Source organism: Trueperaceae bacterium, from assembly GCA_036381595.1.
In the GTDB taxonomy this organism is placed as follows: Bacteria; Deinococcota; Deinococci; order Deinococcales; family Trueperaceae; genus DASVCN01.
Genome location: DASVCN010000041.1, coordinates 57,672 through 115,342, shown reverse-complemented (window position 1 = coordinate 115,342; position 57,671 = coordinate 57,672). Strand labels below are relative to the sequence as shown.

General features: G+C 63.3%; 50 protein-coding genes and 1 tRNA gene (2 of these 51 cut by a window edge). 25 read left to right on the top strand and 26 right to left on the bottom strand.

The features are described from left to right. The 3 genes from VF168_14580 to VF168_14570 form a co-directional block, all read right to left on the bottom strand. On the bottom strand, positions 1 to 337 hold the 5' portion of the coding sequence (locus tag VF168_14580) for a hypothetical protein (protein ID HEX7005407.1). 257 nt of this gene lie to the left of the window's left edge; only the first 337 of its 594 coding nucleotides appear in the window; its start codon is at positions 335 to 337; the stop codon falls past the left edge of the window. A gap of 155 nt (positions 338 to 492) precedes the next feature. Further along, the gene (locus VF168_14575) at positions 493 to 957 is read right to left on the bottom strand and encodes a GreA/GreB family elongation factor (GenBank protein HEX7005406.1); all 465 of its coding nucleotides are present in this window, start codon (positions 955 to 957) and stop codon (positions 493 to 495) included. 166 nt (positions 958 to 1,123) lie between these two features. Next, positions 1,124 to 1,951, bottom strand: coding sequence for a hypothetical protein (locus tag VF168_14570; GenBank protein ID HEX7005405.1), 828 nt, complete (start codon positions 1,949 to 1,951; stop codon positions 1,124 to 1,126). Between the two features lie 125 nt (positions 1,952 to 2,076). On the opposite strand from VF168_14570, the gene VF168_14565 reads away from it, so the two are divergent. Beyond that, positions 2,077 to 2,153 (top strand) — tRNA-Ile (locus VF168_14565). Between the two features lie 255 nt (positions 2,154 to 2,408). Here VF168_14565 and VF168_14560 read toward each other — a convergent pair. Continuing rightward, the gene (locus VF168_14560) at positions 2,409 to 3,023 is read right to left on the bottom strand and encodes a hypothetical protein (protein HEX7005404.1); all 615 of its coding nucleotides are present in this window, start codon (positions 3,021 to 3,023) and stop codon (positions 2,409 to 2,411) included. Positions 3,024 to 3,460: 437 nt separating this feature from the next. After that, positions 3,461 to 3,694, bottom strand: coding sequence for a hypothetical protein (locus VF168_14555; protein HEX7005403.1), 234 nt, complete (start codon positions 3,692 to 3,694; stop codon positions 3,461 to 3,463). A 389-nt stretch (positions 3,695 to 4,083) separates the two neighbouring features. Here VF168_14555 and VF168_14550 point away from each other — a divergent pair, with 389 nt between their 5' ends. Together VF168_14550 and VF168_14545 are read left to right on the top strand one after the other, a co-directional pair. Then, complete coding sequence (locus VF168_14550; GenBank protein HEX7005402.1) at positions 4,084 to 4,338, top strand: hypothetical protein; 255 nt, start codon at positions 4,084 to 4,086, stop codon at positions 4,336 to 4,338. A 12-nt stretch (positions 4,339 to 4,350) separates the two neighbouring features. Beyond that, positions 4,351 to 4,611, top strand: coding sequence for a hypothetical protein (locus VF168_14545; GenBank protein HEX7005401.1), 261 nt, complete (start codon positions 4,351 to 4,353; stop codon positions 4,609 to 4,611). Between the two features lie 1,188 nt (positions 4,612 to 5,799). On the opposite strand, the gene VF168_14540 is transcribed toward VF168_14545, so the two are convergent. The 3 genes from VF168_14540 to VF168_14530 are packed head-to-tail and all read right to left on the bottom strand — an operon-like array spanning position 5,800 to position 8,610. Then, positions 5,800 to 7,197, bottom strand: coding sequence for a reverse transcriptase domain-containing protein (locus VF168_14540; protein ID HEX7005400.1), 1,398 nt, complete (start codon positions 7,195 to 7,197; stop codon positions 5,800 to 5,802). Positions 7,198 to 7,228: 31 nt separating this feature from the next. After that, the gene (locus tag VF168_14535; protein ID HEX7005399.1) at positions 7,229 to 7,762 is read right to left on the bottom strand and encodes a hypothetical protein; all 534 of its coding nucleotides are present in this window, start codon (positions 7,760 to 7,762) and stop codon (positions 7,229 to 7,231) included. 50 nt (positions 7,763 to 7,812) lie between these two features. Next, positions 7,813 to 8,610 (bottom strand): hypothetical protein, encoded by a 798-nt coding sequence (locus VF168_14530; GenBank protein HEX7005398.1) that lies wholly within the window; start codon positions 8,608 to 8,610, stop codon positions 7,813 to 7,815. Between the two features lie 1,940 nt (positions 8,611 to 10,550). On the opposite strand from VF168_14530, the gene VF168_14525 reads away from it, so the two are divergent. The 4 genes from VF168_14525 to VF168_14510 all read left to right on the top strand — a co-directional run bounded on the left by VF168_14525 (position 10,551) and on the right by VF168_14510 (position 18,621). Beyond that, positions 10,551 to 11,957: a replication initiation protein gene (locus VF168_14525; GenBank protein ID HEX7005397.1), complete on the top strand. Its 1,407-nt coding sequence runs from the start codon at positions 10,551 to 10,553 to the stop codon at positions 11,955 to 11,957. A 120-nt stretch (positions 11,958 to 12,077) separates the two neighbouring features. Continuing rightward, positions 12,078 to 14,042: a class I SAM-dependent DNA methyltransferase gene (locus tag VF168_14520; protein HEX7005396.1), complete on the top strand. Its 1,965-nt coding sequence runs from the start codon at positions 12,078 to 12,080 to the stop codon at positions 14,040 to 14,042. A 53-nt stretch (positions 14,043 to 14,095) separates the two neighbouring features. Next, complete coding sequence (locus tag VF168_14515) at positions 14,096 to 15,391, top strand: restriction endonuclease subunit S (protein HEX7005395.1); 1,296 nt, start codon at positions 14,096 to 14,098, stop codon at positions 15,389 to 15,391. A 2-nt stretch (positions 15,392 to 15,393) separates the two neighbouring features. Further along, positions 15,394 to 18,621 (top strand): type I restriction endonuclease, encoded by a 3,228-nt coding sequence (locus VF168_14510; GenBank protein ID HEX7005394.1) that lies wholly within the window; start codon positions 15,394 to 15,396, stop codon positions 18,619 to 18,621. 33 nt (positions 18,622 to 18,654) lie between these two features. On the opposite strand, the gene VF168_14505 is transcribed toward VF168_14510, so the two are convergent. After that, on the bottom strand, positions 18,655 to 19,275 hold the full coding sequence (locus VF168_14505) for a hypothetical protein (GenBank protein ID HEX7005393.1): 621 nt from the start codon (positions 19,273 to 19,275) through the stop codon (positions 18,655 to 18,657). Positions 19,276 to 19,873: 598 nt separating this feature from the next. Here VF168_14505 and VF168_14500 point away from each other — a divergent pair. Then, positions 19,874 to 21,214: a site-specific integrase gene (locus tag VF168_14500; protein ID HEX7005392.1), complete on the top strand. Its 1,341-nt coding sequence runs from the start codon at positions 19,874 to 19,876 to the stop codon at positions 21,212 to 21,214. Next, the gene (locus VF168_14495) at positions 21,207 to 21,659 is read left to right on the top strand and encodes a hypothetical protein (GenBank protein ID HEX7005391.1); all 453 of its coding nucleotides are present in this window, start codon (positions 21,207 to 21,209) and stop codon (positions 21,657 to 21,659) included. The genes VF168_14500 and VF168_14495 overlap by 8 nt, the downstream gene beginning before the upstream one ends. Before the next feature lie 117 nt (positions 21,660 to 21,776). On the opposite strand, the gene VF168_14490 is transcribed toward VF168_14495, so the two are convergent. The 4 genes from VF168_14490 to VF168_14475 form a co-directional block, all read right to left on the bottom strand. Further along, positions 21,777 to 22,751: a hypothetical protein gene (locus tag VF168_14490; GenBank protein HEX7005390.1), complete on the bottom strand. Its 975-nt coding sequence runs from the start codon at positions 22,749 to 22,751 to the stop codon at positions 21,777 to 21,779. Between the two features lie 636 nt (positions 22,752 to 23,387). Then, positions 23,388 to 24,179: a TIGR04255 family protein gene (locus tag VF168_14485; GenBank protein ID HEX7005389.1), complete on the bottom strand. Its 792-nt coding sequence runs from the start codon at positions 24,177 to 24,179 to the stop codon at positions 23,388 to 23,390. 699 nt (positions 24,180 to 24,878) lie between these two features. Continuing rightward, a complete protein-coding gene (locus VF168_14480) occupies positions 24,879 to 25,730 on the bottom strand; it encodes a hypothetical protein (GenBank protein HEX7005388.1) in 852 nt (283 codons plus the stop codon). 325 nt (positions 25,731 to 26,055) lie between these two features. After that, positions 26,056 to 27,918: an SLC13 family permease gene (locus tag VF168_14475; protein HEX7005387.1), complete on the bottom strand. Its 1,863-nt coding sequence runs from the start codon at positions 27,916 to 27,918 to the stop codon at positions 26,056 to 26,058. A gap of 557 nt (positions 27,919 to 28,475) precedes the next feature. Here VF168_14475 and VF168_14470 point away from each other — a divergent pair. After that, entirely contained in the window at positions 28,476 to 28,778 is a 303-nt protein-coding gene (locus VF168_14470) for a helix-turn-helix transcriptional regulator (protein ID HEX7005386.1), read from the top strand. A 360-nt stretch (positions 28,779 to 29,138) separates the two neighbouring features. Here VF168_14470 and VF168_14465 read toward each other — a convergent pair whose 3' ends face one another. Next, positions 29,139 to 29,420, bottom strand: a complete 282-nt coding sequence (locus VF168_14465) for a hypothetical protein (protein ID HEX7005385.1) — start codon at positions 29,418 to 29,420, stop codon at positions 29,139 to 29,141. A gap of 96 nt (positions 29,421 to 29,516) precedes the next feature. Here VF168_14465 and VF168_14460 point away from each other — a divergent pair, with 96 nt between their 5' ends. After that, positions 29,517 to 30,239, top strand: a complete 723-nt coding sequence (locus VF168_14460; GenBank protein ID HEX7005384.1) for a LexA family transcriptional regulator — start codon at positions 29,517 to 29,519, stop codon at positions 30,237 to 30,239. Between the two features lie 182 nt (positions 30,240 to 30,421). Next, complete coding sequence (locus VF168_14455) at positions 30,422 to 31,852, top strand: ATP-binding protein (GenBank protein HEX7005383.1); 1,431 nt, start codon at positions 30,422 to 30,424, stop codon at positions 31,850 to 31,852. 102 nt (positions 31,853 to 31,954) lie between these two features. On the opposite strand, the gene VF168_14450 is transcribed toward VF168_14455, so the two are convergent. Continuing rightward, the gene (locus VF168_14450; protein ID HEX7005382.1) at positions 31,955 to 32,239 is read right to left on the bottom strand and encodes a zf-TFIIB domain-containing protein; all 285 of its coding nucleotides are present in this window, start codon (positions 32,237 to 32,239) and stop codon (positions 31,955 to 31,957) included. 220 nt (positions 32,240 to 32,459) lie between these two features. On the opposite strand from VF168_14450, the gene VF168_14445 reads away from it, so the two are divergent. Next, the gene (locus tag VF168_14445) at positions 32,460 to 33,593 is read left to right on the top strand and encodes an ATP-binding protein (GenBank protein HEX7005381.1); all 1,134 of its coding nucleotides are present in this window, start codon (positions 32,460 to 32,462) and stop codon (positions 33,591 to 33,593) included. A 50-nt stretch (positions 33,594 to 33,643) separates the two neighbouring features. Here VF168_14445 and VF168_14440 read toward each other — a convergent pair whose 3' ends face one another. Then, positions 33,644 to 34,741, bottom strand: a complete 1,098-nt coding sequence (locus VF168_14440) for an MBL fold metallo-hydrolase (GenBank protein ID HEX7005380.1) — start codon at positions 34,739 to 34,741, stop codon at positions 33,644 to 33,646. A 262-nt stretch (positions 34,742 to 35,003) separates the two neighbouring features. On the opposite strand from VF168_14440, the gene VF168_14435 reads away from it, so the two are divergent. From VF168_14435 to VF168_14425, 3 genes are all read left to right on the top strand, one after another. Continuing rightward, positions 35,004 to 36,698 carry a hypothetical protein gene (locus VF168_14435; protein HEX7005379.1) on the top strand — a complete coding sequence of 565 codons (1,695 nt, stop codon included), beginning with the start codon at positions 35,004 to 35,006 and terminating at the stop codon, positions 36,696 to 36,698. A 212-nt stretch (positions 36,699 to 36,910) separates the two neighbouring features. After that, on the top strand, positions 36,911 to 37,084 hold the full coding sequence (locus VF168_14430; GenBank protein HEX7005378.1) for a DUF1059 domain-containing protein: 174 nt from the start codon (positions 36,911 to 36,913) through the stop codon (positions 37,082 to 37,084). A 134-nt stretch (positions 37,085 to 37,218) separates the two neighbouring features. Next, positions 37,219 to 37,782 (top strand): DUF5698 domain-containing protein, encoded by a 564-nt coding sequence (locus VF168_14425; protein HEX7005377.1) that lies wholly within the window; start codon positions 37,219 to 37,221, stop codon positions 37,780 to 37,782. Positions 37,783 to 37,798: 16 nt separating this feature from the next. Here VF168_14425 and VF168_14420 read toward each other — a convergent pair whose 3' ends face one another. Genes VF168_14420 through VF168_14410 form a run of 3 tightly spaced genes read right to left on the bottom strand, consistent with a single transcriptional unit; the run spans position 37,799 to position 40,620 of the window. Further along, on the bottom strand, positions 37,799 to 39,055 hold the full coding sequence (locus VF168_14420; GenBank protein HEX7005376.1) for an MFS transporter: 1,257 nt from the start codon (positions 39,053 to 39,055) through the stop codon (positions 37,799 to 37,801). A gap of 30 nt (positions 39,056 to 39,085) precedes the next feature. Then, positions 39,086 to 40,435: an NAD(P)-binding domain-containing protein gene (locus tag VF168_14415; protein HEX7005375.1), complete on the bottom strand. Its 1,350-nt coding sequence runs from the start codon at positions 40,433 to 40,435 to the stop codon at positions 39,086 to 39,088. Further along, positions 40,432 to 40,620, bottom strand: coding sequence for a hypothetical protein (locus VF168_14410; protein HEX7005374.1), 189 nt, complete (start codon positions 40,618 to 40,620; stop codon positions 40,432 to 40,434). Before VF168_14410 ends, VF168_14415 begins: the two co-directional genes overlap by 4 nt. Positions 40,621 to 40,711: 91 nt before the next feature. Here VF168_14410 and VF168_14405 point away from each other — a divergent pair, with 91 nt between their 5' ends. After that, a complete protein-coding gene (locus VF168_14405; protein HEX7005373.1) occupies positions 40,712 to 41,050 on the top strand; it encodes a metalloregulator ArsR/SmtB family transcription factor in 339 nt (112 codons plus the stop codon). Between the two features lie 112 nt (positions 41,051 to 41,162). On the opposite strand, the gene VF168_14400 is transcribed toward VF168_14405, so the two are convergent. Genes VF168_14400 through VF168_14380 form a run of 5 tightly spaced genes read right to left on the bottom strand, consistent with a single transcriptional unit; the run spans position 41,163 to position 45,988 of the window. After that, positions 41,163 to 41,975: an ABC transporter ATP-binding protein gene (locus VF168_14400; GenBank protein ID HEX7005372.1), complete on the bottom strand. Its 813-nt coding sequence runs from the start codon at positions 41,973 to 41,975 to the stop codon at positions 41,163 to 41,165. A gap of 2 nt (positions 41,976 to 41,977) precedes the next feature. After that, positions 41,978 to 43,036 carry an iron ABC transporter permease gene (locus VF168_14395; GenBank protein HEX7005371.1) on the bottom strand — a complete coding sequence of 353 codons (1,059 nt, stop codon included), beginning with the start codon at positions 43,034 to 43,036 and terminating at the stop codon, positions 41,978 to 41,980. Then, positions 43,036 to 44,061, bottom strand: a complete 1,026-nt coding sequence (locus tag VF168_14390; GenBank protein ID HEX7005370.1) for an iron ABC transporter permease — start codon at positions 44,059 to 44,061, stop codon at positions 43,036 to 43,038. Before VF168_14390 ends, VF168_14395 begins: the two co-directional genes overlap by 1 nt. Further along, positions 44,061 to 45,071: a sucrase ferredoxin gene (locus VF168_14385; GenBank protein ID HEX7005369.1), complete on the bottom strand. Its 1,011-nt coding sequence runs from the start codon at positions 45,069 to 45,071 to the stop codon at positions 44,061 to 44,063. Before VF168_14385 ends, VF168_14390 begins: the two co-directional genes overlap by 1 nt. Further along, positions 45,068 to 45,988, bottom strand: a complete 921-nt coding sequence (locus VF168_14380; protein HEX7005368.1) for an iron-siderophore ABC transporter substrate-binding protein — start codon at positions 45,986 to 45,988, stop codon at positions 45,068 to 45,070. The genes VF168_14385 and VF168_14380 overlap by 4 nt, the downstream gene beginning before the upstream one ends. Positions 45,989 to 46,211: 223 nt before the next feature. Between VF168_14380 and VF168_14375 the strand changes: the two genes are divergently transcribed. Then, the gene (locus tag VF168_14375) at positions 46,212 to 46,853 is read left to right on the top strand and encodes a hypothetical protein (protein HEX7005367.1); all 642 of its coding nucleotides are present in this window, start codon (positions 46,212 to 46,214) and stop codon (positions 46,851 to 46,853) included. 39 nt (positions 46,854 to 46,892) lie between these two features. On the opposite strand, the gene VF168_14370 is transcribed toward VF168_14375, so the two are convergent. Beyond that, a complete protein-coding gene (locus tag VF168_14370) occupies positions 46,893 to 47,921 on the bottom strand; it encodes a putative sulfate exporter family transporter (protein ID HEX7005366.1) in 1,029 nt (342 codons plus the stop codon). Between the two features lie 83 nt (positions 47,922 to 48,004). On the opposite strand from VF168_14370, the gene VF168_14365 reads away from it, so the two are divergent. Beyond that, the gene (locus VF168_14365) at positions 48,005 to 48,916 is read left to right on the top strand and encodes a LysR substrate-binding domain-containing protein (GenBank protein HEX7005365.1); all 912 of its coding nucleotides are present in this window, start codon (positions 48,005 to 48,007) and stop codon (positions 48,914 to 48,916) included. 113 nt (positions 48,917 to 49,029) lie between these two features. Continuing rightward, the gene (locus tag VF168_14360; GenBank protein ID HEX7005364.1) at positions 49,030 to 50,094 is read left to right on the top strand and encodes a tartrate dehydrogenase; all 1,065 of its coding nucleotides are present in this window, start codon (positions 49,030 to 49,032) and stop codon (positions 50,092 to 50,094) included. A gap of 115 nt (positions 50,095 to 50,209) precedes the next feature. On the opposite strand, the gene betC is transcribed toward VF168_14360, so the two are convergent. After that, on the bottom strand, positions 50,210 to 51,694 hold the full coding sequence (gene betC, locus VF168_14355; GenBank protein ID HEX7005363.1) for a choline-sulfatase: 1,485 nt from the start codon (positions 51,692 to 51,694) through the stop codon (positions 50,210 to 50,212). 137 nt (positions 51,695 to 51,831) lie between these two features. Between betC and VF168_14350 the strand changes: the two genes are divergently transcribed. From VF168_14350 to VF168_14330, 5 genes are all read left to right on the top strand, one after another. Then, positions 51,832 to 52,611: a DeoR/GlpR family DNA-binding transcription regulator gene (locus tag VF168_14350; protein ID HEX7005362.1), complete on the top strand. Its 780-nt coding sequence runs from the start codon at positions 51,832 to 51,834 to the stop codon at positions 52,609 to 52,611. Between the two features lie 133 nt (positions 52,612 to 52,744). Then, entirely contained in the window at positions 52,745 to 54,085 is a 1,341-nt protein-coding gene (locus VF168_14345; GenBank protein ID HEX7005361.1) for an ABC transporter substrate-binding protein, read from the top strand. A 63-nt stretch (positions 54,086 to 54,148) separates the two neighbouring features. Further along, positions 54,149 to 55,132 (top strand): sugar ABC transporter permease, encoded by a 984-nt coding sequence (locus VF168_14340; GenBank protein ID HEX7005360.1) that lies wholly within the window; start codon positions 54,149 to 54,151, stop codon positions 55,130 to 55,132. 28 nt (positions 55,133 to 55,160) lie between these two features. Next, a complete protein-coding gene (locus tag VF168_14335; protein ID HEX7005359.1) occupies positions 55,161 to 56,063 on the top strand; it encodes a carbohydrate ABC transporter permease in 903 nt (300 codons plus the stop codon). 56 nt (positions 56,064 to 56,119) lie between these two features. Then, positions 56,120 to 57,671 carry the 5' portion of a hypothetical protein gene (locus tag VF168_14330; protein HEX7005358.1) on the top strand. 185 nt of this gene lie beyond the right edge of the window, so the window shows 1,552 of its 1,737 coding nt (coding positions 1-1,552); the start codon lies at positions 56,120 to 56,122; its stop codon lies beyond the right edge, outside the window.

Here is a 57,671-nt window from a genome sequence, read left to right as displayed (position 1 = left end):
CCACCAGGTAGGCATAAATCGTCTCGCCGAGGATGTCGTCCTCGCGGTTGATCGTCAGCTTCTCGGCAGCCACCGTGAAGTCGACTTCGCCCCCCACCTCCCGGCGTCCTTCGTTTATATCGAAGAGAACCGAAGTGCCCTCCTCGGGGTCATACTCGGCGCGCGGCGCGTCGAAACGCCAGACGGCCTCGGGGTCCGCCTGCGGAAAGAGCGTCACTTGGGCGTCGCTCAGTTTTATCTGCTGTTCGGGTAACGCCGCCCGACGGTCGGGCAGCAGCGAGAGGACCACCAGAACCGTGATGAAGACGGCGAAAACCAGGAGCGCGGTTCTCAGCACGCTTCAATCTACCAGCGGCCTCCTGTTAGAAGCGTGACCGGCTGTTAAAGGACAGATAATAGATCCTCTTGAAAGCCCCACCGAGCCCGCGGAACTCGCATGGGAGCCCACGCAGGCGTCGCGGGAGCCCACGCAAGCCGCGCGGTCAGACCGGCTTACTCGTAGCTGACGTTGATCACCTTGTAATCGATGCCGTTCCATTCGACCTGATCCCCCGAGCGCTTGCCAACCAGGGTCTTGCCCAGCGGCGACTCGTCGGAGATGCGGTTCTCGAGGACGTCCGCCTCGTGGGTGCCCACCAGGTGGAAGTTCACGCGCTCGCCGCTGGAGTCTTCGAGTTCGAGGCTAGCGCCCAGGTCGGCTACCGCTTCCGCGCCCTCCTCGTGCTCGACGACTACGGCGCTGTGGACGATCTCCTCGAGGTCTGCGATCCGCGCCTCGTTCGCGCTCTGCAACATGCGAGCCTCGTCGTAAGCTGCGCTCTCGCGAAGATCACCATCGGCGATCGCCGTACCCATGTTGTCCGCCAACTCCTGGCGTTTCTCTTCCTTGAGGTAGCGAAGCTCTTCCTTGATCTTCTCGAGCCCCTTGGCGGTCAGGTAGATCGGCTTCTTCGGCACTTTTCACCTCGTCACGTCGCCCCCGAGGGCGCCCGTCTGTTCGATTCGATCGGAACGCAGCCTGACTCGGCTGTCGACTGCGCGCGCAACCGTGCGCCCGCGGGTCCGAACCACGATTATAAATGGTGATCGGTAGCTGTCGGTTGTGGGGACAGCGGAGTCTTCCTCAAGCGAAAGGGAGCCCTCCCAGTAGACGCCGGACGGCGGCCAGGAGGCCCCTGAACTCCCGTGAGGCCGAGTGCCCGCCCGGGTAGGCGTTGGAGCCCTCGCTTTCGAGCCTCACGCCGTTCCGCTCGACCGTGAGGTGCCAGCCCGTACCGTCGAGCGCGCCCGGGTTCTCGTAGTGCCGCTCCCAGTCCCAGGCGCTCAGGTCATCGAGCGATTTCCAGAACCCTCGCCACCGGCGCTCAGTTGGCCGTACGAAGCGGTGGAGGCGTATCGTCTCGCGGCGACCATCTTCCTCGGCGGGTTCGTGCCCCTCGTAGACGATCCGTCCGTTCTCCCACCCGATCCGGTAGCTCGGTCCGAAGTACCCGCCGATTCCCACTTCCAACGCGTCGGGGATCAGTCGGGCGTCGCCGCTCGGGTCCTCCGCGCCGCGTTTCTCGTCCTCTTCGACAGCGATAGCGTTCAGGAGGCTGACTATCTCGTCCCCGTACCCGGGCATCTCACCCGGTCCGGTCGCGAGGAGGAGCCCAGGGCCATCGGTCCCGTTCTCGGGCCACGCCGTCAGGCCGGCGGTGAAGCGTGAGGCGCGGGCGAGGAAGAAGAGGACCAGCCTCAGCTCGAGCAGGGAACGGGCCCAGCGCCCGGTAGCACCATGCTCGTCCATCAAGCGGCTGCAAGTGCGCGACAGGTCGACGCCCAACTCCTCGGCGATCGCGTAACCGTCGAGTTCGTGGGCGAACTCGAACCAGCGGTCGGGGTGGGGCACGGCGAGGTGTTGTGCCTCCGCGGCTGCTAGGGTGGCGGCTGTCTTCTTCGTCCTCGGCACTCAACAGGAACTCTAGCAACGGAGGTACTGCGCCTGGCGATGGGAATGTCTACACGCCTGCCCCGCGCGAGAGTCCATTTGGTAGAATCGATCCCGCTCGGGTGGCCGTCAGGTCGCGGTCTCGAGGGCCCTTAGCTCAGTTGGTCAGAGCAGTCGACTCATAATCGATTGGTCGCTGGTTCAAGTCCAGCAGGGCCCACCACCATTCCCATCGGCAATTCGCGCAATTGCTCGATCGGCTGATTGTGCAAGTGACTGTGCAAGTGGCCGTTTCTGAGAAGTTGTTCGTCCCAGTTCTCCTCTGTCCGGAGGGGCCTCCGCAGTCTTCAGTTGATATTGCTCCGGGGCGCTGTTGTGGCCCCGGAGCGGTAGTGCGTCGTATGCCAACAAGGAGTCCGAGGTCAAGCGAGGGCTTGGTTTGTGGCAAGCATCGCCAGGCGGTAACCAGGAGTGTCCTTCATCGCGGGCTGCGGGTGAACGCCTGCAGTGGGTCTAGTTTGAGGAGGCCGCGTTCTGTGAGCGCCGTCTCGAGTCGGGCGACTAGGTTGAGCATGTCGCCCATCGCGGCCTCGGTGCCCTCTTGCGCTGCCTGGAATGGCCAGGGCATGGGCGGTGTTAATCCGCGTTTGGGGTAGCCAGTCACATCTGGTGCCATCCAGCAGGTCCAGTCGGCGATCTCCTGGGCTTGCTCGAGGGTGGCGTGCAGGGCGCTGAGGCGGTAGAGGTTGAGCGCTGGTTCGAACTGATCGTATTCCGCCTTGATCTGTGCCGGCAGCATCCAGGTGAATGCAAGCCCGTCGCGGTCGCGGATTAATTGGATACTGGTCCGGTCGCTGATCACCCGTCTGTTCTCGTGGCTAGGTGGCTGAATCGGGGTGGGTTGCCACGGAAACGAGGGGGAGTAGGTCCGCGGATAGACGGTGAGTACGTTGGGATGAGTTGGGGGCGAGGGTAGTTGTTGAACGATGATCAGGTCGTCAGGATTTTCGGTGGCCGAGCGGTCGATTGCTGCTCGCTCGTTAGCGTGGAGGAGTATCGCGAGGGCACCATCGGGATCCATCGACGCTGGCACCCGGTGGAGCTTGTAGTGTTCAGCGTGCCTGTCGAAGGTTAGCTGGGGAAGGACAACGTCCTCGAGCACACCCTTCGGGGCGGCGCTCGTCAGAACTCGCCTGACCTCCCGCGCTTTCGGGAAGTGAATGCCCTTCGGCGCAGGGTACGTTTTCGTGGAGTGTCCGATGCTGGCGAAGCAGGCGCTCGCCGTTACCCGCCGAGTATCGCCGGCGAACAGGACCATCGGAAGTTCCCGGCGGAGGATGCCGCTCAGCCAGTGGGACGTACGCGGTCTTGGCTTCGTGACCGGTCTCTTCGTCCGATCCGGGTCCGAGTGTGATTCGATGTGGTCTACAACGTCGAAGCTATAGTTGCGCCCGAAGTCATCTTGCCGGGAGATGCCGGGCCAGCGCGCGTACTCGGTTGTGGCACGCCAGGACGGGGTGTTCTCCCTATTCACGCGGCCTCCCTGACCGGGGGCAGGATGTGGATGTGTTCATCGAGGAGTTCGGTCAGGCCCACGGCGGCTGGAACCAGTGAGTCGATGTCTCCATCGGTTACAGCGGCCCTGAGTTGCTCCAGGTTGGTAAGGAGGCGGGCCCCTAGTGGATCTGGCACGGTCAGGTGAGTGACGCGCTGGGTGCTGTCGACCCGAACATAGACGACTGGGCTTGGTGATGGCTGTTGCATTCGTTCTCCTTCTGCAAGCCCCCGTAGGTGGGGTTGCTAGTAGAAGGCTGCCGGCCTACGGCCGGCTACGGCACTTGGCTTCGAGAGTTGCTGTAGGCCAGTCGGCACGGGGCTCCCCGAACGGTAGTTCCAGTCGGATCTTCTTCTGCTATGTTGAAAGGGGCCTTTGGCCGTTTTCCCCAATCCGGGGGTGACTGTGGGCACCCCACCCAAGACGGCGAGTGTCTTCTGGCTCGCTGCGGGAGCCACCTCATCACGCATGAGGTGGCTCAACACACGGTGCTTCGCCCGCCGCCAACCCGCTTTTGTTGCCGTTCGTGAGCTCGTAAACGAACTGGTATCCTTTACGCGTCAGCCAGAGTCGTCTTGCCTTGATCGGAGTCAGGGTCATGAGTAGCGAGGACTTCTTCCAGCTCTTCGGATGGCGGAAAGGCCCAGCACATGTGCAGGGCAACGTGAAAATGACGCCGGAGGTCGTGTCTCGAATCACGGCGGCGCTAAACAGGAGCCGGGGTAGGCGGCGGAGTGCTTTGACCATCCCCCTCGACGCCCTACGAGCGATTGGCGTGAACAGCACCGGTGAGTTGGTGCTCGAGGTGCAGAAGGGGAAGCTGATACTCAGGCCGAGGAGTTACGAAGCGTGACGGGAGTAGCGAGTGCCTAAGTTCGGCCGTGGTCTCAACAGGGAGCTGGTAGCGGCGGTCAATCGCGGCGAGATTGAAGAGCCACTCACCACTCGAGACGTAGCCCTATTCGCCGAGCGGCGCGGGTGGAAAGTTCGCCCCTCCCACCTGCAAGTCACGCTGCAGAACGCCTCGACTGAGGCGCACAGCCCCACCTACAAGAAGTACTTCTTGGCGCTGGGACGTGGTCGCTTCCGGCTTCGTGACGAGTATCGAGGGACCGAATGGCTCTGAGGGTTGGTCAACGGTGAAAAAAGCCTTGTGCAGGGAAGATTTCCGCAGGGCCCTCAGGGAAATCTTTGGTTCGGCTGAGAGCGAAGGACGTGAGTTCGTCGAGGTGCGAAGCGGGGACCTGCACCGCGCCGTCGGTGAGCATCCCGGCCCCGATCACCGGATGCCGGTCTGCTGCTCGGTGATGGAGGAGGTGATGACCGATGGAGACCGGATCGTGAGAGCACCTCCTAAGGGTCGGGGAGCCAATTTCGTTTATTCGGTACCTCATTCCTCGTCAGACCTAAGCACTTCGCCCGTGTAGGTCTTTCGTTGCGCTCTATTTCGCGGGGATTTCTTAGCCCCTAGAATAAAGAAGTAATAGCATTAGAAGCTGACTTGCGGGAATCGAGATAGTGGCGAGTATCGTTAGACTAGTGCCGATGTGCCACCTAACGCGATGCCAGATCGCAAGTCCTTGATGCATCTTGGTGTCTTGTTGCCCTGTGTTAACTCTTGCTAAGTCCTCGGCGCCCCAGTTGTGTGGGACGTTCTTACTTGCAAGGAAGTAGTGCATGTCACGTGGGTCGTGATTAGCTGATGAACCCGATTCGATTTCTCTGTACTGGTTTGTAAGCTCGTCGAGGCGTTGTAATGCTCTTTCGTCGTCTGGGTCCTGAACCAGGAGAGTTGCAAGCGCATCCAGCAGTAACGACATCCTTTGCCCGTCTGCATGTAGACGCTGGGAATCGGACTTGGCCTTATAAGTGTCGGTGCTAAGTTGCGTAGCTAGGAGTGTCATTCCAAGAATGGAGACCGAAGCCGCCGCAAGTGCACCAAGCAAGGGTTCTCCCGTCGTCGATGATGCCTGCGATACCAATACTCCGGTCACAACTAACGTCGTGGCTGAAACCGCGTGGAGTCTTCCAAGGTTACTGACCCGATCGGTGAGGCGCCGCGACGCATTGAAACGAGCGCCGCGCGTGATCCATATCGCTATCTTCTGGTACAGAATTCTTTGGCGAGTCTCGTCAGTCATTATCAGGCCAGCAACGATGAGAGGACTGGAGAAGTGCCGAGAGATGACCCCGACTCGTAGAAAGCGCGGAGTTGCCTACGTGGAGGCGAAAAGGTTCACATACTCCCGCATAGGAACGTATGCGAGGGACGAAGCTTTGGCCAGTCCTCTCGGCGGAATTATTACACATTAGTCTAGTTACCCGATGCTGCCGGGCCCTCGTCAGCAACCAGCCGCCGGAGGTTTCTTTGTCGGAACATAGAGAACCATCGGGTGACCGTTTGTGGCGAGTAATTCTGCCGCGTGTCGAGTATGCCACGATCGGTCAAATAGGTTAGCTTTACCTGCACGGTGTTGTAAACATCGTAGTTGCGAAGGTAGCCTTCCTGCGCATTTCCGGATCGAATTTTGTAGTATGCCGTCGTTAGGCGCTTTAGCCCCTTCGGCGGCCTGCCGCCAAAGATCGGACTCTGAGAAAGCAGTGACCGAATTGTTGCGTCGGTTCTGTGGAGTAAGGCTCTGTCAGTTAAGGCTTGGTAGTAAGGAAGCCAGCCGAACAAGCGCCCATCAAACACCGCGCCAGTAATTCGCTCGTTCAAGTCTTCCACGAAAGCGCTATCTAGGGCATCGGCTGAGAGCCAGGAGCACCTGTGCAGAATTGCGTCCCGATTGTGGCGATACCACGTAAGGAACCGAGCAACGGAGTCCACGAGGCCGGAAACCTTTCCCTCCGGCACCGTTAGGGCAAGATGATCAAACTGGTAGCCAAGGTAGGTGAATGGGACACTCAATGGCTCCTCGTGATACTTCGTTGGGTCCAAGGAGATTTCAAGCCCTAACTTGCCCAAGTCCGATTCGGCTATGGTCTTTACTCTGGCAACGTTCGTGGGCGTCACAAGCACCAAAATGTCATCCACGTATCGCCAGTATCCAATAACCCCCTTAATCCGTTCCAGTTTTTTGTCAAAGGTCTCCAGGTACACGTTGGCTAACGCGTTAGAGATAGGCAGCCCCTGCGGAATACCTTTACTTCTGCGCACTTCCCCTTTCCAGCCCTTCCTTCGTCCAGGGGGGAATGTCGGGCACTCAATAGAGGCCCTAATCAAGTGCTGGAAAACCTGAGAACGGGCCTTTCGTGACAGCTTCTTTAGAAGAATTGACTGATCAATATTGTCATAAAAGCCGCGGACGTCTATTCGCAGGGCGACGATAGATGGATTGGCGCGCTGATGAACTCTGTGCACGCTTCGTATCACGGCGTTGGGTAAATCTGTATTGACCGCTGATGGGAAGATCCGCTGAAGATAGTCCTTCGTTACGCGAAGCGTTATTCGGTCTCTCACGGTGGGCACAGAAACCACGCGCGGAACCTTACCCCGCCCTTTTCCGAGTAGAACCTCTTTATAAGGAGTGAAGCGATAAGTCTTGTTGAGGGCCTTTCGGCGGATGATTTGAAACTCAGCCCTTAACAGGTTTCGAAAGCCGTAGGCGGACAGCCTGTCCAAACCGCGGGCTCTAGACTTCTTTCGGACATGTTTATAGTGACGTAGCAGTTCTAGTGGAGCGAAATATGTCTTCGGAAGGGTCTTCATTGAGACCCCTTCTTTTCTAACTGCACACTGGCTATTGGAGACGTAGCCACAAGTCGCCGATGTTCTGCCAGAGACGCGCGTCACGACTAAGATCGTCAAACTCCTCTTCTGTCAATCCATCCGGAAGCTTATTGAAGATCTCCTCAAAGACTTCGATTTGGAGTCGACGAGCCAGTGTCGCGTACAACAAGCTGTTATCGAGCTCCGTGTATTCCGTTCCTTCCATAAGAAAGTCAACGACGACATCTGACTCAGCGATAAGCTCATTAGCCTCGGCGCGCAAGACAATTATCTTTGCGACCGTAGCCTGGTCTAGGTCGGAGAGCGATACATTACTTGAGTTCTGCAATACGACGTGGCCCTCCGTAGCGACTTCCGTGGCTTCGGTGCTCCATTGCGCGGTGCGATAGTAGTAGTTGTAGACATCGTCGTAGGTTTCTATCTGGCCTTGGACAAATCCGAAGAGTGCCAATAAGGCCGCTAACAGGAAAGACTTAGTGAGTTGGGAAGGGGCTTGCATCTCTACCTCCGCGTCGCCCCCGCTGTTTTGCATGTCTTGCTTCAAGGCCAATTGTAAACGCGCTAGGGCAGATAGCAGTGGCCCCCAGGCTCGCATCAGTCCTTAGCCTCGGGTTGCCCTAAAGCACTGCCGCTCTTGCTTGTGGCGTTAGCGGTCCCCAGCAGGCACCGATTGAGCCGATAGAGGGTGAGCGGCGGGTTGTCGTAGTACGCAACCTTGCGAACCCAGGTGACTTGTTCCGGCCAGTTCGGCGGAACCGATTGACTGGACCTGTGCGACCTTGCCCAGCTCGCCTTCGCGGTCCTTATTAGGCGCTTCTTCTGGCTTCTGACACCAGCAAATCCCGGCACGTTGTCCAACGCATTCAGAGTAGCGTTGAGCGCGTCAGCCGAGCGCCAGGAGGCTTTGAGTGTGAGGCCAGCCTCCCACTGCTGGTACGCTTCTGCTGTAAGTGACCAGGTCCAGGTGAGGCGCTTTCTGCCCCGAAGAAACTCCTCTGCTTCTCGCTTGCCTATGCGCTGTTTCGGGTGCAGCTTGTAGATGCCCCGCCACACGAGACCATCGAAACGGGCATCTCGCAGGTTCTCTCCACTAAGTTTCGATGTCGCGAGCAGAACGAAGTCCAACTCCTGGCTCTTCAGGCCACGGTCGTAATCGAGTAGCACCACCGCTGCCGGGTGCCCGCGGCGTTTGAGGAGAGAGCGTTCGTTCTCTCCTGCGAGCACGCCGTGCTTCCGGTCTAGGTGCTCGACCAGGCGAGCGGCCTTGCCGACGTGGATCTTGCCCGTGTGGTGGTAGTGGTAGCCGCGCGCGACTCTCTGAATAATGTCATGCATGCAAGCTAAGCGGGTTCGGTGCAGGGGGAAGTCGAACGGATTGTCGGGCCTCGGCATAACCTCAGGCTAGTTCGGACATCTGCGCGTGTGAATCGATTCTTACTGGTGAGATCGATATTGCGATGGCAGCAATTGAATCCCCATGCGATGGGGATTACGCATTTACGAGGTTCCATAGGCGGTGCCGACTTCTACTAGTTCCGCGTCGCCAACCTGCCCTACCCTAGAGTCAGGATCGCACGCGGCTTTGCAGCCGGGTCTGTCAATCGCTCGGGGGTCGCCAACCCCTGTGAACGTGTGGAGAAGCGCAGTGCCTTTAATCGGGCTCGCTGCGCTACGACGGGCGCTCGAAGGTGAAACTCCTTCGTTCGATCCAATCCACGACCAACTGATGTTGGGCGACACGGAAACGGATGTCGAGTGGCGGCTGATTGCCACGCACTCGCTCCTGATCTGCCAAACGAAACCAAGCGTGGATGTTTGGACGTCGTGCCTGGTGACAGGGCACGACTGGGCGGAACGCGACCGAGAGGTCGCCACCTTGGGCTCGGACGCCTGCTGCCGGCCTACTCCCTGGGGGGTAGTGCCGTTGAGCGGGAGAAGGGTTTGGGGAATGCCGCACCGGTGGGCTGCTGAGGACGGCACCCCGGCACATGCCGGGGTTTGCAAGCGAGACCGGTCCCCCCAGGGACCGGAACCACCCTCATCCGGGTGGGTAGCAAGACGTCAGGGGCCAGAGCGGAAACGTGGAAAGGCCTGGGACCAACTGGGGCAACCTGGTTGGCTCGCTGATAGCTCAAGCCGGTAATTGCAGCCGCCGCAACCCAAGAGTTTGCAGGTAGGTTGCATTGCGAATGGTGGATGATGCCATTGGGGTCCCTGAAGTGGACCTCGATCACACCCGGAAGCTCGAAATGCGAAGTAGCGGAGCGGCTTTGGAACCTCGAGCCCGTGAAACCGTAAGGGGAGGCCCAACCCGCGAGGGGGAGGCCGGCACTTCGAGCGAGGGAGTGGCTAGTCCACTTACGCCAGATCTAACGTGGGAAGCGCTTCAGGGAGGCGAAGGGTGGCACCTCGCCGATCGAACTTGGAGTGCGGGAGAATGCTGAGTAAGAGCCCTCGGTAGAGGGGTCCGGCGCGGACGCGATGTGGTCGAAGCGCCGCCGGAACCGGCGAGAAATCGCCGGGTATGAAAGGTTGATCCACACATGGTTGACGGATGCTGACGCATGGACGCCGGTTGTCCCCGAACGCCCCAGGTAGTTGATAACTACCGGGCCTGCCCTGTCTGGAAATGCCAGGGTACAGACCCCGATGGGTCGGGTTGGACTACTCGGATAGGGTAGCCCTCGGGTACGGCAGAGCAGCAGCAATCCGCCCGGAATCGCGAGCCCGGGACCGAAGACTCGCGACCGCCGCAGTACGGCAAACACTGCATTCCTCGCGGACCAGTTGGAACTCGAGGCCGGCCACCCACCGGAAGCGAACGGGTAGTAGCGAGGCGAGCTCGAACTCGAGCACGCCCGAAAAGGCTTGGCGCCCACCACACGGGCCGGCCGATCTAAGCGCAGATACGGCGACAACCCCAGTCGATTTTCGACTGGGGTTCCTTTCAGCCGGCGTCCTATTCTGGGCGAGGTTGACTCGCGTTCCACCCCCCCCTGGCCAGCCGCCGCGCGAAGCGCGGCCTCAATCACCCGAGTGGACGCGGCCGGCACGGCCCGCCCCATTGAATTGATAATTCTTAAGAAAGACCTGGAAAAGCATGATTGGCGGCTCGTGGAACCTCGGCTGCAACGAGATAAAGGGCAATCAGAAAGGCGGACCGTAAGAGTCAAAAACGACTCCGGTAAGAGCCTTTGCCCTGCAACAAAGGACAAGTCTCGGAGCGAGAGGGTCGCAACGTCGGATGGTTGGAACTCGAAGATGAGAAAACCACCGGAGGGCTTCTGATCTGAAGTTCGGCGATTACCGAGGGGGCTGTACGTTCACCGCCAATGAGCCCCTACGCCCCCAACCAAGCCTCGCTCGCCGCCCCTGATGCGGACCCAAAGTACGTTGGCAAGTCCTACGATCCCGAGAAGGCCAGCGTGACCATAGGAAACGATCTGGCAACCGCCTTCAGCGCCCTCAGTCTCCCAGAGAGGAACCTACTCGCCCTGGCCATCTCAAGAGTCCACAGGTCTGACGAGCAGCTCCAGCCGGTGGTGATCGAGCTCGAAGCTTACCGGCGGATCTTCCTGAACCGGGAGAGTACGAACAACAGTGTCCACGCTCAAATGCGCTCGGCCTGCCGTGAACTGAGCGGCAAAGACGCACGTCTGTACTCGAAGGACGGAACTGGCGCACGGGTGAGACTCGTTCGCGGGGCCGCCCTCGAACCGAGTCTGAAGTCCGGCCTGATGGCTGTTACCATTGAGCTACACCCCGACTTGAGCCCGTTCCTGATCAACCTTGCCGAGCGGGGACGCTTCACTTCCGTCCCTCTTAGGGCGTTCACCAGTCTTCGCGGACAGTACTCCATTCCCTTGCTGCTCCTACTCCATGCCCGCAAGGGTAGGCAGAAGCGCTTCGTCACCACCCCCGCCCTAGCGAACCTGCGGGACTGGCTGGGCGTAAGAGAAGGCTCCTATCCTCTCTGGCAGGACTTCAAGACCCGCGTCCTCCAAACGGCGATTGCTGAACTGGCCGGCCTACTCGAAGTAACCTTCAGCGGTCGAAAGTGGGGCCGATCAGTGAACCGGGTCGAATTCAAGGTAACCGTCGTCCCCCAAGAGACCACCCAGATCGGGGCGCGCGACGACTACTGGAGCGAACTTCAAGGACTGCTGAACGAACTAGAGTTCACAGGCCAGATCGATAGGTACATCCGTCCCCTTGGCGTCAAGGTCGTGCACGCCAAAGTACTCGAGGTACGAGAGGTGGTTCGTACCAGGGAAGCCGCCGGCGACCCGGTAATGAATCCGGGCGGCTACCTTCGGAACTCACTGGAGGCACTGCTAACCAGCCAAACACCGGGGCACACGAAAGCTCTGTCCGATCCGCAGGATTCAGGCGCCGGTCGCTTTAGCGACGCAACTGCTGCGGGCGTGTACCTTCACCGCCAGTGGGAGAAAGCAAGATCAGAAGCTGCACTGAAAGCCTGGAGTGAGTTAGACGATGACCGGAAGAAGTTGATAGACGAAGCGGTTCGGCAGGCAAGAGTCGGAAGCACCACAAGGCATTTCCTGCCTGCTCCTGACATAGCAGAAGCGCTCGAGCGCGAGGTGCAGATGCTCAAGCATGGTCTGCTGAGGTTCGAAGGGGAGTTGACCAGTCCCGCAGCCTTCGATGAACACCGTGACGTACTTCGTGCGCTCAAACCGGTAGAGCGCAATGCGGCGAGGGAGTCAGCAGACTACTAGAAACCAGTCGTTCAGGCTTGGAGCGAACAGGAAGTTGCCGCTTTCTGACGTAACACGAGTCAGAGGTTGCGAGCTACTCGATTCCGAACGTACTTCCTCCGTGGTAGCGTTCTTAACAAAATGACTCATGCGAATAACCTATCTGGCTTCATTTGGGGTGTTGCCGACCTACTCCGCGGTCCCTTCAAGCAGAGCGAGTACGGTCGGGTCATCCTGCCCTTCACCGTCCTCCGACGCCTCGAGTGCGTTCTCGAGCCCACCCGAGAGGCCGTCCTAGAGGCCCTCAAGGAGCTCGAGGGGAGCGGCGTAGACCTCGACCTAATCGTGCCGGGTGTCGCGGGCGCGCCCTTCTACAACACGAGCCGCTATACCCTTGGCACCTTGGGCGCCACCAGCACAAGGGCGAATCTAGAGGATTACGTCAGCAAGTTCAGCGGCAACGCCCGGGCCATCTTCGAGCACTTCGCGTTCGACAAGTGGCTGGAGAAGCTCGAGGCCACCGACCTGCTTTACGCCGTGGCGCAGAAGTTCGCCAACATCGACCTTCACCCCGACCGCCTCAGCAACTACGAGATGGGCCTGGCGTTCGAGCACCTCATCCACAAGTTCGCCGAGAGCGCAAACGACACCGCCGGAGAGCACTTCACCCCCCGCGACGTGGTCCGCCTCACCACCACCTTGGTGGTAGCACCCGACCACGATGCGTTAGGCGGTGAGGGGGTGATTAGGACCGTCTACGATCCCACTGCCGGCACTGGCGGTTTCCTCTCCGCCGCCATCGAGCAGGTCGCCGAGTGGAACCCCGACGCTCGGCTGGTGCCCTACTCGCAGGAGCTCAACGCCGAGACCTACGCCATCCAGGTGGCCGACAAGCTCATCCAGGGCTACGACACACGCAACCTCAAGCTCGGCAACACCCTCGCCGATGACCAACTCCCTGAGGGCCGCTACCATTACGGCCTCTCCAATCCCCCCTATGGGGCCGACTGGAAGGCGATCAGGAGCAAGGTCGAGGCCGAGCACAAGCTCGGGTATGCCGGCCGCTTCGGCCCCGGGTTGCCACGCGTGAGCGACGGTAGCATGCTGTTCCTGTTGCATTTGCTGTCAAAGCGCCGGCCCCGAAGCGAGGGCGGCAGCCGCTTCGGCATCGTCCTGTCCGGCAGCCCGCTCTTCACCGGAGGGGCGGGCAGCGGCGAGAGTGAGATCCGCAGGTGGGTCCTAGAGGAGGACCTGCTGGAGGCGATCGTCGCCCTGCCAACCGACCTCTTCTACAACACCGGCATTGCCACGTACGTGTGGGTGCTGAGCAACGCCAAGGAGGAGGCGAGGCGCGGCAAGGTGCAGCTCATCGACGCCAGCGACACGTACGCCCCGATGCGCAAAGGCTTGGGCAGCAAGCGCAAGTACCTGACCGACGAGCAGATCGCGGAGATCGCGAGGTTCCACGCCGCCTTCGAGGAGACCCCCAAGAGCAAGATCGTCGACACCAGCGACTTTGGCTACCGCCGGATCACCATCGAGCGACCCCTCAAGCTCACCTACACCCCCAATGACAGCGAACGCCTGGCGGCACTTAGAGAGGAGAAGGCCTGGCAGAAGCTCGCCGAGAGCGAGCGGCGGGCCATCCTCGACGCCCTCGCCACCCTCGAGGCATACATCCCCAGCCGCAAGCGCTTCCACAAGGAGCTCCAGGTGGCGTTGAAGTCCAGCGGGGTAAGCCTGAACGCGGCCGTGAAGAAGCTGCTGCAGAAGCACTTGGCTGAGAGCGACGAGGCGGCGGAAGTGTGCACCAGCAAGGGCAAGCCAGAACCGGACCCGAGCCTCCGGGATTACGAGAACGTGTCCATGGGCGAGGACGTGTTTGAGTACTTCGAGCGCGAGGTAAGGTCGCACGTGCCCGACGCATGGATCGACGAGGGCAAGCGCGACCCCAAGGACGGGGAAATCGGGATTGTCGGTTACGAGATCCCGTTCAACCGCCACTTCTACGTCTATCAGCCGCCCAGGCCGCTCGAGGAGATCGACGCCAACCTGCGCGAAACGACCGAGCGGATCAAGGCGATGATTGAGCGGTTGTCCGCGTGACATATGACCGAGGTGTTGAGTATAAGGACTCAGGTTTGGACTGGTTGGGATCAGTGCCTAAGCACTGGAAACAACTGAAGGTGGCGCGTGATCTCCAGTACACAATCGGCTGGACACCACCAACTGCCAACCCGGCCAATTTTGATGGAGCGGTGCCTTGGGTAACCATTGCCGACCTGGGTGAACCACAAGTGCGAACAACCCAAAAAGGCATTTCGAAGGCCGCCCTGTCTGCGCGAGGCGCTTCTCTTCTCCCACGAGGCACACTCTTGATGTCGTTCAAGCTTTCCGTTGGCTTGGTGTCAGTGCTTGGCCTAGAAGCCGTTACCAATGAGGCAATCGCTGCGTTCAAGCCGAACCCACGTGTTGATACTCGTTTCTTGTACTACGCGCTTCCCGAGTTTGTGCCGAAGTATGCGCGCGAAAACATCTACGGCGCTAAGCTTCTAAATCAGGACTTGATAGCCAGCGCAAAGACATTTGTCCCCCCGCTCGAGGAGCAGCGTCGGATTGCGGCGTTTCTGGATTACGAGACGCGCCGAATCGACGAGCTCGTGAGCGAGTTGGAAAAATTTGCGTTCCACGCGGAAGAGCGCCGTGCCGCAATAATCGTTGCAGCAGTCACAGGTGCGCTGCGCCTAACTGAGTGTGGTTCTAATAGTGGGTCTCGTGCCTACTCCGATTCCACTCCAAAGGCGACTAGAGAGGCTCTTCAGTCCGTTCCCCGGTCATGGGACGTTGCACGGGTGGCAGATATTGCCTCACGGCGCCGAGAATTTGGAACACCTGATATGGACTTGCTCTCGGTGTTCTTGGACCGAGGAGTTGTGCCCTATGTGATGGATGGTGGACAAGTTCACGCACCTAGTGATGACCTCAGCACTTACCAGGTAGTCCGGCGGGGCGATCTCGTTCTAAACAATCAGCAGGCTTGGCGTGGATCCGTTGGAGTATCCAACTACGAAGGCATCATCAGTCCCGCCTACGTCGTTCTCAAATTGCATTACCGACAGCATCCGGGCTTCATGAACTACCTAGTGCGATCCAAGGTAATGGTGCACCAGTTCGAAATTGCATCAAGAGGCGTTGGTGACATCCAAAGGCAGGTTTACTGGCCGCGCTTACGAGAATGCCTCGTGCCACTTCCCTCACTGGAAGAGCAGCAACGAATCTGTGACTTTCTCGATCATGAAGTTGGACGGCTGAACACACTCCTCGCCGAGCAGGCTAGGCTGATTTCACTACTCCGTGAACGGCGATCTGCCCTGATCACTTCCGCGGTGACCGGTCAGATCGACGTGCGCGAGTGGAGCCCGACTGATGACTTGGCCGTGGAGGAGGTGGCTTAGTCGTGGCAAGTGCGAGCGACAGCCTGGCGACAGCGCACCACGAGAGCAAACTCGAGGCGCACATCGTGGAGTACCTCAATTGCCATGGCTGGCTGGTCGGAACCCACGACTGCTACGACCGCGAACGCGCCCTCTACCCGGAGGACGTCATCGCCTGGCTGAGGGCAAGCGAGCCAAATACCTGGGTGAAGCTCCAGAAGCTCAACGGGGTGGACACCGAGAAGCGGGTTCTGGACCGGTTGGTGAAGACCCTGGAGGCCGCCAAGCATGGACTGGTGAGCGTGCTGCGCAACGGCTTTGAGATGGCCGGCGCGGGGCGCTTGCGGATGACCACGGTGAGGCCTGAGGACGAACGCAACGAGAGTGAATGGGAGTCTTACCGGGCGAACATTCTGCGGGTGGTCCCACAGGTGCGTTACAGCCTGGAGAACGAGAACGCGGTCGACCTGGTGTTCTTCATCAACGGCCTGCCGGTGGGCACTGTCGAGCTCAAGACCGACTTCACCCAGAGGGTGGAGGACGCGATAGCGCAGTACAAGACCGATCGCTGGCCAAAGAGCGCGAAGGGCAAGAGGGAGCCGCTCCTCACGCCGCAGCGAGGGGCGGTGGTGCATTTCGCGGTGAGTGACAGCGAGATCTACATGACCACCGAGTTGCGCGGCCCGGGCACGGTGTTCCTACCGTTCAACAAGGGCCGCGACGGCGGAGCCGGCAACCCCGCCGTTGCGGGCGGTTACCCCAGCGAGTACTTCTGGAAGGAGGTCTTGCAGCGCGACAATTGGCTGCGGATCTTCCAGCAGTTCGTGTTCGTTGAGACCGAGCAGAAGGAGGACGCCCAGGGCAAGAGCCGCACCGTCGAGAACCTCGTCTTCCCCCGCTACCACCAGTGGGAGGCGGTCACGAGGATCATTGAGGCAGTCCACGAGGAGGGCCCGGGCCACCCCTACCTGGTGGCGCACAGCGCTGGGAGTGGGAAGACGAAGACTATCACCTGGCTAGCTCACGAACTGGTGAGGGTGCGGGACGCCTTTGGGGAGGCGTACTTCGACTCGGTCATCTTGGTGACCGACCGGCGGGTATTGGATCGGCAACTCCAGAACGCCATCACCCAGCTCGACCACCGGCAGGGCATGATTCGCACCATCAGCGAGAAGGGGGGCAGCAAGAGCTCTCAGCTTGCCGAGGCGATGACGTCGGGCGTGCCCATCGTCGTGGTGACGCTCCAGACCTTCCCCTATGCGCAGGAGCTCATCCTGTCCGAGGCCAGCCTCAAGGACCGGCGGTTCGCGATCGTCGTCGATGAGGCCCACTCCGGCACCGGCGGCAGTGCCGCGGCCGACCTGCGCTACATTCTTACGGGCGAGAGTGAGGAGGAGTGGGAGAAGCTTTCCACTGAGGAACGGCTTCAGGCCCGCCAGACCGCTCGGCGGCCGCCACCGAACGCCAGCTACTTCGCGTTCACCGCCACCCCCAAGCACTCCACCCTCACCCTGTTCGGGCGGGGGGAGAACGATCCCAAGGCGCCTCTGTCGAGCGCCAACAAGCCTGTGGAGTTCCATGCCTACACGATGCAGCAGGCAATCGAGGAGGGCTTCATCCTCGACGTGCTGCAGAACTACACGACGTACAAGACCGCCTACCGTTTGAGCGAGAAACTCTCCGGGAAGGATGATCCGAAGGTTGACAAGCGGCAGGCGCGCCGCACCCTGGCGAAGTGGGCGTCGCTCCACCCCACGAACGTGGGCCAGAAGGTGCAGTTCATCGTCGAGCACTTCCGGCGGAACGTCGCGCACCTCCTCGCCGGTCAGGCGAAGGCGATGATCGTCACGGGCAGCCGCGCAGCCGCAGTGAAGTACAAGCTGTACCTCGACCGGTACGTCCAAGAGCACAAGATCGAAGGTGTCAATGCCCTCGTGGCATTCAGCGGAGACATCCTCGGCAAGGAGATAAGCGACAGCGTCTTTGAGTACCCCGAGGGGCATAAGTTCAACGAGACTACAATGAATCCCGATCTACTGGGACGGGATCTGGCGGCAGTGTTCGACACGCCGAGCTTCCAGGTCATGATCGTGGCGAACAAGTACCAGACGGGGTTTTCCCAGTCGAAGTTGGTCGCCATGTACCTCGACAAAAAGGTCTCTGGAGTGGAGGCGGTCCAGACCCTTTCGCGCCTCAACCGCATCTACCCAGGCAAGGACACCACCTTTGTCGTGGACTTCGTGAACGACGCCGACACCATTCAGACGTCCTTCCGGCAGTTCTACCGGCACGCCCGCGTTTCTGAGGTGCAGGATCCCAACGTCGTCTACGACGAGAAGCAGCGGCTCGAGCAGGCCGGCATCCTCCATGCCGATGAGATCGAACGGTTCGCTGAGGAGATTGTTAAGAAAAGCGTACCTCACGAGAAGCTCTACGCTCACACCCAGGCGGCGGCGGACCGTTTCAACGATCGCTTCCGTACCCTCACCAAACGCCTTTCCGGCCTCGACGCCCAACTCGAGACGGCCCGTAAGCACGAGGACGCCACGGCAGTGCAGCAACTCGAGGAGACGCGAAGCCAGACCGCGAAGGAGCGGGACGAGCTCAACCTGTTTCGGGACGGGCTTATGAAGTTCGTGCGCACCTACCGTTTCATAGCCCAAATCATGGATCTCGACGATCCCAACCTGGAGGCATTCGCAGAGTTCGCGAGACTCCTGCGCCGCCGCTTGGATGGTGTGCCTCTCGAGCAGATCGACTTGAGCGGCCTGAAGATGCTCGAGTACGGTCTGATAAAAGGGGAGCGGCGACACGGCGTAGAGGACGGGACAGGGGAGGGCGACGAGAAGCCGCTTCTCCGACCCAGGGGCGCCGGTGGGCAGGGGGAGCCACGTGATCGGGAGAAGGAGCGGCTGTCCGAGCTCATCCGGCGCCTTAACGAAGTCTTCAGCGCCGATCTCGAGAACACCGACAAGATCGTGTTCATCGTGCATCTAAGCGAGAAGTTGCGCGCCAACGAGCGGGTCGTCGCCCAGGTGGAGAACAACAAGCGCGAGGACGCCCTCAAGGGCGACCTACCGAGCGAGGCGATGAAGGCGGTGGCGGACGCCATGGAGTCGCACCGCAAGCTCGCCATGGAGCTCCTCAAAAGGGACCACCAGGGCCGCGAAGCGCTCTTCGGCATGCTCTACGACCTAATAAGTGACCCTGAACTCGGCAGGCAGCTACTGGCGGACCGCGCAGCGCGTTAGCCAAGGCTTGCTGAGGGGCTCACCACCCATCGCTCACCGATTGCGTCCGAGCTCGGTCAACCCACCGGGGAGGGTGCGAACGCTCTGGGATGTCTCTTTGTGTCGGTGGGGGAGCTTGTCTGCTTTTGACTTCGGCTTTGCCGCTGCACTCTTGTGCTCTTTCGGGTCGCGGAGGCGCCCGAGCGTGTCAGGGTTAAAGCCGTTTTCTTCGAGGCATTCCCGAGCAAGCTCGTCCTGCGCCGCAATTGTCTTGAGTCTCGAAGCTCGCCAGAAGTAGGAGCGGCCACGCACGGTGAGTTTGCGTTTGGAGATGAACTTATTGCGCTCCTCGTCAGTGACGGGCGAGCGCTCGACATCCTCCGCTGCAGACTCACCCGTGGAGTCGCTGGTGTCGCTCTCTACGTTCACGAGGTCGAGAAACTCGCGGGCCGCTTCAACCCGGGCTTCCAGTTCGTACTTGCCCGCCAGGTGACGCTTGAGGCCTTCCAGCACCTCGCCGCGATCGGCTACCGCCAGGAGCTCCTCGAGCTCGGCGGTTAACTCTTCACGTCTCGCCTGAGCCTGTTTGCGGAGCTCCTGCTGGGCTCGCGCCTTGCGCAAGTCGGCGTCGTTAAGTACGCCGTCCTGTCGCTTCTTTCGCCTTTGCCTGGCCATGTTGGATGAAGGGTAGCAGGTTTTACCAGCGCTGGCGCCACCCGCGGAGAACTAAATGCGACGCCGCTGTTGCCCAAGCGACCCTTGGCAGCGCAAGCGCTGCACATGACTAGGGCGACAGCTTGGAAATCTTGGCGTGACTCTTCTAACTCTGAGGGATTGCTGCTGAGGCGTGAAAACCAGCAGGTGCCCTGCTCAGTGCTGTCCTAGACAGACCAGTATTCGGCCCAGTATTCACCTAAGTTTGTGAAAACCCGCAGGTGGAAAAGCACCGTCCCTGACGGCGTAAGCTAAATTACGACGCAGTATCTTGCACCACCGTAGCGTGTGCATATGCATTACGCATTCCCACCAGCATCCGACGCCAGTTCTTCCCCTCCTCATGGTTCTCTCGAGCCGCTATTGACGGCAGAGGAGGTTGCCGAGATTCTCAGAGTCAGAAAGGCGCGGGTATACGACCTAGCGCGTACCGGAATTCTGCCCTGCATCAACGTAGGGCGCCAAGTTCGGTTCCACAGGAAGGAAATCCATGTCTGGCTTGGGCAGGGCGGAGCGCGGGCAGCGTGAACTGGGGACCCCACCTGCTCGATGATTCGACTTGCAGAAGGCCCTCTTTGTCCTCCCTTTCGAAGGGGGGACAGCAGTGAGTCGGCGCAAGCGTGCCCGCGCTCCGGGGTCCATTGTCGAACTCGCGCCGAATCAAAAGTACCTTGTCAGAGTCTTCATGGGCTGGGTCGAGGGTCCTAAGCCAGGCCGTAGAGTCCGGAAGTATGCCTCGAAGACGGTCATTGGCAGTCGCGCGGATGCAGAAAATGTGCTTGCTGACTTCTTGCGTCTAAAGCGAGAACGGAATTTCGATCCTGCTTCGCTTGACCTGACCGTGGGTGCCTTCATCCGACGGTGGATTGAGGATGTCAGCGCCCGAGACGTCCGCGAGAGCACACAAGAGAGGCAGGCCTACATGCTCGAGAAGGACGTGATCCCCTTCCTCGGCAAGCTGAAGCTTGCTGCCTTGACGACGGCAAAACTCGACCGCTTCGTTGCCCATCTGGAGCGAGACCGGAAGTTAAGCCCGGCAAGCATTCGTTACTGCATGGTCACGGTATCAAAGGCGCTTCAGAAGGCCGTTGCCTGGGATCTCATCAAGGCTAACCCTGCTCGAAACGTCTCACTTCCGCAGATACGGCGGGAAGAGGTAAGCGTGTTCGAGCCGGCCGAGCTGATCCACTTCATGATCGGGGCGCTTCACGCTCGTAAGGGAGCAGTTCTGCTCTGCTTGCTCGCGACGACTGGGCTGCGGCCTTCAGAAGCTTTCGCCCTCCGATGGGGCGACATTGACAGCACGCGGCCGTCTCTGAAGGTGCAACGAACTCTCGTGCGCTTTCGCGGAGGATATCGGTTCGACAAGCCCAAGACACGCCGCGGGGAGCGGCAGATCACGCTCAGCCCTACCATCGCACGCCTGCTTGAGCACGAGCGGGAAGCGAGAGGCGACCGTGCCGGCGATCTCGTGTTCCCCAACGCCTCCGGAGAACCACTTCATCCGTCGACGGTCTACCACCGGCTCTTCAAGCCCATCCTCAGGTCAGTGGAGGCGATCGACGAGTCGAAGCGCAGCGAGCTCAAGCCGTACTCCTTGCGCCACACCCATGCGACCCATCTCCTCCTTCAAAACGTGCATCCGAAGGTTGTTTCAGAGCGACTCGGGCATGCTTCGGTGCAACTGACGCTCGACACGTACTCGCACGTCCTGCCCAGCATGCAGACAGAAGTGGCGGCGGTTGTAGAAGGAATGTTATTCGGTCAAGAACAGCGTTTGCCGTCGCTTTCCTTGGATCGGGAGGAGGAGTTGGCGCCGCTCAAGAGGCAACTTGAGGAGGCGGTAGACCGGTTCATAAAGGGCGGCAATGCACGCCAGCAAGGAGCAGCTAGTGACTGAGAAGAGCCCCATACTCACAGACGATAACTTCCATTCGTATGCAATGGCAGGTGTGTTAAAGGGCGCGGGATTAAAAGACGAATCTCCGCGGATAGGTCGGGACGTCTTGCAGGTTCTAGTCATGGACAAACAAGAGCGGTGTGACCAGATCTACACGGAGTTGTCAGCGTACTTGAGTCAAACGGCGGGAAGCGCAAAGCGGATCACCGACAGTGGCCGAGCGATGATTAGGTTCCTTCGAAGCCTGCTCGGTCCTCGGGGTCATCACTTGTGTGACGTCTCGTCCCTCAACTATGAAATGGACTTAAGAGGAACTAAGCTCGTTTCGCTGATCCTGCTGTTCCTGTGCGACATGGACCCTGTCGCCATATGGGATCTCTTGGAACAAGCTGACCCGGACTTCTCTACCGAGTTTACGAGGGAGACGATCAAAGAGGGGCGATAGAGTCGTTACTTTGCTTATTCAATGCGGTGGCGCAACGGCGCCACCACATTTCCCAGCATGAGACGATAGAGGCTTCGTGACTATAAGGGCAAGCGCGAGCGAGACCGCCCACGCTCGCTATTCCTCGTCGGCACTGGACAGGTGATCCAGGTCCAATTGATCACTGTAGACATACTCTTCAGCGCTCATGTCCGACAGCGTCGCAGCGATTCCACTTATGTCATTGAACCTGCCTTTCCTCTCAATCCTACTGAGCCAGCGTTCCACGTAGCTAACCCACTCCTCGCCCTCAAAGCTAGACTGATCGCCATCTCTTATGAAGTACAGTGAGAGGCTTATTTCTGAGGCGCTCCAGTCAGGGGAGGCAAGAACCCTTATCTCTCGCAGTGCTCGGAGTGCGCGACCCTCATCTGATTGACGATCATGTTTTTCGATGAGTCTTGATCTAAGTTTGCCGATTAGCTCAACGAAGTCATCGGGGAACGCAAACCGAAGATGTTTGCGTGCAAGCGCTCGGGTGAAATCACGCGCTTCAGTATCGGTCCGACATCCTTCAGACCGAGTCCAAGTCAATAGGACTGCCTTTTCGAGAGTCGTGGTCTTGTCAAGGTAGGCGACTAGTCTTTGGTCGGCAAGACTCGGAATAAAAGCGTAGGCTGGTCGCCGACCTTTCCGTACGTCATCGAGATTCTCTTCAGGAACCTCTACCAAGGGAACTACATCAATAAACGGTCGGTCCCTTGACGTACGCACTATGTCGCAAGTCTGAGTGACTACGACCAGCCCCCGCACCTCTTCCTCAACTAGATCTACGTCATCTTCCTCCACCTGCGCGGACGCATTCGTCAAGCGTGCCTGCGGGTTGAAGCGATGTACTGTCCAGGCCGAACCCAGGACGTAGTCCCCCTGTCTCCAGGACTTGACCACTTCATCGACTTGCCCGATGACAGTTGTCTTGTCGTCAGCGCCCCGACCCACTACCGCTGTCTCGACGTGAAGATTTCGCAGCCTTGCTCCTGCCGCTAGTTTCGTGCTGGATATCATGCAGCGCGTCAACAAGTGAATCGGGTGGTGGTGGGCGACGGGATGCACGAGCAGTGGTGCTCAAGGAGACTTCATGAGATCTCGCGCGAACTCCGGGCGTTCCTAAGATTTCTAGAGCTTCCTGCAACCGCCCCTCAGCAAGAAGGTCAAACGGGCTGCTGCCCTGCGGGCCTGGCCGGAGCAGAGACGCCCGTGTAGCTTGTCCGCTGCCACAGTAGCATCGCCGAATTGTATCCAAGAGACGGTAAAGACGCTCCTCATTGGTGATGCTCAGCTCTTTTCCAGAAGCCCAAAAATGAACGCTTCTGCGATTTACACCGAAAAGTTGTGCAATCTGCTCCCACGTTAGGCCACTCAAGCGCCTTAGTTCAAAAAGGTCCTCGCTTGGAGTCGAACTAGTGGGTGGCGTATGAACGGGCGACCTCAAGGTGGCCGAAGGCAAGTAGTTCTCGAAATGCCTTACATCCCCGTACCCTGCTGAGCCTGTTCCAACAGACGAGCGAATGACAGCTATCAGGGAGTCGCTAAGCAGGAAGATCCGTGCGCCCGTCGAGTCCTGCACGGGAGTCAGAAGCTGGGCCATAAGAGCGCCCTTTTCCTCAGGTTCAGGACTCCAGTTCGCTGCTTCTACGGATGTACCTGTCCGCCAGTTTGGTTTTGGGATCTGGTCAGAAGTTTGAACGTTCATTGGCCTCCCCCGTATCGCTCAATAAACTCGTCCGTGACCACCCAGCGAAAGAAGGTATAAATCCTTTCAGCAAATGCTTCAGCCCTTGTGGTTAGTTCCGGCACATCGAAGGGCTCTTGAGACTCTTCGAACACATCGAGATCTAGCACCCAGCTAATGGACGGCGCGGGCGGAACCGAGCCGGGATCGATTGAGCTTCCGGGCGGAACTAGCGCCCACCGAGCCATCATCTGCGCCTGACCTCCTGGTATTTCCATTCTAAGTTCGTTTGTGTAGAGCTGTGCGCTTTCGGCAACCGGGGTTGTCAGTATCCCCGCAATTTCAGGCCGAACGAGGCTTTGAATATCCGCCGGTTTTAAGTCGGTCAACTGGTCTACGTACCTCAGTCCGATACGGTCAACGAGCTGGGGATTGATATGTTGTTCAACGGCTTGAAGGACTACCTCTAGCCGCGAAATGAAATCTTTCCGACTACTGTACTTAGTTGATTCTATCGCGCAAAAGCTCGGTGCAACAGACACCCTCCAGTTCCCTGTACGGTCCGTAAAGCGCCAGATCGTTGAGGATTCTGTGCTCACGACTCCTTGCGGCCCAAGAGTTAGCTCTTGAGTACGTTCTTGGCGTAAAGTCGGGTAGTCCTTACGAATGGCTTCTTGAAACGCAGCAATGTACTCTCGCTTTTGAATTGAAGCAATGAGAGGGAAGCGTACTTGTGCCAGTACACGAATTAAGGGGGCGAACTTGAGAGGTATGTCCTCCGGCACAGGCGCCTTCAACGGATTGTCCATCAAGAGGTTTCTATCCTCCATCCACGCTTGACGGGGCTGGGCGAAGTGCAAAGTCGCGTGGTTCTATTGATAGTACATCATTTTCTACAACTGTGAAGTGGAGTGTGAAGCAGTTGCCTTCTGGCCCTTGTCCTGCTCTGGTTGGAGAAACTGGAATGACGTTCTAACTTCGCTCGGTTGCCGACTAGCGACGCCATCATGGGTTATAGGGAGCAGATTCATCTCCCGCTTCTCCCCAACTCAAGGCTGGGTGGTCATGGCAAGAGCGTTGTGCAATTCATATTGCAATCGAGTCGGAACTCGACGGACCTCTTTCGAGAAAGCTGAACTGGCTCGAGCCGACCAAGCCACTCTAGGACGAACAGAAGCGACTTCGATTGAACTCAGGAAAAGTGCCGGATTGCCGCCCGGACCGACTCATAATCGATTGGTCGCTGGTTCAAGTCCAGCAGGGCCCACCAGCCACCTACCGCCACTTCGACTTTCATACCGAGCGGAACAGCAATCTCACGAAAGGTGTCGGCAACAGTGCCGGAGGAAAGAGTCTGAGTGGCGAAGCTAGGCACGAGGACCGGCCCTGAAGACCTCGAGGGCCTCCCCGAGCCCTGAGCTCGTCCACTGTCCTCATCCGGGAGCCGGTGCGTGAGTGCAGAGCTATGCACCTCCTCGACCAGGATGTCGCGATCCGCAATTTCCAGGCTATGGCTGGTTGAAAACGTCGTCGGGGCTGTTGCCGGCAACGCCGCTGTCTGGGCCGCTTATGGCCGAACCGGTCACGACGTACACGCCTCCACCGAGGGCCGCCATGTTGTCGGCAACGAGCACCTCCCCATCCAGCGTCAACGACGTTCCGCCGTGCCAGACTCCTCCACCGTTCTGCATGGCTATGTTTCGAACTATCGTTGACTGTGATCGGATGTCCGCAGCGCCGTAGTTGAAAAATCCGCCGCCGTTAACCATTGCCCTGTTCTCCTCGATGACGGCACCGCTTTCGAAGGATGCTGTTCCATCTCGGAATACGTAGACGCCGCCACCACTCTTGTTGGCGTCGTTGTCACGCACCAACGATCCCGCTTTCATCGAGATCCTGCCTAGATCGACAAATACTCCGCCTCCCCATCCCCCATCATTGCCAGTAGCCTCGTTGTCGCTCACCTTGGCTCCGGAAGCGAGCACGAGTGTCCCTCCGCCAACGAAGATGCCGGCTCCATATAGTGCCGAGTTATGCGCTACCGTGGTGTTGATCAGCGTGAGTGAGCCCTCGGTGTATATCCCGCCACCGTTCGTGCCCGCGCCGTCCGAAATCACCAGGTTCTCGAGAGTCACCTCGGCATCCGCCGCTACCGTGACCACCGTATAGAGATCGGCGCCCGTCAGAACAGGCGGTTCGTCCGCGACCCCGACCAGATGAACGTCTTTGCCGAGGTTTATCGGCGCCCCTTCCTGATATGTACCTGTGTCGATGCAGAGTCGGTCTCCGGAGGAGGCAGCCGAGACGGCTTCGGATATCGACCGGAAGGCATGGTCCATAGAGCTGCCGTCGCCGCTCACGTGAGCCTCGCTATTCACGTAGAGGGTGTTTCCAGGGCCGGGCCCGCAGGCCGCCGCCGGCGAAGACGTAGAAGTGCAGGCGGCGAGCAGCGGTAGCGCGCAAACGAGTAGCAACGGGAAGGAGTGGCACGGGCGCGGCATGGCAAGCTCCTTGCGCTGGCCCCTACCCGAAGTGTGTGAAAAATAACAATATTCCCAGCATCGCCGACTGTCAAGGTTCGTCCCGGCGACTACACCTCGCTGTCGGGACCAGCGGCGACCTCGACCGGCGACTTCGACCGGCGGCTGGATCGCCCGCTCGACTGCGGCCGCTTGGAGCGCACTCTCAGAGCGGCCAGAAAACGGGAGCGAGTGCCGCCACGAGGAACGCCATCAGGAGGTCGAGCGGCAGCCCGATCCGAACGAAGTCGGCGAAGCGGTAACCGCCTGGTCCGTACACCATCAGATGCGTCTGATAGCCGATCGGCGAGGCGAAGCCGAACGACGCCGCCATCATGATAGTCATCGCGAAAGGCAGGATGCTTGCTCCCATGCCGTCGGCCAGGGCGACGGCGATCGGGAACATCAGCACGGCGGCACCGCTGTTGCTGATCAGTTCCGTGAACAGCGCCGTAACCAGATAGGCGGCGAAGAGCACGAGCGGTGCGCTGTCTCCCACGAGGCCGAGGGTCCAATGCGCGATCGACGCTGCCACCCCGGTCACGTCCAGGGCTTGACCGAGGGCGAACGACGCGGCGATGACGAGCAGCACCTGCCCGTCGATCGTTCGGCCAGCGTTCGAACGGCCCACGCAGCGCGTCGCGATCATTGCAAGGCCGGCCAGGAGAGATGCCTCGAGCATGGTCAGGAGGCTCAGAGAAGCTGTCGCGGCCATGGCCGCCAGGATGGTGAGGGAGATCCAGGCCCTGTCGTGCCGGTGGGGCTGGGAATCGGGGACCGCGCTCACCAGGAAGAAGTCACGGCTGTTCCTGTTCTCCTCCCAGAACGTTGCGGGGGCTTCTAGCAGCAGGGTGTCGCCGGAGCGCAGCACGATGTCTCCGAGCTTGCCGCCCAGTCGCGTCCCACCTCTGGCTACGGCTATGACCACCGCCCCGTATCTGTTGCGGAAGCGGCCCCCCCTTATGCTCCTGCCGAGGAGTGGCGAGCTGTTGGAAATCACGACTTCGAACAGGCTCCGTCTCTCCCGCGGGGTGTCCAGCTTCTCGAGTTGGCCGGGAGCCGGGGTTAGTCCCTCGACCCTGTTCAGGTCGACGACCGACTCCAGGGCGCCCACGAAACCCAGGAGGTCCCTGGCTTCAAGCAACTGGTCGGGAGCAACGGCCGACAGAACCTTCCCGTTCCGCTCCACGTGAGCCAGATAGAGACCCGGCAAGTGGCGAAGCCCGGCCGACTCGATGCTCTTGCCCACCAGCGGGCCCTTGTCCGACACGACCATCTCCACCTGGTAGGCGCGCTCATCGAGTTGGGCAGAGATGGGTGGTCGTCGGTCGGGCAACAGCCAGCGGCTCACCAGTAACACGTAGCCGATTCCCAGGATGGCACAAGGCACGCCCAGTCTGGTGATCTCGAAGAGCCCGAGGCGCACATCGGCATAGGAGTGCAAGAGCCCGGCTACCACGAGGTTGGTACTCGTGCCTATGAGCGTGCAGGCGCCACCCAGAACCGCCGCGTAGGAGAGAGGGATCATCAGCTTGGACGGCGGCAACTCGAAGCGCTTGGCCCAGTCGCTTACCGCGGGCAGCATCATCGCCACCAGCGGAGTGTTGTTGAGGAAGGCGCTGAGAAAGGCAACCGGGGCCATGAGTCGGATCTGGGCGGCGCGGAGGCCACTCGGCCTTCCAAGCAGTCGCCGGCCGATCCAGCCCACCGCCCCGGTCTCCCGCAAACCGGCCACGACCACGTAGAGCGCTCCGATGGTGATGACGCCCTCGTTCGCGAAGCCGATGAACGCCTGTTCCGGGGTGAGAACGCCGCAGAGCAGCAGGAGAGTCATCCCGAGCAGCGCAACCATGTCCGGAGCCATCCGCGTGAACGCGAAGAGCGCGAAGGTGAGAGCTACGATTCCCGACGCGAGCCACGCCGAAGCGGCCCCGTCCAGCAGTCGTTTCGCGGGCATGTCGTCCTCGAAGAGACGCCGCAGGACCAGTGCCGCTAGCAGTCCCACCAGGAGCAGAAGGCCAGACAACAAGTAACGTCGATACTGGGCAGATCCCGATGCCCGACCCCGCCAGGACTGCAGTTTCAGGGGCACTTCAAGCGACCGCCACACTGACGACTCGCTGAGCGATCGCTGCACCGGTACCGGTTCATCCCCACCCCTTCGCCCTGGCGGCCACCGCCTTGGCGCCCCGCTGTCTCACTCCAGAATCTAGGCTAATCAGATGAGAGAACTCATCGCGCCACGGCACGCCTCAGCTCTCTTCGCCCATTCTTGCGACGATCCGAGGTTGAGATGAGAGTAGGGCTCGGAGCGTCGGCGAGCCTGTGTCCGAAGTAGAATCGATCCGAACCAACGGGCGCTCTACCCGATGGCCTCGCCATCACGAGGGGCGGTCCCGGCCTGGGGATGCGTGGAACCGAAGCTGCCCGTGTTGGGCACTTGTGCAGTTGAGTAACGGCGCGTTGGGAACGCGAACTAGCTCGAGGGGCGCGGCCGCATGACCTTCACCTCACGAAGGGTGGGACTCGCTAAGACGATGCCATAGTATCGTTCCGGTTCTGGAATGACGCTTCGATGATGGGGTAGTGACGGATGAGGTCTACCTCGCTGTAGTTCGGCGTCGGATAAAACTGGCGCGTCTCGCGAGGAGCTTGCGGCAGGAGGACGTGGCCGAACGCCTTGGGATTTCGCTGCGTGCCTACCAACGTTACGAGGGCGAAGACACTTCCAGGGAGTTCAATCCGTACGTGCTCACGATGAGACGGATCGCCAGGACGCTTGGCGAGGATCCTGGAGCGATCCTCGGCGAACCTACTCAATCCGAGATCGGGGAGCTCGAGGGTGGGGCGAAGACACCCCGGGCCCCCAAGCGGGCAGTTGACAAGTAGCGCCCTGACCTTCGCGGTTGCGTCACTGGGCCGCCAACCACGCTTGGCCTCCGAAGCGTGTTCGAGACCCATCCGGCCGATCGAGAACGGCCGGTCGGACCGCCTGGGGTCGTTTGCGGTCAGGGCGCCAATCCTGCCCGAGGCCGCCAACACGATACCATAGTATCGTTTCAATCGCCATCGCCATCGCCAGCGCCATCGCAGCCGCATCGCAGACGAGCCGGTCCGGCATCGGTTCTAGCCCTCGCGAGAAATCAGGTCAGGAGCGCGCGGTTCGAGAGGAAGGCGCGCGAGGAGGGCGTGAGATGGCGGCAAGCAGTGGATCGCGGCCGTACCCCTCACTGGTTGGTCCACTCCTGTTCATCCCTCCTCCGCTCGACCTGCCGAGTAATCGGAGGACGCGCCCTGCTCCTGAAGGAACAGGAGGGCCTCGAGGAGCGGCACGGCGAGCTCCCGGTGGTCCCGCCAAAGGCGGATCGGCAAGATCGACCGAAGAAGTGCCCCGATCAACTCCAGCCCCCTCTTGCGCTCCTCGATCGTCCAGCCGATCGCCAGGAGATTGGCTCTGTTGTCCCGTGACTCTCCCGACGGGCCGATCCAGAGCAGGGCGTCAACGGCTTCCGCGAACTCGTCATCGCTCATGCAACGCCCTCCTGTGGGACTCGGCCGAAGTATCTTTACTCCAACGTTGGAGTAGCATAAGGTCGCAGGTGCGATACCGTCAGGGAGGCTAAACTAATGCCGACAGCTGCTAAGCCGGCGCCGGAGCCTGAGTTCAGTGGTTGGTTCAATCGGCGGATCGAGCGACGCATGAAGCAACTCGGCATGACGAAGCTCGAGCAGTTCGCCGAGTATTCGGGCATCGGCGCCACTACCGTCTACGGGCTGGTGCAGGGACGGGTCTCGCGCCACGGAAAGCTCGTCAAGCCCTCGTTGGAGACTCTCGCGAAGCTGGCCGACGCGCTGGAGGTACCTCTTCACGAGTTGGTGTACGAGCTCGAGCCGACCGCAAGGGGTGCCCAGCAGGTGATCCCGCACAAGGTGTTGCGGCTGCCGGTTCGTGTTGCAGGCTGGGTTGGAGCGGGGCCAAGGCAAGACGATGCGATTCACGAGGAGGAAGTCTGGATAGATGGGTACTCGTCCCGAAGCAAGGAGCTGCTCGCTTTTCGAGTGCGTGGCGACTCGATGGCTATGGGGCCGAAGCCGATATTCGACGGAGACCTGGTGGTGGTGAATCGCAAGGATAAGGGGCACCACGGCTCTGTCGTAGTCGCACGTCTCGACCCCGAGGGATACGTCTGCAAGCTGCTGCGGGACGACATGTTCGGACGCCAGTTGGTGAGTTCCAACCCTCGTGCCAGCGACGGGACGCCGCTCCATATCGACGCCGAAGATGTCGCCGAGATCGTCGGGCGCGTCGTAGAGGTTCGCCACTTCGATTTCGGCGCCTCTTCGCGATGAGGGCGACGAGCCCAGTTGCATAGGGACGAGCAGGGCCGGTTGTGTCGTGACAGCGCCAACGGCACTCGACTCTTAGGGGCCGCCCGTCTTGCCCTTCGTCGTTGCTCCCACAGCGCCTTCATCACTCGCATGTCCGAATCGGAGCGACCAGCCGGCCAAGTGATGCTATTTTGTGCCGAGTAATGAGCAGGGGTGGTCATACGGGCAGGAACGGAGACCCTTCGGCGTACCCCGGAGATGGGTTCGCCCAGGAACGGGTGAACGGTCGTCAACGATCCCTGCTGCGAACATTCCTCATCGGCGTGCTCATCCTTCTCGCCACTAACATCGTCCTGGCCCTCGTCCTAGCGGGTCCCGAGATCCTGAATCTGCGGATTCTGGGACCCAGTCTGGTTGCGGCCATCGGCGGTCTCGCGGCTCTGGTCGTCCTGCAACGGGGCCGATTGTTCGGAGCCGGTTTGCTGGCCACGACAGCTTTCCTCGTGGGCGACTCGTGGGAGTTCATCAGAGCCGGACTGTTCGGCCAGGAAGTCAGTTTGCTGATGTTCCTCGTCCCGGTGCTGATCTCCGGACTGCTGTTGAGGCGCAGGATCGTCTACTCGACGGTCGGGATCGTCCTGGTGGTCACGGTCGGCGTTCATACGCTCGAGCTGGTGACCTCGGGCGGCCAGACCGTCGCTAGTACTGGGGCCCTGCTGCTCTTCACGCTCGTACTCATCCTGCTCAGCCTGTTCTTCGATCGGTTCGGCATAGCGTTGCGAAACGCCCTGTCAGAGGAGGCCCTGGCCAGAAGCGAAACAGCTCGACTCTACGAACAGACGCGGAGGCTCAACGAGTCGCTCGAGGAGAAGGTCACGATCCGCACGGCGGAACTGGAGTCGCTCAACGAAGAGCTGGAATCGTTCAGTTACTCGGTGTCTCACGACCTGCGGGCACCCCTGAGGAGCATCGATGGCTTCAGCAGGGCGCTGATGGAGGACGGCCGGCACGAGTTGAGCGAAGAGAGCCTGGGCTACCTGGAGCGGATCGGCGGGGCGGCGCAGCGGATGGGCGAGATCATCGAGGACCTGCTCGAGTTCTCGCACCTGAACAGGATGCAGATCAGCGACGACCGGATCGACCTGACGGCTACCGCCCGGGAAGTCTTCGAGTCCCTGCGCTCTCAGGAGCAGGGACGAACGGTCGACTTCGAAGCAGAGGAGGGGCTCACCGCCAGGGGCAGTCGCCGGCTCGTGCGGGCGATCCTCGAGAACCTCATCGGAAACGGCCTGAAGTTCACCCGGGGCCGAGATCCCGCGGTGATCGAGCTGGGCTGGAGTGACGAGCACTCCGCCTTCTACGTGCGGGACAACGGCATAGGTTTTGACATGAACTACGCCGACCAGCTGTTCCGCCCGTTCCAGCGGCTCCACTCTCCCGACGAGTTCGAGGGCACCGGGATCGGCCTTGCGAACGTCCGACGTATCGTCGAGCGGCACGGCGGCGATGTCTGGGCGCGATCAGTGCCCGGCGAGGGCGCGACCTTCTACTTCACCCTGCCCGATCGTGCGGAGAGCGAAGAACCGTTGGCAAGGCCGGACCGGCCGATCCCGTCGCCGGATGCGGTGCAGTAGGGCCCCTACGAGTCGGCGCCGCGATGGAGTTCGCCTTACGCTGGCGAGGAGTCGCGCGAGACGATCGAGAAGGCCCGCAGCCTTCGGTCCAGCCGGCAGCTCTCAATCGAAGAAATCGAACAGTTCGAAGCGCTTCTTGCGCTTCTTGCGGCGGTAGTCGTCGTCCCGGTCCCGGTCCCGGTCCCGGTCCCGGTCGTAGTCCCGTTCCTGGCGCCGGGGCTCCGCGCTGTCGCGATCGCCCGATCCGCTCACCAGGCTCAGCAGCTTCTCCAGCTCACCGCGATCCATCCAGACGCCGCGGCACTGCGGGCAAACGTCGATCAACACCCCGTTCCGGTTGATCTCCTGCATCGGGCTGTTGTCGTTCGGACACATCAGTAGCGGCATTGCACACCTCCGCGAAGTTCACCTACCCTAGCGCAGTCTGCACATACTGCTGGCTCCCCGGTGCTCTTGCTGTCGATCGGAGCGACGCTCGAACGCTCCGCGCGAACCTCTGCCGAATGGAGGGCGAGAGTGGCCGTGGCCGGCGTTATCGTGCGATACACCACCTCTCATGTGGGCGAATAACACTGGTGGCGGCGCATCTGCGCCTTATGGAGGGGTAGTGGTCAAGGGCCCGACAGGCATCTTCAGGGGTCTGCTAGTTCTCGCCAGCGTGGTAGTCGTGCTCCTGATCGGCTACGTGGACAGCGTCACGCTGAGCGAGTTCGGGGCCGCCCTCTTCTATCTGGTGCCGGTCGCCTGGGCGGCCTGGTTCGGCAACAGGACGGCTGGACCGCTGGTCGCCATCCTCGCGGCCGCTACCTGGTACGTGAGCGAAGTAGCGACGAGCGCCTACAGTACGACCTGGGCCCCTATCTGGAACTCGTTCACTCGTCTCGTCTTCTTCATGACGGCCTCTATCCTCATGCGCGAGTACCGCGCCAAACGGGCTCTGGCGGCCGACCTGGCCGAGAGCCAGAGGGCGCTGTCCGAACTGAATCAGGATCTGGAGGCCCGGGTGGAGGAGCGGACCTCCGAGTTGCTCCACCTCAACCGTGAACTGGAGTCGTTCAGCAACAGCATCGCGCACGACCTCAGGACACCGCTCAGAGGCATAGCCGGCTACAGCCAGCTTCTTCTGGACGAGTACGCGGACCGGCTCGACGAGTCGGCAGTCCGCTACCTGCGGCGGGTGCAGACCAACACCTGGCACATGGGCGAGTTGATCGACGCGCTGCTCACCCTCTCGCAACTCGTTCGAGGAGAGATGAGTTCAGAGGTCGTCGACCTCTCGGCCATCGCCGCCGAGGCAGCGAAGGAGCTGAAGGCGCGGGAACCCGAGCGGCTGGTCGTCTTCGATATCTCTCCCGGTCTCGTCGTGCGGGGCGACCCCGTTCTCCTCCGCACCCTCATCGCTCACCTGCTGGAGAACGCCTGGAAGTTCAGCATGGGAGTGAGCCCGGCGGCCATCCGAGTTGGCAGGAACTCGGGACCGGAAGGCGCTGCCTACTTCGTCAGCGACAACGGAGCGGGCTTCGACCCGGAGTACTCGGAAAAGCTGTTCGTTCCCTTCCAGAGGCTGCACAGTCCCGGTGAGTTCGAGGGGCGGGGAGTGGGGCTGGCGACGGTCGAGCGGATAGTGAAGCGACACGGCGGCACCGTTTGGGCCGAGGGGGCGGTGGGCAAGGGGGCGACGTTCTTCTTCACGCTCGGACCTGCCGCAACCGTTCCTGACAACGTCAACAAGGCGGCGTGAAGGAGCGGGCGAGGACGCTCGGCCCTCCAGCCCGGACCCGACCATGCTCCTCAGTGGATCGCGCAGCGGTTGGCCCCGGCCTCCAGGTCTCCCACGGTCCCGGGCAACTCGCACGCCTCGTTCAACTTCACGATCAGCGAGTGGTTGGCGGGGGCAGCCGGCGCATGGTCGGTCAGGTACTCCACGAAGTCGGCCCGCTCCAACTCCAGGATCTCGACTCCAGCCCTGACCTCCGAGATGCTTGCCGCCCAGGGAGTACCGCTGAAGTCGGGCGGCGCATCGGCGTGCCCCGGCAGTACCAGTGTGTCGCCAGGAAGCGTCAGCAGACGTTGCAGTGAGTCGTAGAGCGCCACGGCTCGGGCCCGCGCTTCGGCCCGGTCCGCTTCGAGGTCGGGTCGGCCCACGCTGTCGACGAACAGAGTATCTCCACTGAAGAGAGCGCCTTCCACCAGGTAAGCGCTGCTCTCCCACGTGTGACCGGGGGTGAACAGCACCTCGAGCCTGCTGGCACCGAAGGAAACGATGTCGCCCTCCCGCAATGGCGTGAAGGGACAGTCGACCCGCTCCTGGGCCGGCAGGTACCGCGGCACACCGAGGCTCTGGGCCAGGGCGTGGGCACGCGACAGGTGATCGGCGTGCAGGTGAGTGTCCAGAACGCCAACGATCTCGGCGCCATGTTGGCTGGCGAGCTCGTGATACACCCGCTCTTCGAGCGAGGGGTCGATGACCAGCGCCTGGCCGCCCGAGGCCACCAGATAGGAGAGGCATCCCTTGCCGGCACGCCGCACCTGCACTACGTCGACTCCGTTCGCCAGGGCAAGCCGCGCTTCGTTCCAGGCGAAACTCCAGGCCCGCATGCCGCCTTCCAGGGACAGGGCTCGCAGTCCACGTCGTTCCAGTTGGCGGGCCGCGATCCGGCTGGTGTTGCCTGCAACGCAAACGGTCACCACTGGGCGGTCGGCGGGCAGCTCGAACCCCTTCAGTATCTCCGCGTCGCCCGCTTTCAGCTGATGGTAGGCGTCGACGTGGAGGCTGCCCGGAATGCTCCACTCCTGATACTGGTCGCTTGGCCGGATGTCCAGGACCGTCACCGGCTTGCCCTCGCGGAGCCAACGCTGCAGGGTTTCGACGTCTAGCGACTCGCTCATCTACTCTCCTCGACCCGCTGCCTGCGGTCCCTCCTAGTGGCGCGAGCGACCGCAACTCAGACGATAACGCCCGCTTGCCCTCACCTCCAGCGCGCGGCCGACTCGTCGGCGTCGGCAACGGGCAGACGGGCGCCCCTTCCGCGAATTGCGCCGCCCTGCCGTCCTATCCGGCTACTCGCTCTTGTGGCTCATGCGACCAGCATGGCCAGGCCCCTATACTCTGGCAACGAGCAGCTAACCACGATCGAACAGAGGAGTTCTGGTGAGTTCGTCGCCGAAGGATCTCGTTGCCGCCCGCAAGGTGTGGGCCGGTTTGCCGCCACGGTCCCGCGGCGAGTTGGCTCGTGCCCTCGTACCGGCCGAGCAGCAGGAGCGAGCGCGGGCCCTTCTTACGACCATCCTAGTCCGAAGCCACCTCACTCCCTCCCTTCCCGACCCGGCGTCAGAGACGGTGGACTTCGGACCGCTCGTGGGAAGGGCCTGTGGACCGCTCTTCGAACCGCCCGCCGATGGATCGGCGCCCGCTTTCGCGGGAGCGTACGCGGAGGAGTTGCTGGCCCAGCTGCTGCCACTGGTGGGTGTCGACGAGCTCGAGCACCGGCGGCTCGGTGAGTTGCTCGAGCGGGCACATGCCCATGCGGTCCTGGCGCCTCTCGCCTTCGAGAGTGCGGCGATACGGATGGCAGAGGCGCTTTGGCATGCACTTGGCGACGACCTGCTGGCGAAAGCCGTGGAGCTGGCCGGCCGGTCCGCACGGCCGAGGTCTGCCTTCCCGTGGATGGACAGGCCCGAGCGACTGTTCCTGAGCGTCGACCACGTCACCCTCAGCTGCGCCCGTTATCTCGCGGGTCTCCAGACGCCTGGCCGCGACAGGTACGGCTACGACGAGTTGTGGGTGGGCTCGGCCGGCAGGGCGAAGCGCGTCGACCAGGTCACCGTCGGGTTCGAAGCCGCCCACCCCCAGCAGCCGAAGGGCGAGCCGGAGGTTCACGCGGATCAGCTGGGCAGCGAGCTCAAGGCCAAACTGTTCGTCGCCCTGTTCGCCCTGGCTGCCCAGGCGAAGGCGCATGGCGATCCGTCACCGAACCGGGTCCGGCTCCGCGACCTGCTGGGGATGCTGGGGTTCGAGTTGGGCAGGTTCACCAACAGCACCTACTACTGGCGCTACGCCTCCCAGCTGACCCGGCACATGCTGGTCGATCTTCCCAGCAGGGTCGTTGCCATGCAGCTTTCTATCGCCGGAGAGAGGCAACCGCGCGTCGTGTTCGAGCCGCTGCTGGAGAGGGTGCGGCCGCTGTCAGGGCGTGGCGAGCCGTTCCCCGCCGAAGCTTCTCGACTCCTCTGGAACTCCCTGCTGTGCGATGAGGAGGAAGCCTCCGCCGCCCTTCGGCGATCGGGCGTCGAGGGGTTCGAATTCGCCGTAAGCGATGAACTCCTGGAGGCGCATGGGATCGGCAGCCGGCTGAATGCGATAGAGCACGTTCCGGTCGAGGTCCTCTCTCTTCGCGGTCCGGCGTTCTGGCTCGCCTGGCACGTCGCCTTCCTGCGCCGCTGGGCTTCTCTGCCCACGACCGGAGCCGGTGGCAAGCCGCTGCTGCGAGCGCTCGAGGACACCGGGCACCTGGCGGCATGCAGCCGGAATGGCCGCGTGCGCTACAAGGACGCGCTCAGCTTCTGGTGGAGGGATGCGGGGCGGCTGGCCGGCATGGGGCTGCTTGACGAACCGGGAGTACGGCTCTACGGGAAGCGCGGTGGATCGTGGCGGGAGATCTCGAACGAGGTGAGTCGCCGGCTGGACAGCGACGGCGGACGGCTGACGCGGCCGCTTCTTCAGGACATCCGGGTGGTGTACCAGATCCCCGGTACCCGGATAGCCCAGTTGGACGCGGCGCGCCAGCGCGCCCGGAAGCGCACCGGAGTGAATCCGAGGTCAGGGGGACGCCGAGAGCGGTGGTGACAGAGTCCGCACACCGTCTGACATTACCACCACCGGTAGTGACGATCCCAACACGCGGATCTAAGGGAACAGCGTGCCAGCCGCGCGAGCCGGACGGCCGCCAGGGCTAAGACAGTGATCGATTCAGCCGGCCGGACGCAGCCGCCCGCCCGGGCGTCAACTCGTCATACTCGACTGGCGGAAGAGGCCGAAGGGCCGGAAAGGAGGGCGCGGTGAAGTTGCTCTACTGCAAGGACGTCGGTTTCGATTGCGGCTACGTAGCCAAGGCGAACAGCGAGGAGGAGCTGTTGAAGCTGGTGGCCGAGCATGCTGAGCGGGAGCATCGGCTCACGGAGATACCCGAGGAGGTCGTCGCTCAGGCGAAAGCGGCGATCCGGGAGGAGTAGGCTGCCCGCGAAGCAGGACCAGTCCGGCCCGCGCCTTTGAGGTGCGGGCTTTTTCACGTGGCCTGGAGTGGTATCGCTGCCGGATATGGCGTATAGAATCCCGGAGGTAAGTTTTCCTCCGCTAAGGGGCCCCCATGGTCACGAACCTAGTACTGAACGCACTCCTTATCTTCATCCTCCGGATCGCCGACGTCAGCATCGGCACGCTCCGGGTGAACGTCCTGGTCCGCGGTTTCCGCGGTCCTGCGGTGGCGCTCAGTTTCGTCGAGTCGCTCATCTGGCTGTCGGCAACCGCGCGAGTGATCACCGAGCTCGACAACCCGTACAACATCCTCGGCTTCGCTGCCGGTTACGCGACCGGAACTCTGGTGGGCTGCATCATCAACGACTGGCTCGCACTGGGCAAGACCCTGATGCGGGTGGTGATACCGGCTGGCCAGCGGGAGGTCATCACCGCCCTGCGGGATGCCGGCTGCACCGTCACCGCCATGAACGCCGCCGGTAGGGACGGCGACGTGAGCATAGCCTTCAGCGTCATACCGAAGAAGCGCTCGCGCAAGCTGCTCGAGATAATCCAGGAAACCAACCCCAACGCCTTCGTCACCTTCGAAGAGGTTCGCACCGCCGACAGGGCTCTGCTGCCCAGCGGCTTCCCACCCAGGCAGGCGATGTGGCGGGCTTTGCGCCCACGCGTCTGAAGACCTCGCTCGCAGTTCAGCTGCTCACGCCTCTGCCGCCTCGAGCCAGCGGAGCCGGCGCATAGGCGAGGGCGACGCTCAGGGCGGCTAGGCCGCAGCAGATCACGAGCAACGCCAGCAGCGACTCGAAGCCGCCGCTCACGGTGACGAGAATGCCGGTGGATACCGGAGCCAGAGCTCGGGCAAGTGAGTTGATGAGCGCCATCCGGCCGCTTATCCGGCCGTAGTGGCGGCCTCCGTAGTACTCGGCTAGCAGAGCCGCCCGGGCAGGCGTAATGGCTCCGAAGCCGGCTCCGTAGAGGACGACGAACGCCCAGACGGCGACGTCGGCGCCCGCCCCCCACAGCAGGACGACGATGCCCAGCGCCTGTAGGGCGAAGATGGCAGCTGCCACCAGCCGCCGGGGCAGGCGGTCACCCAACGGGGTCAGCACCAGCCGTCCGGGTAGAGCGAAGAGGCCTATCGCGCCCCCCACCGCCGCCGCTGCGGTCGCCGACCGGCCGGCCTCGACGAGCAGCGGAACCAGGTGGACCCCCATCGCGGTTATAGCGAAGGTGGAGAGCGAGAAAGCGACCGCCAGACGTCGGAAGTCGGGCCGGGGGAACGCCTCGTGCGGGCTCAGGCCCGATAACTCGTGGTGCTGCGGGCCCACGCTCCTGTTCCCATCGGGCTGCAAGCCCAGATCGCTCGGGCGCCTGCGGATGAACAGGGCGTGGAGCGGCAGTGTCGCCAACTGGATCAGTGCCAGGACCTCGAGCGCCGCACGCCAGCCGATCCTTTCGACAAGCAGGCCCGACAGCGGGATGAAGATGACGCTGGCGAGACCGGCAAGGAAGGTCAGCACCGTGAGCGCCCTGCCCAGGTCACGGTGGAACCACTTGGCCAGCACGGCGAAAGCGGGCTCGTAGAGGACACCGGCCATGGCCACGCCCACACCGGCCCACAGCAGGTAGAAGCTCCAGATGGTGTCGACCCTGCTCCAGGCGAACAGCATCGCGGCTGCGAGCAGGGAACCCAGGCTCATGGGCAGCCTCGCGCCATGCTCGTCCAGCCAGCGCCCCACCAGTACGGCGGTGAAGCCGGCGATCAGCAGGCCCAGGGAGTAGGCCCCGGTCAGTCCGGCCACCGACCAGCCCAGTTCGGCGTGCATCGGGGCGATGAAGACGGTGAACGAGTACGCCAGGATGCCGAACGAGATGGTCTCGGTAACGGAGAGAGCCGCCACCATCCACCAGCCGTAGTAGAGGCGGTGACGGCGAGGGCTCTCGTTCACGCCGAGATTCTACGCCCGGCTATGCCCGCTTCAGCAACAGCTGCCGGCGGGGCCTACCACGGCCAACTCCTCCTGGCGGCTGCGCCAGTCGATCGAACAGGCCGCTCCCTCCAGCCCGGCTCCGGGTTCGCAGCAGCCGTCCGCCGAGCACACGCCCGTCTCGGGCAGCTCGAGCTCCACGCGCCGGGCGGCCTCCAGATCACCTGCCAGGAAGGCGACCACTGAACGGACCTGCTCGTAGCCGGTGAGCAGCAGGAAGGTCGGAGCCCTGCCATAACTCTTCATGCCGACGATGTAGAAGCCGCTCTCCGGGTGGGCGAGTTCGGCTTCGCCGTGGGGTGGGACGGTACCGCACGAGTGCACGTTGGGGTCGATGAGTGGCGCCAGGCGCACCGGCGCCTCGGTGATCGGGTCGAGCTCGATACGCAGTTCGCGCAGCATCTCCAATCGGGGCCGGAAACCGGTAGCAACTACCAGCTCGTCGACTAGAAGGCTTCTGCCGTCGGCGGCTGCGATCCGGACCCTCTCGCCTTCGTGGGCCAGGCGCTGGGCGAGGAAGCCGGTCACGAGTCGTACCTCGCCAGCGTCGACCAGCGCTCTCGCGCGGCCGCCCAGGGCAGCGCGCTCCGGCAGTTGGTCGCCGTCCCCGCCGCCGTACAGGGCTCCCGCCTGCTGGCGCCTCACGGCCCAGAACACCTGACCGCTGCCCGTCTCCCTCCTCAACGCCGCCAGCTCGAGCACCGCGTTCTGGGCCGAGTGGCCGCTGCCTACCACCACCACGTCTCGTCCGGCGTAACGGTCTCGTTCTCGCCCGGTCGCTTCGGGGATGCCGTACCGGATCCTCTGAGCGAGCTCGGCCTCTCCCTGGGCAGCTACGCCCCCTGCGCCGAGTGGGTTTGGTGTCGACCATGTGCCCGAGGCGTCGATCACCGCCTGCGCTTCGATCCTCACTTCGCCACCGGGACCCTCCGCGACCACCAGGAAGGGAGAGTCGCCTCTGCCCGTTGTCTTCATCCTGTCGAGACCGAACCGGGTGACGGCCAGGACCCTGTGGGAGAGCCGCAGCGAGCGAGCGATGGCGGGGACGCCGGCGAGCGGTTCGAGGTATCGCTCCACCAGCTCCCGACCCTTCGGGTGCTCCTCCGGGTCGGGTCGTTGCCAGCCTTCCTGCTCCAGGAGGGAGAGTGCAGCCCGGTCGGTGAGATAGCGCCAGGGGGAGAAGAGGGGGACGTGGCCCCACTCTCTCACGTTGGCTCCAACCAGGTTTCCCGCCTCCAGGATGAGCGGCTCGAGGCCGTGTTCGAGGAGTTGAGCTGCCGCGGCCAGGCCAACCGGCCCGGCCCCGATCACGACGACGGGGAGTTCCGATAGGGAGTTCACGAGACGGCCTGGCAGCACCGACTGCACGCGGGTGTGAAGAGGCAGCGGATCGTCTGCCTGATCGAAGACGCTCCGTTCACCTGCGGCAGGCGAAGGTCCGCCCGCGTCGCTGCGTCCCGGGTCGCTTCGCTTCTGAGCTGCTGGAGGTGGTCCTGGTTGAGTCGGGCGATCATTTCGAGGTTCACTTCTGCCTCCACGCATGGATTGACGCATGTCGATACGTCGATGCGACGACGATAATCCGACACATCGAGATTTGTCAATGTATACTCGGGCATGGCTGTTCTCGTAAGAGCGGATGCAGTGGAGGAGACCGCAGGACGGCTCAAGGCGATCGCCGATCCGGCCCGCCTCAAGATCCTCGAGTTCCTGCTCGAGCCACGAGGCGACTGCTGCGCGCGGGAAGACGGGGTTTGCGGCTGCGACTTCGAGACCCTTCTGGGCCTCTCCCAGCCCACCGTGAGCCACCACCTCAAGATCCTCGTCCAGGCAGGGCTCCTCTCCGCAGAGAAGCGCGGCCGCTGGACCTACTACGCCCTCGAACCGGAGGCGTTCGCGAGGCTTTCGGGATATCTGAGCAGATTCGAGGCGGCTGGGGCGGCAGGCTGCGGCTAGCGCCGGCCAACCTGCAGGGGTATGGCGAGGGGCTTGCTTTCACTTGCGGCTGCCGCGAACTGAACTCGCCCACACTGGTTCAGCGGCGAGCGAGACCCGCTCCGCACGCTGGTCAGGCGGCGCCGGTCTTGGGCAGGAGCCTGAGGGGGCAGCTCTGCGGCAGGCAGAGGGGCGTTCCGCTCACCGGATCGCGCACCACGTGGCACTCGATGCCGAACACCTGGCAGACCATGCCGTGATCGACGACCTCCCGAGGGTCGCCCTCGGCCACCACCGCGCCGTCGCGCAGCGCCACGATGTGGTGGGCGTAGCGGCAGGCCTGATTGATGTCGTGCAGAACCATCACGATGGTGCGCCCCTCCCGCTCGTTCAGTTCGTCGAGGAGCGAGAGGATCTCTACCTGGTGGGCGAGATCGAGGAAGGTGGTGGGTTCGTCGAGCAGCAGGACCGGGGTCTGCTGGGCGAGGGTCATCGCGATCCAGGCCCGCTGCCGCTGTCCGCCGGAGAGCGTGTCGAGCGGCCGGTCGGCCAGTTCGACGAGCGAGGTGATATCCAGCGCCCACTCCAGCGCGTCCTCGTCCTCCTTGGACCACTGGCGCAGGAGACTCTGATGCGGGTAGCGTCCCTGGGTGACGAGCTCCCGCACGCTCATCCCCTCCGGGGCAACCGGGCCCTGGGGCAGGATCCCCATCTGCCGCGCCACCTCCTTGCTGGAGAGCCGGGCGATCGCCTTGCCGTCGAGAAGCACGTTTCCCGCCTTGGGCGCCATCAGTCGGGCAAGGCCTCTCAGCAGGGTCGACTTGCCGCAACCGTTGGGCCCGACCAGCGCAGTCACCTTCCCCTCGGGTATGGAGATGCCGAGGTCGCGGATGATCTCCTGCTGGTCGTAGGCGAGAGTTAGCTTGTCGGCGGCGAGCTTTGCCATTGCTAGAGACTCCTTTGGCGCCACAACAGGAATAGCAGATATGGGGCCCCGATCACAGCAGTCACGATGCCGACCGGCAGTTGACTCGGGGCTATGACGGTACGGCCGATGAGGTCGGCGAGCAAGAGCAGCAGTGCGCCGAAGAGGGCGCTGGCCGGCAGGAGAGCCTCGAAGGCCGGTCCCACGAGTCGACGTGCCGCATGGGGCGCGACGAGCCCGGCGAAGGCGACGGTGCCGGCCACCGACACCGCGCCGGTGGCGAGTGCGACGGCAGCTACGATGAGAATGCCACGAGCCAACTCGACACGCTGGCCAAGGGCCCGCGCCGGAGCGTCCCCAAGGGCGAGGACGTTGAGGGCCCGGGCGCAGAGCAGGAGGAGAGGCGCCAGCACGAGCATCCAGGCGCCCAGCATCCTCACGTGCTCCCAGGTGCGCCCGTAGACGCTTCCCGTGAGCCAGAAGAGGGCCCTCTGCACGTCGATGATGTCGCCGTAGACGATCATGAACGTGGTCGCTGCGGAGGCGACGGCCCCGATCCCGATCCCCACCAGCAGGAGGCGAATGGGGGCCGCACCCTGATTCCAGGCCAGCAGGTAGATGAGCAGAGCGGCGATGAGGCCGCCGGCCAGCGCCAGCCAGGGCAACAGAGCCACCGAGGCGGAAGGGGCGAGCGTGAGCAGAGCTACCGCCGCCAGGCCAGCGCCCTGATTGATGCCCAGCACTCCAGGCTCGGCGAGCCCGTTCCTGGTTATCCCTTGCAGTACCGCCCCGGAGAGGGCGAGGGCGGCTCCCACCAGCGCAGCCAGCACGATGCGAGGGAGGCGGAAGGTGCGCACGACCAGCGCGTGGTCGGGGTTGCCCGTCTCGAGACCGAGCGTGGCGCGGACGACGTCGACGGGGCCTATGTGGTACTCGCCGACCCCTACGCTCACCACCATGGTCGCGAGGATCAGCAGCAGGAGGATCGAGCCGACCGGTAGAAGTCGCCTGGGCAGTCGGATCGAGACCCGTCCCAGCCGCAGGTACCACCAGGCGCCAGGCCGGCGCGCCGCGCCTCCCATCAGCGCCTCACCTTCGTCCTGGCGAGGTGGATGAAGAAGGGAGCGCCGATTACCGCCATGAGGACGCCTACCGGGATCTCCTGCGGGCGCAGCGCCACCCTGGCGCCGATGTCGCCTACCGTCACCAGGATCGCTCCCAGGAGGGCGGCGTAGGGGAGCACCCAGCGGTAGTCGGTACCCACCAGGAAGCGGGCCAGATGGGGCGCCACCAGGCCCACGAAGGCGATCGGTCCGGCGAGCGCGACCGCTCCGCCAGCGAGGAGCACCACGACCAGTGCCGCGGCGAGCTTCACGCCGCCCGAACGCTGGCCCAGGCCGCGGGCCACGTCGTCGCCCAGCGACAGGGCGGTGAGCCTCCGGGAGAGGGGGACGGCGAGTAGCAGGCCGAGCAGCATGTAGGGGGCGCTCAGGGAGAGGAGTTCCATGTCGCGTCCGGCGAGTGAGCCGGCGGTCCAGAAGCGCACCTGGTCCAGAGTCTCCTGGTCCAGGAGCAGCAGGGCGGTGGTGAGCGAGGTGAGGAACGACATCAGGACGGCGCCGGCCAGAGCCAGCCGCAGCGGCGAAGGGTTGCCACGGCCCGCCGATCCCAGGGCGTACACGAAAGCTCCGGCGACGGCGGCGCCCAGGAGGGCGAACAGGGCGTAGGCCGACAGGGGCAGCCCTCCGGTGACGATCACGGCCGCCACGACGGCGAGCGCCGCCCCGGCGTTCACCCCGAGGATCCCGGGTGAAGCCAGCGGATTGCGGGTCAACGCCTGCATGATCGCCCCGGCCACCGCCAGCGAACCGCCGACGAGAAGTGCGGCGAGCGCCCGGGGCAGCCGAACGGTACGTACGATCAGGCTGCTCACCGATCCGTCGCCCGCGAAGAGGCCGCGCAGTACCTCCGGCAGCGGGATCTGCATGCTTCCGACCGCCAGGCTCGAGGCGAAGAGGACGGCGGTGACCGCCAGCGCGAGCGCGAGCCCGGCGAAGCGCGACGCGCGCAACGAGCGTGGCCGCGTGCCCATGCTCGCCCCGGTCATCAGGCGACCGCCTGCACGTCGCTAGCCGTTCCTTCCGTAAGGCTGAGCGAGGCCACCCGGTACTGCGCGTACGGCTTCACCTCCTGACTGTCGGAGCGGGGCCGCACGTCCAGGAACCCATCGACCTCGACGCGGGCGGTGTGTACCTCGACTCCCCGGTCGCGCCACACGGTCAGCTCGACGAGCGCCCAACGCGGATCAGCGGAGGGGTCCTGCTCGATGGTCCTGCCCGACTTGGGGAGGCGCAGCCACTCCCAGCCTTCACGTGCGAGCAACTCGCGCTCGAGCGCCTGAAGGAACGGTCCCTCGAGGGCCGCCCAGCCCCGGTACTTGTCACGCAACTCGTCGGCGTCGCCCCGTTCCTCGAGCAAGAGCTCCGCAGAGTCGTCCTCGAGGTAGGCCCAGAGCCGGCCGGACGGGAGCTCGAGCAGCGTTGGCGCGAAGAGGTGACCTCCGAAGTGGGAGACGCGCCACACCCTGCAGCCGGCCTCTCCTGCTCGGCTCCGGAGCCGACGGTAGAGGGGCACGCCGAAGCGGCCGCAGGCGGCGTCCTGGGTGCCGTGGGTGCAAACCAGCAGGTTGCGGCCGTGGGCCTCGGTCCTGTAGTCGGCGAAATCCTCGGCCCGCCCCCCTGAGCGCACCAGCGCCGCTACCAGTTGGCCCATCGATTCCTGCGGTACGAGATACTCGGCGCTGCCGTACTCCGACATCGGTCCGTCGGGTCGCGCCCACCACACCACCCTCCGCATGCCGGGCTGGCTGTACTGGGGATCTGGACCTATCACGAGCGACCTCAGGCGGAACGGGAGCTCGCGCTGGAACCATTCGAGCGCCTCACGGGCCTCGGCGGGCAGCTTGCTGCGGCTCTCGAATATCCCGCGGGGCCACGGCAGCGGCACCTCGAACGCCAGGAAGGCGTCCAGGGTGCCTGCATACCCGATCGGGTCGAGCCCTTGCCCCCTCGCGAAGAGGTTGCAGAGCTGGAACCCGTTGCCCCCGGCCTCGGTCACCTCTCGTCGCCACCGCCGTCGACGAGATACTGGTAGAGGTCGTCTATCACCAGGTTGGCGGCGATCGGGCCGATGCCAAGCATCCAGTAGGCGTCCGGGACGAAGTAGACGTTCCCCTCCTGGACGACGTCGAGACTCTGCCACAGCGGATCGTCCAGGAACTCCGCCTGCGGAGTGTCCTCTACCGGGCCGTAGTGGGTCACGAACATCACGTCACCATCCATGAGCGGGATGCCTTCGCGGTCGACGAAGAGGGCGAAGTCCTCGACCCGCTGGGCGGGCGGTCGCGGCAGGCCGGCGTCTTCGATGATCGTCCCGATGAACGACTCGGAGAGGTAGATCCTCACCTGCCCCGGGAGGAAGCGCACGATCGAAACGGTGGGTAGCTCGTCGAGCTGCGAACGCAGCTCCGCCAGCCGGGCTTCGTAATCGGCCAGCAGTTGCTCGGCCTCTTCACGCAGGCCCAGGGCCTCGCCGTTCGCGAGCAGGTTCTCCTTCCAGACCACACCTACCGTTTCTGTGAACACGGTCGGCGCGATCGCCGAGAGCTGCTCGTAGATCGCCTCGTGGCGGGTCTTGCTTGAGAGGATCAGGTCGGGGTCGAGGGCGAGGATGGCCTCGAGGTTGGGCTCCTGGATTGTGCCCACGACGGCGATGCCGTCGGTGCGATCGCCGAGGTAGGAGGGGAAGCCCCCGATGGCATGGACCGCTCCTACCGGCTTGACTCCCAGCGCCAGCGCGCTGTCGAGCTCCCCGGTGTCGAGCACCACTACGCGCTCCGGGTTCTTCGGCACGCAGGTGGTGCCCATCGCGTGGTCGATCAGCCTGCCGTCGCACGCTGACTGGGCGGCGGCGCCGCAAAGGGTGGCGAAGAGGGTGACGACCAGTAGCAGCCGCCCGTTCAGGGGTCGATCCATCGAGTTCCTCCGCGGCCGATCTGATATCTTCGTTGCGTCGGGCCGCAATGTAATTCCGAGTACCACACTCGGGTATCGGTCGAGTGTACCTGCCGGTGGCCCAGAATCGCAAGCAAGGCTGGCTTAAGGAACGCGCTGACGCCGCGCGGCGGGTGCGGCGAGACGTCGCCGGCCGATGAAAACACCACTTCTCGCGCTACATGCCGGTGCTAAACTCCACCCGATGCGCAGATGGGTAGACACGCCCAGGGCGGCTGCAGGACAGGAGCCGCGCGGGCGGCAGAGCGCCGCACCTCGCGACTGGCGGCGGATCGCCGACACGGGGATCGGCTACAGCTGGCGCGTCCTGATCTTCACGGCGTTGCTCGCCTTCGTCGCCGGCATCGTCTTCCCCGCTACCCGTACCACCATCCCCGAGGAGTCGCTGCAGCAGTCTCTCGACTGCCCGGTCGCCCCCTGTGTACCCGAGACTCCCGGCTCGGTCATCGGCGAGACCCTGGTGAGACTTCCGCGTTACGGCTATGCGTTGGCGCTGCTCCTCTGCCTGCCCGGCCTGCTCGTGGGCGTGCGTAACCTGCAGGAGGGACGGATGGAGGGCGCGCGCAAGTTCATCGTCCCGTTCCTCGGAACCGTGCTCGTGCTCATCTGCATCGACGTCGTACCGAGGGTGCTCAACCCCTGCCCGTTGCTGGGTCCGGCCCTCGACCGGCTATGCGTCGACTTCTCGGGGCGCTGGGACGTGCGGCCGCAATGGCACTACCTGCACCACGCTCTCCTGGGCGCCCTGCCAAGCGCCCTGCTGTTCGGCTGGCTGGCCGGCTGGATAGGCAAGAGGCGACCAGCGCCGCTCAATTCGTTCCAGTAGCGACCCCAGCCGCGGCTCCACCCGAGCCGCAGCCTCCACTCATCTGGCCACGAACAACGCATAGGGGATCATCACCGCGACCAGGCCCGCGAATCCGGTCGCGCCGACGATCAGGGCCCTAGTTCCGACCCGGCGGAAGACCAGCAGGTCGAGACCCAGGCCCAGTCCGACCATCGCCATCGTTGTGAGCAGCAGACTTCCCGACTGCATCAGGCGCGAGACGCCAGCGGGTAACCAGCCCAGGCTGGCTAGTACGCCGACCGCCAGGAACCCGAGCAGGAAGAGTGGCACCGGCAGCCGGAACCGGGAGGCGCCCGCCGGCCGAAGATGCGGCGTATCGGCGGCCGTCGACGGACCCTTCAGCACCGAGTTGAGCACCAGCAGCACCGGAGCCAGAAGCGCAACCCTGGTGAGCTTCACGATGGTCGCGAGGTCTCCGGCCTCGTTGCCGGGCACGTAGCCGGCGGCGATCACCTGAGCGACCTCCTGAAGTGTCGAACCAACGATGAAGCCGTAGATCCGGTCGGCCGGTTCCAGCAGGGAGGACAGAAGGGCGAAGACGAGAACCCCGAGGGTCCCCAGCGTGCTGATGATGCCAACCGACACGCCCGCCTCCTCGTCCGACATGCGGGTGGACGGAGCGGCCGCGAGGATCGCCGAGGCGCCGCAGATGCTCGTCCCGACCGCGATCCCCCTCCGCAGCCCGGGCGGCAGGCCGGCCAACCGGCCCAGCCACTCGATCCCGCAGATGCCCAACGTCACCACCAGCAGGCTGCCGAGCAGGACTTCGGGGCCCACCTTCACCAGCAGGCCGAAGTCGAGGCGAACCCCCAACAGCACGATGCCGAGCCGCAGCAGGGTGCGGGCAGAGAACCGCGCTCCGGCCGCTGCCGGACCGGGCAGTCCCGCGAGCGCTCGCCAGGCGAGGCCCACGACCAGCGCCACTACCAGCGGGCCCATCAGCGCGAGCGCCGGCACCCTGGCCAGGAGGTAGGAGACGGCCGTGAGGAGGCCGACGAGCGCCAGGCCCGGGATGAGTGCCGTGAGGAATCGACTGGGAGGGTTCACTGCCGGCAAGAGTAGGCGCCGGCAGGATATAGGCGCAAATCACATGAGTTGCACCCGGATATCACTCTGTCTTATACCAGGCCATGGCAATCGAGGCCGAACAACTCGTGACCTTCGCGCTGGTCGCCAAGCACGGCACTCTTAGCGCCGCCGCGCTGGAGCGCCACCGTAGCCAACCAGCCATCTCCGGCCAGCTCAAGCGGCTGACCGAAGCGGTGGGGGAGCCTCTGTATCGCCGTAGCCGTTACGGCGTAGAACTGACCGAAGCCGGTGAGATGTTGCTCCCCTACGCGGAAGCATTGCGGCGGGCGCTCGAGGGCGCTCGCGGCTGGAGTCGGGGACGGCGCTCGGGCCAGCTGGGACAGGTCCGCATAGCGGCGAGCATGACGGTTGCCGTCTACCTGTTGCCGGGCATCCTCGTCGAATTCCACCGCCGTCATCCGCTGCTCGAACTGCGGCTGCTCACCCGCAATTCGCTCGACGCTCTGGCGCTCCTGGAGCGAGCCGAAGCCGACCTGGCAGTGGTCGAGGGTCCGGTGCCGCCGATCCCCGACGACTTCGCTTCGCAAACCATCTTCCACGACGAGATCGTCCTCGCGGTGCGTCCCGACCATGCTCTGGCGGGCAAGGGCGAGGTAGCCGGTCGCGACCTGCCCGGCCTGGCCATCGTGCAACGCGAACCGGGCTCGGGCACACGCGAAGTGGTCGAGCTGGCGCTCGCCGAGATGCACCTGCCGCGGCCGGGCGTGCGCACCGTGCTCGAAGCGACCGGCATCGAGGCCGTCAAGGAGGCTGTGCTGCAAGGCTTCGGAGCCGGCTTCATATCACGGCTCGCTGTGCGCCGCGAAGTCGAAGCCGGCACGCTCGTGGCGCTGACCCTGGCCGCACCTGGCTTCGAGCGAAGCATGACGCTGCTCCACCCGAAACCGGAGTTCTGCACCCAGGCGGCGAGGCGCCTCATCCACTTCCTGACCAGCGTCGAGGCGTCGTCGTGAAGCGACCTCGGGCCTCGCCGCGCGCCGGCCACCAGCGGTCAGGCCGGCACTCGCGGCTGCGGCCGCCTGTATCCTCGACCTGACGACGTACCCGTGAAGGAGCGGGAGGAACCTTGAGAGAACACCGGATCGCCATCATCCCGGGCGACGGCATCGGCCTCGAAGTCACGCCCCTGGGCCTGGAACTCCTGGAGGCGGCGGGTGAGAGGTTCGGCTTCCGCCTGCTAACGGAGGAGTTCGACTGGGGCTGCGAATACTACACCCGCAACGGGGCGATGATGCCGGCCGACGGGCTCGAGCGGCTCAGGCCGTTCGACGCCATCTTCCTGGGCGCCGTCGGATACCCCGGCGTGCCCGACCACGTCTCGCTCTGGGGGCTGCTGATCCCGATCCGCCGGACATTCAGGCAGTACGTGAACCTGCGGCCGGTTCGCCTGCTCCCCGGTATCGTCTCGCCGCTGGCTGGCCGCCGACCCGGCGACATCGACTTCGTGATCGTTCGGGAGAACAACGAAGGCGAGTACTCGGAGATCGGCGGTCGCCTCTACGAGGGCACCGAGATGGAGATGGCCGTTCAGGAGACGGTCTTCACCCGCAAGGGGGTCGACAGGATCCTCCGCTACGCCTTCGAGTTGGCCGGCAGCAGACCGGCGAAGCATCTGACGGCCGCGACGAAGTCGAACGGTATCATCCACACGATGCCCTTCTGGGACGAGCGCTTCGCCGAGATCGCCAAGGAGTACCCGCACGTTCGAACCGACAAGTTCCACATCGACATACTCACCGCCCACTTCGTCCAGCACCCCGACTGGTTCGACGTGGTCGTGGGCAGCAACCTCTTCGGCGACATCCTCTCCGACCTGGGCCCCGCGGTAGCCGGTGGCATCGGCATAGCCCCTTCGGCCAATATCAATCCCGAGCGGGAGTTCCCCTCGATGTTCGAACCGGTGCACGGCTCGGCCCCGGACATCGCCGGAAAGGGGATCGCCAACCCGATCGCTATCTTCTGGACGGCCGGTCAGATGCTCGAGTTCCTTGGGGAGACCGCTGCCGCCGCTGCCGTCATGGCCGCCATCGAGGCGGTGACGGGCCGGGGGGAGCCGCTGACTCCGGACTTGGGAGGCAGGGCCTCGACCCGGGAGGTCGCCGACGCCGTCGTCGCCGAAGTGAGGGGCTGAGTCGGCCTCGCAGCGCAGGCGTATGCGGATGGCTCGATCGGATGGCGCAGGACGGCAGCGATCTGCCTGGCGTCTCACGGCAGCGGACTGACGCCGGAATGAGGCAGCCGGCTAGCTACTTCTTCGCCCGCCCGTACAGCTCGAGCGCGTCCCGCTCCGGCCGGTGCGCCCAGGCCAGGCGTTCATCCGGATACGCCTCGACGATCGCCAGCCGCTCCCGCTGACTCCTGAGGATCCGATCGCGCAACTCCTCGATGTCCACACCGGCCAGCAATTCGGCGTGCAGGCCCTCGCGAACTTCCCGGTACTCCGTTCGCCACGCCAGATCGTCCAGCTCCAGCGGGTCGGCTACCAGGTCGAAGAGCAACGGCTCCTCACCATGGACGTAGACGTATTTGAAACGGTCCTTCCTGAGGTAGAGCATCGGTTCGACCGCCCCTTCGGCGTAATACTCGCCGATGGCGCCGTTCTTCCAGTCGCCGCTCCGGTTATCCAGTAGAGGCAGCAGGCTGGCGCCGTCCATGTCGGCGATCCACTCTTTGGCCTCGGGTACCGCACCCACCTCGAGGAGGGTCGCGCTCAGGTCGACCAGCGACACGACCTCCTCCCGGCGCTCGGGACGGAGCCTTGCGGGCCAGCGGATCAGCAAGGGAACTTTCGCTGCCGGGTCGAAGAAGGTGCGCTTGAACCACATGCCGTGCTCGCCCAGCATCTCGCCGTGATCGCTGGTGAATACGACCACGGTCTCCTCCAGGCCCAGGCGCTCGAGCTCGTCCAGGAGGCGCCCTACCTTGTCGTCTACATAGGAGGCCATCGCCAGGTAGGCGCGGCGGTTGCCCTCGACCTCGGCGTCGCTCAGCCGGTACCTGTCGGCCTCGTGGTGGGTCTGGATCCACTGGTTATAGGGGTGCATCCGATCCAAGGCGGTTGCGGGTGCGAACGGTTGCGGCACCGGCACCCCCTCGTAGCGGTCCCAGTACTCCTTCGTTATTTGGAACGGATCGTGAGGGTGGCTCAACGAAACGCAGAGGAAGAACTTCTCGCGCTCCTGCCTGAGACGCCGCAAGCGCGCCAACGCCGAAGAGACGACCTCCTCGTCGAACGCCAGTTGGAGCGTCCAGTCGACGACGTTCGGCTCCTTGAGCCGGCCTACGCTGCTCCCCCCGTTAGGGTAGGCTCCCCGCCGCCAATCGGGAGTGAGCGTGAGTCCGGGGAGAGAGATGTCGCCGGTGAGCCGCTCGCGAAAGCCGTGGTGCTGGTCCGGACCGACGAAGTGCATCTTGCCCGCCAGGATCGTCCGGTAACCGGCCCGTTGTAGATGGTGGGCGATGGTGGGGGCGCTGGCCGGCAGTTCCGAGCCGTTGTCGAAAACTCCGGTGGAACGCGGGAGCCGGCCGGTCATGAAGGAGGCCCGCGCCGGCACGCAGAGGGGCGAGTTGCTGTAGGCGTTGACGAACGACACGGAGGAGCGCACCAGGCGATCGAGGTTGGGAGTGATGGCCGACGGATGCCCCGTTGCGCGGATGGCGCCGGCGGTCATCTGGTCGACCATCATCAGCAGGATGTCGGGTTGCGCCGAGCCGTCGTTTCCCGCCTTCATCACACGGCACCCCGTCCAACATGTGGGAACGTGTTGACTTTTCCGGTCATCTGACCCCTAGCTCCATGCGAATTGTTGACTCGCAATGAATACCATGTTACATTTCTCAATACCAAAAAGCGGAAAGTGAGCCACCGATGCTCGCAGAGGAACGAAGGCAAACCATCCTTGGCCTCATCCAGGAGAACGGGTCCGCCCGCACCGCGGAGCTGGCGCGCATGTTCCGGGTCTCGGGACAGACGATCCGGCGCGACCTCGAAGACCTCCAGGAGAAGGGCCTCATCAGCAAGCACCACGGTGGGGGAGTACTGCTGAGCTACCAGGCCCTGTCGTACCGGGAGCGAACCGCCCTGCGGCTGGACGAGAAGACTCTCATCGCCGCCGCCGCCGCGGAGCTAGTGCGGGAGGGGATGACCGTGGGGCTGGGACCCGGCACGACCACCGAGCAGATCGCCCGTCAGCTCGACGGCCGGAGGGTCGAGGTGATCACCAGCAGCCTCGCCGTCGCCGCCGCCATCACCGATCCAGCAACCGGAGTGCGCCTCACCGGCGGCCGCTACCGGCAGACCGGCGAACTGGTGGTGGGCGAGTGGACCCTCGACAACCTCTCGGACCTGTTCGTCGACATCGCTTTCGTGGGGGTGAGCGGGATCGGCCACGGGGTCGGCTACACCGTCACCGCGCCCGACGAAGCCCTGGTGTTAAGACAATTGGTGCGTGTCGCCAAACGCTCGGTAGTGGTCGCCGACTCGAGCAAGTTCCATCGGGTCGCTGACGAGGTAGTGGCGCCCCTGAGCGCCGTGCACATGGTCATCAGCGACTCGGGCATGCCCGAGGACGATCGGTTGGCGCTGCGCGAGTCGGGTGTCGACGTCAGGGTCGTCGGCGATGACGGCGAGAAGTGGCATCAACCGTGAGCCAGGCCGTCGCCTGCTCGCAGTTCGATAGCGAGACCGCGGGTCTTGTCACCGGAAGGAGGAGCTCTCTGCCTGAGCTGACGGCTATCAGACCGGCCCAACCCGACTCACTTCGAAGGAGGAGTGGATAGAGATGAAGTCACGGTATTTCCTGTTGTCGCTCGTGCTTGTCCCGTTGCTGCTGGTGGGCAGCCTCGGTTTCTCCCAGTCGTCGGAGGACGCGGCCGCACCGCTCGACCCCTCGGTCTCGGGAGAGGTGGAGTTCTGGCACTTCTGGGGCTCGCCCGTCCGCCGCACCGCCATTCGGAGGGTAGTCGCCCTCTGCGAAGCGAAACTGCCGAACATCGAGGTCACCGAGGTGTTCAAACCGTGGGGTGACATCTGGACCGCCAACATCGCCGCGGTCGCCGCCGGCTCCGGCATGCCGGACGTGATCGTTTCCGACCGGAACCAGTTGCGCCGCGAGGCCGCCGAAGGCATCTACGAGAACCTCGCTGAGATGGCCGCGGCCGACGGCGTGGACGGCTCCAACTTCTGGGAGTTCACCTGGAACCAGTCGCTCTACGAGGGCGATCCGTACGGCATCCCCTTCGAGACCGACGTGCGGGTACTGTTCTACAACAAGACCCTCATGGAAGCCGCCGGACTCGATCCGAACGATCCGCCGGCCACCTGGGAAGAGCTCGAGGAGGTCGCCGACGCCATCGATGTAGTGGCTGCCAACGGGGACCTGGAGCGCATCGCCTTCAGCCCACTCATCGGCAACGGCCCACCCAACATCTGGGCGCTCAACAACGGCCACAGCTGGCTCGACGAGAACGGCCACCCCGTCGTCGACGCTCCCGAAGTTGTCGAGTCCGCCGAGTTCATCAAGTCGTGGATCGACCGTTACGGCGGGTTCGACAACCTGCAGCGCTTCACCCAGAGCTTCGGCGCTCCCCCGAACGACCACTTCATGTCGGGCGGGGTCGCGATGAAGGTCGACGTTGCCGGCTACGCCTCGCAGCTGGTCTTCTACCGGCCGCGCATGGAGCTGGACGGCGAGCGGGTCGAGATCGACTGGGGCGTCGCCCCAATCCCGGCTCAGACTGCCGAGGAAACCACCTCCGACAGCGGCGGTTTCACCCTCTCGATCCCGAGCGGCGCCGAGAACCCGGAAGCCGCCTGGGAGTTCATCAAGTGCGCGACCAACCCCGAGGCGCAGACCTCGTGGGCGCGTGACACCTACGCCATCCCCAACGGCCCGGCCCCGGCCAACGCTCCTGAATTGATGGCCGACCCCAACTGGGAGTTCTACATCGACGCCATCGAGGCCGTGCCGGCGAACAACAGCACCTTCGTCACCGCCTACCCGGCTTGGATGAACGAGATCAACAACCGCTGGGAGCAGGTCTGGACCGGCGAGATGGAGCCCGAGGAGATGCTGGAGGAAGCACAGGAAGCGATCGACGCCGAGATCGCCGCCAACGACTAGCATCGGCACCGTGACGGGGGCGACCAGCTCGCCCCCGTCCCACACCTTCACGGGAGCATGGGTATGGACGGAAAGATAGCGACACCAGCCGCCAGGGTCGCCGGCAAACCAGCGAAGCGGCGCGTCCGCAGCCACTTCCGCAGCGAAGCGATCACCGGCTGGCTCTTCGTGCTCCCCTGGATCATCGGCTTCACCGCCTTCACCCTGGGGCCGATGCTCTTCTCGCTCTATACGAGCTTCACCGACTACAACATCATCCGGGCCCCCAACTGGGTGGGGCTGGAGAACTATCGCGAGATCTTCTTCCGCGACGAATACTTCTGGATCTCGCTCAGGAACACGTTCTGGATGGTGCTCGTCAAGACGCCGATCGTCCTGGCGCTGGCACTGGGTCTGGCGGTCCTGCTGAATATGGACCTGCCCGGCACCCGTATCTTCCGAACAGTCATCTATCTGCCTACCGTGCTCTCGGGCGTGGCCGCGATCTTCCTGTGGGAGTGGATGCTCGAGCCCAACGGGCTCCTCAACAGCGGCCTGCAGCTATTCGGCATCAGGGGGCCGGCCTGGCTCTCCGACGCGACCTGGACGAAGCCCGCCTTCGTCATCATGGGGCTCTGGTACATAGGCGTCGACGTGATCATCTACCTCGCGAGCCTCAGAGGGATCGACAAGTCTCTCTACGAGGCCGCCGAGATCGACGGGGCGAACGGCTGGATGAAGAACCTCTACATCACCATCCCGCTGCTCACCCCCACCACCTTCTTCCTGGTCATCACCGGCATCATCGGCACTTTCCAGATATTCACGACCGCCTACATCATCACCACCGATCCGGCCGTCAAGACGTTAGGGGGTACCGAGCACTCGCTCCTCTTCTACGTCCTCTACCTCTACAAATGCTCGTTCGGACAGGACGCCTGCAGCGGCAGGTTGGAGATGGGCTACGGTTCGGCCCTCGCCTGGATCCTGTTCGTGATCATCATGGTCATCACCGTCATCCAGCTCGGCCTGGCCAAGCGCTGGGTCCACTACGAGGCCGACCGGTGAACGAGGCCTACCACCCGCGGAGGTCCACGTGGCGACGGTAGCCAGGCGAGCGGTGCGGCCCCGGCTGCGGCTCTTCAAGATGGGGATCGCCGAGTGGATCTCCCTGCTCCTGCTCATCGGCATCTCGATCCTGTTCCTGGTCCCGCTGGGCTGGATGATATCGACCTCTCTGAAGGCCCACTGGGACCTGCAGGGAAGCAACTGGATCCCCGAGGTCCTCTACTGGCAGAACTACAGCGAGGCGTTCTCGTTCGGGTTGTGGGGACGTTGGGCCCTCAACACGGTGATAATCACCGTAGCGGCAGTGGTCAGCGGCGTCTTCGCGACCTCGCTCACCGCCTACGCCTTCGCCCGGCTGCGCTGGCCGGGCCGCGACGTCATGTTCGTCTTCGTGCTGGCCACGATGATGCTCCCCGGAGTCGTCCTGCTCATCCCGCAGTTCATCGTGATGGCCAACCTGCCGGCGTTCGGCTTCCAGGGTTCCGAGGTGTGGACCAACACCTTCCTGCCGCTCATAGTCCCCGGCTTCATGGGCGGAAGCGCCTTCCACATATTCCTGCTGCGACAGTTCATGAAGGGGATCCCCATGTCGCTCTCGGAGAGCGCCAAGATCGACGGCGCCTCCGAGCTGCGCATCCTCTGGAGCATCGTCATGCCCCTCTCGAAGCCCGCCCTTGCCACGATCGCCATCTTCTCCTTCCAGGGCGCCTGGCAGGACTTCATGGGCCCGCTCATCTATCTGCAGAGCGAGCGGCTCTACACACTCCAGCTGGGGCTGCGGCAGTTCGACTTCGCGGCCGGCGGCGCTCCCGCCTGGAACTGGCTGATGGCCGCGAGCCTGGTGGTGATGCTGCCGGTGCTCGTGATGTTCCTCTCTTTCCAGCAGTACTTCATCGAAGGGATAAGTGTGGCAGGTTCGGTAGGCAAATAGGTGGAGCACGACCTATCGTCCTCGTTGCTCGACGTTCCGGACCCTTAAGGAGGACCATGCCCCCGGTCGCCCCCGAAGAACCCCCGAGTCTGACCACCAGCCGTTACCGGCTCGAATGTGCCGCCGATCGGCCCTACGTCTCGCTCTCCGGAGCAGCCGGCGAACCGATCGCCGAACTCTTCGTACCCTGCTCGGTGCACGCCGTCGATGGCAGGGAGGACACGGTGACGGTAGGCCGGTGGCGGCGCCGCGACCTGGGCGACCACGTGCTGCTCGAACTGGAGTTGGGCAGTTCGCGCTGGCAGCGGAAGGTCTGCCGCTTCCGTTGCTGGGAGGAGCGCCTCGCGTTCGAGGTCGAGATAGAAGGAGAGGGGCGTATCTCGGCCGTCGATTACTTCGGCGGCTACTCCTCGGCCAGGCTCCGCTGGGGGTCCGGCTTCTTCTGGTCAAGAGCCCACTTCGCCAAGGGCTTCAACCCTGAGCCGACGGTGGAGGAGAGCTACTACTTCACGCCCACCGAGAGCAGCCTCATCGACACCAGCGGCGTACCCATCGCCGGGCGGGGAGGCTGGTTCTTCACGCCGCCACCCTTCTGCTACGCCTTCGAGACGGAGGGCGGCTGGCTGGCCATGGGTCTCGAAGCGGCACCGGGCGAGAACCGCTTCAACGAGTTCGGCTATCGCGCCAACAGAGGGGGCTTCTGCCTGTCGCTCCCGTTCGAAGGAACGGTCGCAGTGGCGGGAAGCTACCGCCTCCCGGCGATAGGCTTCGACTTCGCGGTCGACGAGTACGCGGCGCTCGAGCGGCACGTGGTCTCGCTGCGCGCGCAACGGCTGGTGAAGGCGGGGGCGTGCGAACGGGCCGAGTGGTGGTCGCAGCCGATCTTCTGCGGCTGGGGCGCTCAGGGGTACGTAGCCTCGAAGACGGGCGGCGGCGCCCCGGCGCAGGCCAGGCAGGAGAACTACGAGCTCTTCCTCTCCCAGCTCGAAGCACGTGGCCTGCAACCCGGAACCGTCGTCCTCGACGACAAGTGGCAACTGACCTACGGTGAGAACGCGGTCGACGAGGAGAAGTGGCCCGACCTGGCCGGCTTCATAGCCGATCAGCACCGCTCGGGCCGCAAGGTCCTCCTCTGGCTCAAGGCCTGGGACCCGGAGGGGATCCCGGCGGAGGAGTGCGTCACCAACGCCGCCGGCGAGAAGGTCGCCGTCGACCCGACCAACCCCGCCTTCGAGGAGCGCTTCCGGGAGTCGATAGCGCGGATGCTCTCGCCGGAGGGCTACGACGCCGACGGGTTCAAGCTCGACTTCACCGCCCGCATCCCGTGCAGCCCCGGCTTGCGGCTTGCCGACGAGCGGGTCTGGGGGCTCGAGCTGATGCGACGCTACCTGGAGATCCTCCACCACGAGGCGAAGGCGACGAAATCCGACGCGCTGCTCATGACCCACACGCCTCATCCCTATCTGGCCGACGTGGTGGACATGATCCGCCTCAACGACATCAACGTTGGCGCCGACGTGGCCACCTCGATGCCCCACCGGGCCTGCATCGCCCGGCTCGCCTGCCCCGAGGCGATCATCGACACCGACAACTGGCCGGTACGCGACA

What these genes read in the sequence shown, in the direction of transcription:
- betC (HEX7005363.1), bottom strand. Translation starts at nt 51,694, where the DNA reads ATGAAGGCGGGAAACGACGGCTCGGCGCAACCCGACATCCTGCTGATG.
- VF168_14440 (HEX7005380.1), bottom strand. Translation starts at nt 34,741, where the DNA reads ATGAGCGAGTCGCTAGACGTCGAAACCCTGCAGCGTTGGCTCCGCGAG.
- VF168_14465 (HEX7005385.1), bottom strand. Translation starts at nt 29,420, where the DNA reads ATGAGCGATGACGAGTTCGCGGAAGCCGTTGACGCCCTGCTCTGGATC.
- VF168_14455 (HEX7005383.1), top strand. Translation starts at nt 30,422, where the DNA reads ATGAGCAGGGGTGGTCATACGGGCAGGAACGGAGACCCTTCGGCGTAC.
- VF168_14460 (HEX7005384.1), top strand. Translation starts at nt 29,517, where the DNA reads ATGCCGACAGCTGCTAAGCCGGCGCCGGAGCCTGAGTTCAGTGGTTGG.
- VF168_14540 (HEX7005400.1), bottom strand. Translation starts at nt 7,197, where the DNA reads ATGAAGACCCTTCCGAAGACATATTTCGCTCCACTAGAACTGCTACGT.
- VF168_14340 (HEX7005360.1), top strand. Translation starts at nt 54,149, where the DNA reads ATGGACGGAAAGATAGCGACACCAGCCGCCAGGGTCGCCGGCAAACCA.
- VF168_14375 (HEX7005367.1), top strand. Translation starts at nt 46,212, where the DNA reads ATGCGCAGATGGGTAGACACGCCCAGGGCGGCTGCAGGACAGGAGCCG.
- VF168_14520 (HEX7005396.1), top strand. Translation starts at nt 12,078, where the DNA reads ATGACTCATGCGAATAACCTATCTGGCTTCATTTGGGGTGTTGCCGAC.
- VF168_14530 (HEX7005398.1), bottom strand. Translation starts at nt 8,610, where the DNA reads ATGCCGAGGCCCGACAATCCGTTCGACTTCCCCCTGCACCGAACCCGC.
- VF168_14525 (HEX7005397.1), top strand. Translation starts at nt 10,551, where the DNA reads ATGAGCCCCTACGCCCCCAACCAAGCCTCGCTCGCCGCCCCTGATGCG.
- VF168_14365 (HEX7005365.1), top strand. Translation starts at nt 48,005, where the DNA reads ATGGCAATCGAGGCCGAACAACTCGTGACCTTCGCGCTGGTCGCCAAG.
- VF168_14345 (HEX7005361.1), top strand. Translation starts at nt 52,745, where the DNA reads ATGAAGTCACGGTATTTCCTGTTGTCGCTCGTGCTTGTCCCGTTGCTG.
- VF168_14395 (HEX7005371.1), bottom strand. Translation starts at nt 43,036, where the DNA reads ATGGGAGGCGCGGCGCGCCGGCCTGGCGCCTGGTGGTACCTGCGGCTG.
- VF168_14405 (HEX7005373.1), top strand. Translation starts at nt 40,712, where the DNA reads ATGGCTGTTCTCGTAAGAGCGGATGCAGTGGAGGAGACCGCAGGACGG.
- VF168_14555 (HEX7005403.1), bottom strand. Translation starts at nt 3,694, where the DNA reads ATGCAACAGCCATCACCAAGCCCAGTCGTCTATGTTCGGGTCGACAGC.
- VF168_14450 (HEX7005382.1), bottom strand. Translation starts at nt 32,239, where the DNA reads ATGCCGCTACTGATGTGTCCGAACGACAACAGCCCGATGCAGGAGATC.
- VF168_14425 (HEX7005377.1), top strand. Translation starts at nt 37,219, where the DNA reads ATGGTCACGAACCTAGTACTGAACGCACTCCTTATCTTCATCCTCCGG.
- VF168_14400 (HEX7005372.1), bottom strand. Translation starts at nt 41,975, where the DNA reads ATGGCAAAGCTCGCCGCCGACAAGCTAACTCTCGCCTACGACCAGCAG.
- VF168_14380 (HEX7005368.1), bottom strand. Translation starts at nt 45,988, where the DNA reads ATGGATCGACCCCTGAACGGGCGGCTGCTACTGGTCGTCACCCTCTTC.
- VF168_14550 (HEX7005402.1), top strand. Translation starts at nt 4,084, where the DNA reads ATGAGTAGCGAGGACTTCTTCCAGCTCTTCGGATGGCGGAAAGGCCCA.
- VF168_14485 (HEX7005389.1), bottom strand. Translation starts at nt 24,179, where the DNA reads ATGGACAATCCGTTGAAGGCGCCTGTGCCGGAGGACATACCTCTCAAG.
- VF168_14350 (HEX7005362.1), top strand. Translation starts at nt 51,832, where the DNA reads ATGCTCGCAGAGGAACGAAGGCAAACCATCCTTGGCCTCATCCAGGAG.
- VF168_14390 (HEX7005370.1), bottom strand. Translation starts at nt 44,061, where the DNA reads ATGACCGGGGCGAGCATGGGCACGCGGCCACGCTCGTTGCGCGCGTCG.
- VF168_14505 (HEX7005393.1), bottom strand. Translation starts at nt 19,275, where the DNA reads ATGGCCAGGCAAAGGCGAAAGAAGCGACAGGACGGCGTACTTAACGAC.